Origin of the sequence: Ancylobacter koreensis (assembly GCF_023016525.1) — a bacterium.
Taxonomy (GTDB): domain Bacteria; phylum Pseudomonadota; class Alphaproteobacteria; order Rhizobiales; family Xanthobacteraceae; genus Ancylobacter; species Ancylobacter koreensis.
Map to the genome: position 1 here is coordinate 139691 of NZ_JALKCG010000002.1, position 42810 is coordinate 182500.

Below are 42810 nucleotides of genomic sequence, written 5' to 3' on the forward strand. Positions count from 1 at the left end.
AAGGAGAACGAGCCGCTGCTTGCCGGCCGGCGGGTGGAGATCGTCGCCACCGACCTGTCGTCCGAGGTCGTCGCCCGGGCGCGCGAAGGGCTCTACAGCCAGTTCGAGGTGCAGCGCGGGCTACCGGTCCATTACCTTCTGCGCCATTTCAGCCAGGAAGGGCAGATGTGGCGCATCGCGCCGGCCCTGCGCGCCATGGTGCGCTTCTCGACACTGAACCTGCTGCACCCGTTCGGCCACCTCGGCACATTCGACATCGTGTTCTGCCGCAACGTGCTGATCTATTTCGACGCACCCACCAAGGCCGATGTGCTCGCCCGCGTCGCCGCGGTCATGTCCACCGACGGCTATCTCGTGCTCGGCGGTGCCGAGACGGTGCTGGGCCTTTCCGCCGACTTCACGGCGGGGCCGCGGCAAGGGTTGTACGCAATCGGCCGGGATGCCACGGCCGGCCGCCCGATGCGCATCTGAAATGGTCGGCCATGGCGTGATCCGAGACCATTTCCTGGACCGCCGGAAGCTGGAGTTTCCGGCTTCACGGCGGTGGGCTGGCTACGCCGCCGAGGTTCTGCAGCGAGATCGGGGGCTTGTGACCGATCGACCCGGATCGTTCGTGGATAGCCCACCTTGGCGCAGACCCTCTCCTCGGTCGCCACCACGTGTTCGGCCCGATAGCTGAAAGGCGGCCAGCACACGCGTCGAGCGGCCCGGGGTTTTGTTCGTCCGGTCCCTGCTGGCCCGTCCGGAGCGTGGCTCAGTTCGCCGCGTCCCCGGTGGCGGGCGCCTCGTTCGCCGCTGTCGAGCGGCGGTTCGTCACCCGCCAGACGGCGTTGCCGACATCGTCGGCCACCAGCAGCCCGCCACGGCGGTCGACCAGCACGCCGACCGGGCGGCCCTGCGCCTCGCCGTTCGCGTTCAGGAAGCCGCCAAGCAGCTCCTGCGGCGGGCCGGACGGCCTCCCCTCGGCAAACGGCACGAAGATGACGCGGTAGCCGGCCGGGCGGCTGCGGTTCCACGAGCCGTGCTGGCCGATGATCGCGCCGTTGCGGAAGCGCTCGCCCAGCGTGGCGTCGTCGACGAAGGTCAGTCCCAGCGAGGCGGTGTGCGCGCCCAGCGCATAGTCCGGCTTGATCGCCTTCGCCACGAGTTCCGGACGCTGCGGCTCGATGCGGTTGTCGACATGTGCGCCATAATAGGAATAGGGCCAGCCGTAGAAGCCGCCTTCCTTCACCGAGGTCATGTAGTCCGGCACGAGGTCGTCGCCGATTTCGTCGCGCTCGTTGACGGAGACCCAGAGCTCGCCATTGGCGGGATTCCAGTCGATGCCGACGGGGTTGCGCAGGCCGCTCGCGAAGACCCGAGAGGCGCCGCTCGCCACGTCGACCTCCAGCACGGCGGCGCGATTGGCTTCCTCCTCCATGCCGTTCTCGCCGGCATTCGAGTTCGAGCCGACGCCGACATAGAGCTTCGATCTGTCGGGGCTGGCCAGCAGGCTCTTGGTCCAGTGATGGTTGCGCCCCGCCGGCAGGTCGGTGAGCTTCACGCCGGCGGCGGTGATGCGGGTCGCGCCCTCCTCATAGGGAAAGCGAACGATGGCGTCGGCGTTGGCGACGTAGAACTGGTCGCCCACCAGCGCCATGCCGAAGGGCGAATTGAGGTTCTCCAGGAACGGGCTCTTCGTTTCCGCCACGCCGTCGCCATCGGCGTCGCGCAGCAGGGTGATGCGGTTGGCGCTCGGCGTGCGCGAGCCGGCCCGTTCCATGAACAGCCCCTGCACCCAGCCGCGCAGCCCGCCGGACGCGCCTTCCGGCTTGGGCGGCGCGTCGGATTCGGCGACGAGTATGTCGCCGTTCGGCAGTTCGTAGAGCCAGCGCGGATGGGCAAGGCCGGTGGCGAAGGCAACCGTCTCCATGCCGTCGGCCGGCGTCGGCTTGGCGCCTTCCGGCCAGCCGACTGCCTTGGCGACCTTGAGCGTGGGAATCCACGACGAGGCGGGCGCGGGAAGCTGCGGATCGGGACCGTAGCCGGCGCTTTCGGGCAATTGCGAGCCGCTGTCGCAGCCGGCGACCGAGAAGGCGAGAAGGAGGGCGCAGGGGAGGGCGATCAGCCGTCCGGAACCCCGTGAGAGCGTCGACATGGCGTGCCTCATGGTTTGTGGGCGCGCGCCGGAGCCTGTCGGGCCGAGCAATGCCGTGTGGCGCGGCTGCGCATAGGTGAGGGGTGAACGCGCCGGGATGGGCTTGGTTCGTCTTGCCGTGTTCGTCTTGACGTGGCGTTCGTCCCGCGTTGCCGGAAATGGCGGAACCCTCGCGTCCTGCCTCCGTTAGCCCTCGACGGCCGGCAACCCGCAAGGCGGAGAGGTTTGCGCATGGGCTATGAGGCGACGCTCGGGCGAGGACCCGCGCAGGTGAGGGGGCCGGTGCCGGCTCTCGATGTTGCAGAGGGTTCTCCCGCCCCCGTCCTCGCTCCGGTGACGGGCGGCCTGAGCGCCCATCGCATCGCTTCGGTGCGGGCGCTCGCCCGGCGCATCGCGGCGTTGCGCGGCAGCGCGCTGATCGATCCGCCGCCCAACGCCCTGCGGACGCGCTGCTACGTGGTGCCCGGCGAGACCCTTGTCGGGCCTGACGAGGCGCAGCGCTACGGCATCCGGGACGAGGACGACCTGTTCGGCGGCGTCGTTCCCCATGCCGTGCTGGCCGGCAAGGCGATCACCCATGCCCTCGTCGATCCACAGGCGCCCCGTCCGGAAGGCTGGGTGGAGGATTTCGGCGCGGCGGTGCGCTCGGCGGTGCCGAGGGGATGGTCCTGCTTCGATCTTGCGAGCGCCCGCCGCGCGGCGGAACTCCTGCTGGCCGACGGGCCGGTGCGCCTCAAGGCCGCCTGGGCCGATGGCGGGCACGGGCAGAGCATCGTCGACAACGCGGCGGCGCTGGAGGCCGCGCTAGGCCTTTTCGACGCGCCCGATCTCGCCTGCTGCGGGCTCGTGGTGGAAGAGAATTTGAGCGAAGCCACCACCTACAGCATCGGCCGGGTGCGCATCGGCCGACAGGTGCTGTCCTATGTCGGCGAGCAGTTCACCACCACGGACAATGACGGCGCGAGCGCCTATGGCGGCTCGACCCTCACGGTCGTCCGCGGCGAGCTCGACGCGCTTGCCGCGCTCGATCTCGATGCGCCGCGCCGGGCGGCGGTGGAGGCGGCGAGCCTCTACGACCGCGCCGCGCTGGCGCATGTCCCCGGCCTCGTCGCCTCCCGGCGCAATTACGACGTCATCGGCGGCCGGGACGCGCGCGACGAATTCCGCATCGGCGTGCTGGAGCAGTCCTGGCGCATCGGCGGCGCCTCGGGCGCGGAGATCGCTGCCTTCGAGGCGTTCGCCGCCAATCCCGAACTGGCGGTCGTGCGGGCGAGCTGCGTGGAGCGCTACGGGGCCGAACACGAGCCGCCGCGCGACGCGCTGGTCTATTTCGACGCGGACGACGCGGAGGTCGGCCCGCTGCTGAAATACGCCCGCATCGAGGCCAGGAGCCTGAGAGGAACGGACAGCAGGAAATCGAGCCGTGCATTCTGAAAGCATCTGCATCACCGTCGATGGCGAGCATATCGAGGGCACCTTCGCGGTGCCGCGCACCGGGGTGCCGGGCATCCTCTTCGTCCATGGCTGGACCGGCAGCCAGCAGAGCGACCTGAAGAGCGCGCGCGAGATCGCCGCCCTCGGCTGCGTCTGCCTCACCTTCGACCTGCGCGGCCATGCGGCGACGGAGGCGCTGCGCATGAGCGTGACGCCGCGCCAGAACCTGCATGACGTCGTGGCCGCCTATGACGCGCTGGTCTCCCACCCGATGGTCGACCGCTCGTCGATCGCGGTGATCGGATCGAGCTACGGCGCCTATCTCGCCACCATCCTCACCAGCTTCCGGCCGGTGCGCTGGCTCTCGCTGCGCGTGCCGGCGCTCTACCGCGACGAGCACTGGTCGCTCGCCAAGGGCCAGCTCGACCGGCTGGACCTTACCCACTACCGCAACTCGCCGGTCGGGCCGGACGACAACCGCGCGCTCGCCGCCTGCGCCCGCTTTGACGGCGACGTGCTGGCCGTCGAATCCGAGAACGACCACCTAGTGCCCCACATGACGGTGGCGAACTATGTCGCCGCCTTTCGCCATGCGCGCTCCTTGACCTACCGGGTCATCGCCGGCGCCGACCATGCGCTATCCGAAAAGGAGTCCCGCGCCGCCTACGCCTCCCTGCTGGTCGGCTGGGTCCGCGAGATGGTGCTCGGCGCACGCTAGGCGGCCGCCGCGCGCCGACTCGCCGACCACGGGGTCGCGCTCAGGCCGCCTTATTCTTCGCGCCCGCGTCGAGGCCCAGCCGTTCGATCAGCCGGCGGGCATCCTGCGGGGCGTGCAGCTTGTCGGTATTGTCGAAGAACACGAAGACGTCGCGCGGCGTCCGGCGCGCCGGTTCGGGGGAGGCGAAGTCGCCCTCCTTCAGGACGCGACCGTGTGCCCACGCCGCCACCCGTGCCGCCCATCGGTCGAGGTCGTCGTCGCCGTAGCGCGAGCGGTACAGCTCGCCGGAGCCGTGCAGGCGGCAATAGGCGAAGTCGGCGGTCAGATCCATGAGGCGGGGCCATTTCACCGTGTCGGCGCAGACCAGCGCCAAGCCATGCGTGCGCAGCAGCTCGACGAAGGCCGGCGTGCGGAAGCTTTCATGCCGGATCTCAAGCGCATGGCGCAGCGACCGGTTCGCGTCGGTCTGCGTCACTGCCCGCCCGTCGACCCGCGCGTCGTGGCGGGCGGCGAGGCGCGCGGCGGCCTCGGTGTCCTTGGGCAAGAGCGCGAGAAACGCGCCGATCACCTCGGGGTCGAAGCGAAAGCTCGGTGGCAGCTGCCACAGCAGCGGGCCGAGCTTGGCGCCGAGGCAGAGCACGCCCGAGGCGAGGAAATTGGCCAGTGGAGTCTCGATGTCCTTGAGGCGCTTCGTGTGGGTGATGAAGCGCGAGCCCTTCACGGCGAAGACGAAATCGTCCGGCGTCTCCTCCGCCCAGCGGCGGAACACTTCCGGGCGCTGAAGGCCGTAGAAGGTGCCGTTGATCTCTAGCGCGGGAAAACGACCGGCGGCGAAGGTCAGTTCGCGTTTCTGGACGAGCCCCTTGGGATAGAAATTGCCGCGCCAGGGCGCATAGGTCCAGCCCGATACGCCGATCCGGATCTCGCCTTTTCGCGCCTGCATTCGGGCCTCCCGCGGCTGCGGCCGTTCGACCTTCTCTGCGCCAATCCGGCGAAGGTCCGGCCGGTTCCACCTTTCCATGAGGAACCGAAGCGCGCGGCCGGTCGTTGGGACCCATGATCCCCAGCGACAGGAGCCCGCCGATGCTTGAGCATCACCCTCGCCCGCCCTTCGAACCGCAGCAGCAGCCCATGCCGGGGCGGACGGCGGCCATGTCGCCGCGCCCGGACCATGGCGAAGACAGCTATCGCGGCTCCGGCCGGCTGGAAGGGCTCAAGGCCGTCATCACCGGCGCCGACAGCGGCATCGGCCGCGCCGTCGCGCTGGCCTATGCCCGCGAGGGCGCGGACGTGCTTATCGCCTATCTCGACGAGCACGAGGATGCCGAAGCGACCGCCGCGCTGGTGCGCGAGGCCGGCCGGCAGGCCGTGCTGGTGGCCGGCGACATCCAGCATCCCGAGCATTGCCGCGCGCTGGTGGACAAGGCGGTGAAGGCCTTCGGGCGCGTCGACATCCTCGTCAACAATGCCGCCCATCAGGCGACCTTCGACGAGATTTCCGACATCAGCGACGAGGAGTGGGAGCTCACCTTCAGGGTGAACATCCATGCGATGTTCTACCTCACCAAGGCGGCTGTGCCGCACATGAAGCCGGGCGGCGCCATCATCAACACCGCCTCGATCAATTCGGACAAACCCAACCCGGCCCTGCTCGCCTACGCCACCACCAAGGGCGCGATCCAGAACTTCACCGCCGGCCTCGCGCAACTCCTCGCGGAGAAGGGCATCCGCGCCAATGCGGTGGCGCCGGGGCCGATCTGGACGCCGCTGATCCCCTCCACCATGCCGGCGGAGAAGGTCGCCCATTTCGGCGAGCAGGTGCCGATGAAGCGGCCGGGCCAGCCGGCGGAGCTGGCGACCGCCTATGTGATGCTGGCCGATCCGCTGTCCAGCTACGTCTCCGGCGCCACCATCGCGGTCACCGGCGGCGGGCCGATGCTCTAGTCCGACAGGGAGGATTCCATGCACACCGAACACGCTGCGCGCAGCCTCAGCTATCGCCTCACCGGCCGGGAGGGCGAATGGCGGGTCGAGACGGATGAACTCGCCGGCATGGCCTATGCGAGCAAGGAGGCCGCCTTCGAAGCGGCGGTGGCCGCCGCCTCCAATGCGATCCGCGACGGTTTCGAGGTCATCATCGCCGTGCCGGGCGCCGACGCCGAGCCGATGCTTGGCACCGAGGACACCGGGCGCGGTGCCGGAGGCGACGCCCCGCGCCCGCCTCGCTGACCGGCCGGCCGGGGGATGGGCGGCCGGGCCGCGACGGCGGGAAGGACGATGCGTGTCGCCGGGAGCCTCGCTCCCGGCGTGTTCCTGTGCGCGTGTTCGGGGCCGCAGTCGGCGCTCGATCCCGCCGGGCGCGAGGCGTCCGAGGTCGCCACCCTGTTCTGGGGCATGCTGGCCGGCGCCGCGCTCATCTGGCTTGCGGTCATCGGCGCGGCCGTGTTCGCGGGCCGGGTGCAGAAAGAGCCGATCGGCGATCGCGCGGGCCTGCGGCTGATCCTGTGGGCCGGCGCGGTGATCCCGACCCTCGTGCTTGCCGCGCTGCTGGCCTACGGCCTGCGGCTGATGCCGGTCCTGCGGGCCGGCGAGGCGAGCCTGCGTGTCCATGTGAGCGGCGAGCAATATTGGTGGCGCGTGACCTATGAGCGCGCCGACGGCACGCGGATCGAGAGCGCCAACGAGCTGCGCCTGCCCGCCGGCCGCCCGGCGGAGATCGTGCTCGACAGCGCCGACGTGATCCATTCCTTCTGGATTCCGGCGCTGGCGGGCAAGCTCGACATGATCCCCGGCCGCACCAACCGGCTCGTGCTGCATCCCGAGCGCATCGGTACCTATCGCGGTGTCTGCGCCGAGTTCTGCGGGCGCTCGCACGCCTATATGGCGTTTCCCGTCGTCGTCCTGCCGCCGCAGGAGTTCGAGGCGTGGCTCGCCCGAGAAGCTGCGCCTGCCGAGGTTCCGGCCACATCCACGACCGATACCGGCGCCTTCCTCGCCAATGGCTGCGGCGGTTGCCACGCCGTGCGCGGTACGGCGGCCAGCGGCACCATCGGGCCGGACCTGACCCATCTCGCGTCCCGTCTGACGCTCGGCGCCGGCATGTTCGCGAATACGAGCGAGAACCGCCGCCGCTTCGTCGCCGAGGCCGAGACGCTCAAGCCGGGGGTGCGCATGCCCTCGTTCGGCGCCCTGGCGCCGGCCGAGCTCGACGCCATCGCCGCCTATCTCGGGAGCCTGCGATGAGCGAGAGCGACGCCGCGCGCCGGAAGCGGGAGGAGGCCGAGCTCCGGGCGGTGTGGGACATTCCGCGCGGCTGGCGCTACCTCTCCAACTGCAACAATCAGGTCGTCGGGCTCTGGTACACCGGCGCGTCCTTCTTCTTCTTCCTGTTCGCCGGCGTGCTGGCGCTGATCATGCGCGCGCAACTGGCGGTGCCCGACGGCACCCTCGTCTCGGCCGGCACCTACAACCAGCTCTACACGCTGCACGGCACGATGATGATGTTCCTGTTCGCCGTCCCGATCTTCGAGGCGGTGGCGATCCTCATTTTGCCGCAGATGCTGGCGGCGCGGGACCTGCCGTTTCCGCGCCTCTCGGCCTTCGGCTTCTGGTGCTTCCTCATCGGCGGCGTGTTCGTCGGCGGCTCGATCTTCTTCGACGCCGCGCCCGACAGCGGCTGGTTCATGTATCCCCCGCTCGCCACCGACACGAGCCAGACCGGCATCGGCGCCGACATCTGGCTGCTCGGCCTCTCCTTCATCGAGGTCGCCTCCATCGCGGCGGCGGTGGAGCTGATCGTCGGCGTGCTGAAGTGCCGCCCACCCGGCATGCGCATCAACCTTATGCCGCTCTACTGCTGGTACGTGCTGATCGTCGGCGGGATGATCCTGTTCGCCTTCCCGCCGCTGATTGCCGGCGACATATTGTTCGAGATGCAGCGGCTGTTCGACTGGCCGTTCTTCGACCCGGCGCGCGGCGGCGATCCCGTGCTGTGGCAGCACCTGTTCTGGATCTTCGGTCATCCCGAGGTCTACATCATCTTCCTGCCCTCCATCGCGCTGCTCGCGATGATCGTGCCGACCTTCGCCCGGCGCCCGATCCTCGGCTATGGCTGGATCGTGCTGGCGGCGGTGGGCACCGGCTTCCTCAGCTTCGGGCTGTGGGCGCACCACATGTTCACCATCGGCCTGCCCTCGCTCTCGCTCGGCTTCTTCTCGGCGGCCTCGGAAGCGGTGGCGATCCCGACCGGGGTGCAGATCTTCGTCTTCGTGGCGACGCTGCTGGCGGGACGGGTGATCTTCTCCATCCCCATGCTGTTCGCCACTGGCGCGCTCGCCATCTTCGTCTTCGGCGGGCTCACCGGCGTGATGGTGGCCCTCGCCCCCTTCGACTGGCAGGCGCATGACAGCTACTTCATCGTCGCGCATCTGCACTACACGCTGATCGGCGGTATGTTCTTCCCGCTCGTCGCCGGGCTCTACTATTTCCATCCCTTCATAACGGGGAGGATGCTTTCGGAGCGGCTCGGGCGCTGGTCGTTCTGGTTGATGTTCGCCGGCTTCAACATCGCCTTCCTGCCGATGCACATCACCGGCCTGCGCGGCATGCCGCGCCGCGTCTTCACCTATCCCGCCGACCATGGCTGGGACGGGCTGAACCTCGTCTCCACCCTCGGCGCCTTCACCATGGCGGCGGGCATCGGCGTGCTGCTGTGGGACGTGCTGCGGCCGGGCAAGCCGCGCGCGCCGCGCAATCCCTGGAACGCCGGCACGCTGGAATGGGTGGCGGGCGATCCCTCCGAGCCCTGGGGCATACGCTCAGTGCCACCGATCACCAGCCGCTATCCTCTGTGGGACCAGAGGGACCTCGTGCGCGACATCGACGAGGGCCGCTTCTTCCTGCCCGGCGCGCCCGAGGGCCGGCGCGAGACGCTCGTCACCGGCGTGCTCGACGCCGAGCCGCAGCAGGTGCTGCGCGTGCCGGGCAACAGCTTCAAGCCGCTGATTGCCGCCGTCTTCATCGGCGGCAGCTTCATTGCCACCACCTTTCACTGGTGGACGGCCGCCGTGATTTCCGGCGTGCTCGGCATCGCCGCCATCATGGTGTGGCTGTGGACCGGCACCGCGACGATCCCGGAGACGCCGGAGAAGGACGCCGGCATGGGCACGCGGCTGCCGCTCTACGCCTCCGGCTCGGCGTCGGTCGGTTGGTGGGCGATGTTCATCACCATGGTGGGCGACGGCACCGCCTTCCTCAGCCTGATCTTCGCCTATTTCTACTACTGGACCATCCATGGCGCCTTCCCGCCGGAGGGCAGCCCGACGCCGGACAACGGCCTGCTGCTTGCCGGCGGCGCGGCGGCGGTCGCCGGCTGGGGGCTGACGCTACTGGCGCGCCGGGCGAACGGCGCCGGCCGGCCGGGCCTGTTGCGCGCGCTGATCGCCGGCGCGGCGCTGCTGGCGCTCATCGGCGGCGGGCTGCTCATACTGGCCCCATGGCAGGCGGGGCTCGATTCCGTCGCTCATGTCTACCCAGCGACCGTCTGGGTGATCCTGATCTGGACCGCGCTGCATCTGGCGGTCGGCGTGCTGATGCAGGGCTATTGCCTCGCCGGCAGCCTTGCCGGCCGGCTGACGCGCGAGCACGACATCGACCTGCGCAATGTCGTGCTCTACGGGCATTTCGCGGCGCTCACCGTGGCGACGACGCTGGCGGTGCTCGTCCTCGCGCCGCTGGCGATGTGAGGGGCGGCCATGCTGTTGCGCCGCGAGACCCCGAACCTCTGGACCCTGCTGACCCCGCCGGCCGTGTGGGCGCTGCATTTCCTGTTCTGTTACGTCGCCGCCGCCATCGTCTGCGCGCGGTATCCCGCTTCGCTGGATGGGCTCCGCCTCGCCATCGGCCTTGCCACCATGGCGGCGCTCGCCATCATCGCCATCGCCGGGCGGCAGGCGCACCGGCACTGGGGCTTCGGCTCCGACCTGCCCCCGCACGACGCGCCGACGCCGGAGGACCAGCAGCATTTTCTCGGCTTCGCGACGCTGCTGCTCTGTGCGCTGAGCGCGGTGGCGGTGCTGTTCGGCGCGCTGCCGGCCCTGATCATCGCGGAGTGCCGGTGATGGGCGCGCGTCGGCTCAGCCTGATCGCCGGCTTCGCCGTGCTGGCCCTTGCCTGGGGCGGGCCGTTGCCCGGGCTGAGCGCCCATTCCTTCGCCGCCCACATGACGCTGCATATGAGCGTGGTGGCGCTGGCGGCCCCGCTGATCGCGCTCGGCATCGCCGGCAGCCCGTTCGATCCCTCCTCCCGCCTGCCCCGGCTGTTCAGCCCTCTGGTCGCGGCGATGCTGGAATTCGCGGTGATCTGGGGCTGGCACATGCCGGCCCTGCACCATGCCGCGCGGGCGAGCGTGCCCCTGTTCATTGTGGAACAGGGCAGCTTCCTGCTCGCGGGCCTGCTGCTGTGGCTCTCCTGCTTCGGCGGGGCTGCGGCGGGCAGGGCGGGCGCGGCGCTGGTCGGCACGCTGGGCCTGCTGCTGACCTCCATGCACATGACGCTGCTCGGCGCGCTTATCGCCTTCGCCACTCGGCCGCTTTACGCGCACGGTGCCCACGCCAATGCCGACGTTGCGTCCGCACTCGCCGACCAGCAGCTCGGCGGCGTCATCATGCTGCTGGCCGGCGGGCTGGTCTATCTCGCCGGCGGGCTCGCCTTGATGGCGCGGGTGGTCGGCAACGCCGCGCCGCAGGGGGAGGTGCCGCGATGAGGATCGTCCTCACCGGCCGGCGCATCGTGGCGGGACTGGGCCTTGCGGTGCTGGCCGGGCTTGTGGTCGCGTGGTCGGGCGTGGTGGGTGTCGGCGCCAGCTCCGGCCACTGGCGGATCACCTATCACGGGCTGCACTGGGTGATGCAGAACTCGATCCGCACCTATGCACTGTTCGAACCCGAGCCGCCGGCCGATCTCGACGGTCCCGCCCGCATCCGCCGCGCCGCCGGTCATTTTGAGACCGCCTGCGCCTTTTGCCACGGCTCGCCGCTGAACCCCGAGCCGGCGCTGCCGACCGCCATGACGCCGATGCCGCCGGGCCTGACGGGCGCCGCCGCGAAATGGACCCCGCGCGAGCTGTCGCGCATTGTCCGGCACGGGGTGAAATATACCGGCATGCCGGCCTGGCTCGCCCCGCAGCGCAGCGACGAGGTGTGGGCGATGGTCGCCTTCCTGCGCGCCCTGCCGCAGATGTCGGGCGAAGACTACCGCCGGGCGGCCTTCGGCCAAGCCTCGCCTGAGGATCCTGCGCTGGCCCGCTGCGCCCGCTGCCATGGCGTCGGCGGCGGCTCTTCCGGCGGCGCCTTCCCGATGCTTGCCGGCCAGAGCGAGGATTATCTTGTCGAGGCGCTGGCGGCCTATGACCTCGGCACCCGTCCCAGCGGCTTCATGCGGTTGGCGGTGGACGGCGTCTCCGAAAGCGAGTTGCGCCGGTTGGCGCGGCACTACGCGTCGCAACCGGGGCTAAGCGAGGTCAGCGTGCCGGACGGTTCGGCGGGCAGCCGCATTGCGTTCGAGGGCCTGCCGGCGCGCGACGTACCGGCCTGCGAGAGCTGCCACGGTGCCTCGGCGCGGCGCAATCCCTCCTATCCACGTCTTTCCGGGCAGGACGCGGCCTATCTCGCGGCGGCGCTGCGGCGGATGGGCGAGGACGCGCCGCTCAATCCTCGCGCCCGCATCATGCACACCATAGCAAAGCGCCTGCCGGATGCCGCCATCGATGCGGTGGCGGATTTCTATGCCGCGCGGGGTGGCGCGCCGTCGCCCTGAGCGCGGCCGGAACTTTGCCGGCCCCGCATGGTTGCCCCCACCAGGGGAAAACCGCCATGCTCGAACGCGACACACGCCGCCTGTTCACGCCCGCCCTCCGCGCGGAGCTCGGCGCCATCGCCGCACGCGCGGCCGCGCTGGACGCGGACGACAGCTTTCCGGACGAGGACGTCGCCGGCCTCGCCGCCACCGGCACGCTTGCCATGCCCTTCGCCGGCGGGGAGGGGGCCACGATGGATCCCGACGATCTGATGGAGACGCTGCGCGCCATCGGCCATGCCAGCCTGCCGCTCGGCCGGCTGTTCGAGGGCCATGTCAACGCCGCCGCGCTCCTCCGCCGTTACGGCACGCCCCGCCAGAGGGAGGAAGCCGCGCGGCGGGCACAGGACGGCGCGCTTTTCGGTGTCTGGAACACCGAGGCGACGGACGGCGTGCGGCTCGTGCGGCGCGGCGGCGGGCTGGAGCTGGAGGGCCGCAAGATCTTCGCCTCGGGCGCCGGCCATGTCGCGAGCCCTCTCATCACCGCGTGCGACGAGGCGGGCGACCTCCTCATGGTGCTGCTCCGGCTCGACGGCGGCCTCCGCGCCGACCTCTCGGGCTGGAAGGCGCATGGCATGCGGGCGTCGGCGAGCGGCAGCTACTCCTTCTCCGGGTTGCCGGTGACGCCCGAGGATATCATCGGCGGGCCGGGCGACTATCATCGCCAGCCCCATTTCTCGGCCGGCGCCTGGCGCTTCTGCGCCGTCCAGCTCGGCGGCATCGAGAGGCTCGTCGAGGAAGGCCGCGCTTTCCTGCGCCGGCATCGGCGCGACGGCGATCCCCACCAACGGGCCCGCATGGGCGAAGCGGCCATCGCCGCCGAGACCGCCCGGCTGTGGGTCGAGCGCGCGGCGCGCCTCGCCGAGGCCGAGGAGACGGCGACGGAGGCCGGCGCGGCCGAAGATGCCGTCGCCTATGTGTACCTCACGCGCTGCGCCGTCGAGCGGAGCGGCCTTGAGGTCATGGAGGCGGTCCAGCGCTCCATCGGCCTCGCGGCCTTCCTGCGGCCCAGCCCGGTCGAACGGCTCTGCCGCGACCTCGCGACCTATCTGCGCCAGCCCGCGCCGGACCGCATGCTGTGCGAGGGGGCGGCGCATGTTCTGGGGCAGGAGCGGCCGCTGCGGGAGCTGTGGCGATGACGCAGAGCGTGGCGCAGGCGCTCGCCGCCATGGCGCGGTTTCCCCTTGTCGAGCCGGCAAACTTCGTCCGGCGCGGGCTCGCGGTCGTCGCGCCGCATCCGGACGACGAGAGCCTCGGCTGCGGCGGGCTGATTGCCGCGTGCCGGGCCGCCGGCCTGCCGGTCTCGGTCATCATCGTCAGCGGCGGGGCGGGTTCGCATCCGAACTCGCGCCTCCATGCCGCCCCGCGTCTCGCCGAGCTGCGCCGGCGCGAGGCGCTGGAGGCGACGGCGCGGCTCGGCGTGCCGGGCGGGGCGGTGCATTTCCTCGAACTGCCGGACCGCTTCGTGCCTTCCGACGGCCCCGTGGCGGACCGGGCGGCGCGACGCATTGCGGAGCTGGCCGCCGGGGCGGACGTGGTGGCCGTGACCTGGCGGCACGATCCGCACGCCGACCACAAGGCGAGCTTCGCCCTCGCGCGCATGGCGATGCGCGAGCTGCCGCAGGCGCGGCTGTGGGAATACCCGATCTGGGGCCTGACGCTGCCGCCGGAGGAGGTTCTCGACGGTCCGCCGGCCGAGGGCGTCAAGGTCGCAGTGGGGCCGTTCCTCGCCGCCAAGCGGGCGGCCATCGCCGCCCATGCCTCGCAGACGACCGATCTGGTGAGCGACGACCTGCAGGGGTTCCGCCTCGCGCCCGGGGTGCTCGCGCTGTTCGAGGAACCGGCCGAGACGTTTATCGGGCCTGCATCATGAGCCGCAGCCTGCCGCCCGGCTATTTCGAGGCTCTCTATGCGCGCTCGCCCGACCCTTGGCGGTTCGAGACCAGCGCCTATGAGGACGCCAAATATACCGCGACGCTGGCGGCGCTGCCGAGGCCGCGCTACGCGCAGGCGCTGGAGGTCGGCTGCTCCATCGGCGTCCTCACGCGGCAGCTGGCGGCACGCTGCGACGCGCTTGTCGCCATCGATCCGGCGGAACGGGCCCTGGCACTGGCGCGCGGGCGTTGCCGCGACCTGCCCCACGTTTCCTTCGTGCAGGGTCTGGTGCCGGAAGACTGGCCCGGGGGCCGCTTCGACCTGATCCTCCTGTCCGAGGTCGTCTATTATCTCGGGGCGGAGGATGTCGTCGCGCTTGCCGGCAGGGTGATGGATTCCATCGCGCCGGGTGGGCATGTCGAGCTGGTGCACTGGCTCGGCGAGACGGACTATCCGCTGTCGGGCGACGAGGCCACCGAGCGTTTCGTCGCGGCGCTAGACGTGCGCTTCCAGCCGGTTCTGCGGCAGCGCACGGGCGAATACCGGCTCGATCTTCTCGCCGTTCGCTGAGGCTCGGGCGAGCGCCGCCAGCAGCCGCCGCGCCGCCGCGAGGTGCGCCTTCATCTGCGCCGGGCGCAGCGGGCGCGCGATCAGCAGGGGGCTTGCGGCCAGCGCGCGCGCCCAGGCCTCGCCGAAGCGCGGCTGCGGCAGGCGGGAGAGCGTTCCCTCAGCCAGATGCAGCTGCCTTTCCCAGGCGTCGGGATGAAAGCCGGTGGAGAAGGCGTGGCGCAGGCGGGCCCGCAGCACCATGCGCTGCAGCGCCGCCGGCAGCGCCTCCAGCCGCTCGTCGCCGGGAGCGTCCCGTTCGACGCAGCGCTGGCGCAGCGCGCTGGCGCAGCCGCCCCGCGCCCGTCCGTCGAGCCGCGCCGAGGTCGTGACCACGATGGCAGGGTCGTGCCGTATCGCGATGTCATGCCGCGCGAGGGCATCGGCCAGCGCGCGATCCTCTCCCGCCTCGACCGCCGGCAGGCCGCCGATGCGGCGATAGGCGTCGAGCGTCAGCGCGAAGCTGGCGCCCGATTCGGTCCAGTGGTTCGGCCAAGGGTCGCAGGGTTGCGGGTCGAGCCGCGCCGCCAGCGCCGCGAGGGCCGCCTCATAGGCGGCTTCGAGCCGCCGGCGCGCCAGCAGGTGGGCGGGCCATGCGCGCTCCTCCCGGCGGTCGAAGGCGAAGCGCCCGGCGACGGCGCCGCAGATGCCGGAAAGTCCCGCGACATTGCCCGAGACCCAGTCCGGTCCCACCCGCGTGTCGGCATCGGTGGTGAGCAGCAGGCCCGGCGCGCCGGCGCGGCCGGCCCACAGGCTGGCGACGTCGAGTGCCAGCCCGCGCGCGAAACCGGCATTGGCGAGGTGGGGCGGCAGGTCGAGGGCGAGGACGAGATGGCCGATCCCGGCGGCGGCCAGCATGTCCCGCGCCAGCGGAACCGTGGCGTCGCGGCAGTTGTTGGCGACCAGCACGATGCCGAACCCGCGCTCGTCGCCGGCCGAAGCGTTTCGCTGCCGGAGCAGGGCGGACAGGCACGGCTCGATGCGCTCCGCCTCGTCGCGCGCCGGCATGGCGACGACCGCGCGAGGCGGACGCCCTTGGGGCCCGCCGCTTTCGAACAGGGCGCGGGCAAGATCGAAACGCGAAGCGGATGACGGGAGCATGGCGAACCTCTGCGGCAGTGCGCAAACGCCCGATGCCGTCGGCGGTTCCCCCGGTTGGGGAGGGGGCGCCGCGCGCCGCGGACAAAGGGTCCGCAGGCGGCCACCTCACCTCCAATTCCGCTCAAGGTTACATTTGCAGCTTGCGATGTATCGGCCGCTCCCCGCGTGTCCCCATGGGCCATCGCAACATGGGGAGTGTGGAATGGCCGCTCATACGTCGTTGAAGTCCGCCGCCGTGGCGCTCGCCGTCACGATGCTGGCCGCGCTGCCCGCCGGCGCCGAAACCAAGGGCCCCGTCACCGACGAGAACGGCGTCGTTGTCGTTCCTGCCGGCGAGCCGCTGCAGATCGGCAGCTTTCTCTCGCTGACCGGCGCCGATGCCGCGCTCGGCATCGATGCCCGGCGCGGCGTCGAGATCGCGCTGGAGAAGATCGGCGCGACCTATAAGGGCCACCCGGTCGAGATCGTCTACGAGGACGAGACCTGCAGCCCGGAAGGCGGCCAGACGGCGGCGACGCGGCTGGCCTCCAACCCCGAGCTGGTCGCCGTGCTCGGCCCGAGCTGCTCGGGCGCCGGTCGCGCCGGCGTGCCGATCCTGTGGCAGCACAAGGTTCCGGTGGTCGGCGTCGGCCCCACCTCGCCGACCCTGACCGCGCCGACGCGCGGCCCGACCTTCGACGGCTTCGTGCGCGTATCCTTCAACGACAACGCGACCGGCAAATTCGCCGCCGACTATGCCTTCAAGACGCTGGGCGCCAAGACCGCCGCCACGCTGCATGACGGCAGCGTCTATGGCGAGCAGGTGGTGCGCACCTTCGAGGCCGCCTTCAAGGCGGCGGGCGGCGAGATCGTCGCCAGCGAGGCGGTGGGTGCTGCCGACACGGACCTCCGCCCGGTGCTGACCCGCATCGGCACCAAGAAGCCGGCTTTGCTGTTCGCGCCGCTCTATGTCTCCACCGGCGCCTATCTCGTGCGCCAGATGGGCGAGGTCGCCAGCCTCAAGGACACCGAGCTGCTCGCCACCGACCCGATTCTCGCGCCGGCCTTCCTCACCGCCGCCGGCAAGGCCGCCATCGGCGTCAAGGTCGTCGGCATCGACTTCCGTCCCGAGACGCTCGGCCCCGCCTATCAGGGCTTCGTCGAGACCTACAAGTCGAAGTTCGGCGAGCCGCCGATCTCCAGCTTCCACGCCTATGGCTACGACGCGCTCGGCCTGCTGCTGGCGGCGGTCGACAAGGCGGCGGTGGAAAAGGACGGCACGCTCTACATCGGCAAGAAGGCGCTGAACGACGCGCTGCATGCCACGGCCGGTTATGACGGGCTGACCGGCAAGCTGAGCTGCTCGGCGCTCGGCGACTGCGCCTCGCCGGTCTATGCGGTGTGGGAGTTCACCTCGGAGCAGCCCGACAGCTACGCGCTCGGCACCAACCCGAAGCGGGTCGACAAGTGAGCGGCGATGCCATGACCCCCGGCGCGTCCCCGGTCACGCGCAGTTCGGGAGAGATCCCGGACCGCGCCGCGGCCGCCGGCGGGAACCATGGCGCCGGCATGGATGTCGGCAAGGCCGCCGCCCTCCACATTGCCCTGGCCGACTGGCGCCGCCGGTCGACCTGGGTCGACATGGTGATGCTGGCGCTGCGCGTCTCGCTTCTCGTGCTGGTGTCGGCGGGGCTGCTGCTTTCGCTGGCACATAACGAATACAGCGCCGCCGACTGGCTCTCCTTCGCCGTGTTCGGCCTGACGCTCGGCAGCATCTACGCGCTGATCTCGTTGGGCTACACCATGGTCTACGGCGTGCTGCGCATGATCAACTTTGCCCATGGCGACGTGTTCATGGCCGGCGCCTTCGGCGCCCTGATCGTCGCCGATCCGCTCATCGCCACCGGCTCGCTCTTCGCCGTCCTGGCGCTGATCGCGGTGGGCGCGGCGACCTCGGCGGCGATCGCCGCGCTGATCGAGCGCGTGGCCTACCGGCCGTTCCGCCACCGGGGCACGCTGGCGCCGCTGATCTGCGCCATCGGCGTCTCCTTCGTGCTGCAATACACGGTGCGCGGCTTCTTCGGCACCGGCTCGCGCGCCTATCACGACATACCGGTACTCGACGGGGTGGTGATACTCGGCCCGCTGCAGGTGCCCCTCGTGCAGCTCTTCGTCATCCTCGCGGCACTGCTCGCCATGGGGGCGCTGCACCTTCTGGTCCAGCACACGCGCCTCGGCGCCTCCATGCGCGCGGTCGCCGAGGACCGCGAGACGGCCGCGCTCATGGGGATCAATGCCGACCGGGTGGTGACGTTTACCTTCCTGATCGGCGGCGTCATGGCCGGCACGGCCGGCGTGCTCTACGCGCTGGTGTTCAAGCAGATCCACGCCTTCATGGGCTTCGCCATCGGCATAAAGGGCTTCGCGGCGGCGGTGCTGGGCGGCATCGGCAATATTCCCGGCGCCATGGTGGGCGGCTTCGTGCTCGGCCTCGCCGAGAGCTTCGGCCCGGCGGCGCTGCTCTCGGGCTTCGGCATCCCCGCGCCCTACCAGCTCAAGGACGCCATCGCCTATGGGCTGCTGGTGATCATCCTCATCTTCCGCCCGCAGGGCATCTTCGGCGAGCGCCTCGCCGTGAAGCGGATGTAGCCGTTGATGGTTCGCGACATGCGCGGCGCGGCGCCGCACAGCCTCGTTCTCAAGGCCGGGCTCATCGGCGGGCTGGTCGGCGTTTATGTGGTCGCGGTCGGCGTCTTCGCAGCCTTCGCGGCGCGTCCGGTGGTGGCGCAGTCGCTGTCGCTCGGCCAGATCATGCTGCTGTCGATCGCTCTCACCGTCGGCTGGTCGGCGGCCGATGCCCGGCAGGGCCGCAGCGGGGGGCTGGCGGCGGCGGCTCTGGCCGGCGTCCTTGCCGGCCTCGTCTATGCCGGGGTGCTGCTGATGGCCCGCGAGGCGAAGCTGCAGGCGATGTTCGTCGCGCTCACCCCGGCGGCGCTCAACACCGGGCTGTTCGGCAGGACCGGCCTCGCCGCGCTTGTCGCGGCGGCACTCATCGCGGGTCTCGCCGCCCTTGGCGGAGGGCTCGTGCGCCAGATGCCGGCGCCGGCACGGCGGACGCTGCTCGCGGTCGCTATTGCCGTTCTGGTCGGCGCCTTGCTGCGCGATCTGTGGATCAGCTTCTTCGCCAATCTGCTGGGCGGGCGGTGGTGGGTCTCCACCATCTACACCGGCAACGGGCTGAGCTGGACCGGGACGGGTGTCGCCGTGGCCGCCGGCCTCGCCTGGCAGGCCCTCCGCATGCTCGGACGACGAGAGGCCGGCGCGCGGAGCACCTCGCTCATCGGCATCGCCCTGCTGCTCGCCGCCGCGATCCTCATCCCTTATTTCACCAATGCGTTCGTGGCGCAGGTGATGCTGCTGGTCGGCCTCTACGCGCTGATGGGCACCGGGCTCAATATCGAGCTCGGCCTCGCCGGGCTGCTCGATCTCGGCTTCGTCGCCTTCTTCGCCATTGGCGCCTATGTCACGGCCCTGCTCACGGCGGATTCCCCGCTGGCCATCGCCCACCTGTCCTTCTGGGAGGCGTTGCCCATCGCCACGCTCTGCGCGGCGGCGGGTGGCTTCGTGTTCGGCCTGCCGGTGCTGCGCGTGCGCGGCGACTATCTGGCGCTGGCGACGCTGGGGCTCGGCGAGATCGTCCGCCTGCTGGTGGTCTCCGACATGAGCGCCCCGGTGATCGGCGGCGCGCAGGGCATTGTCGGCATCCCTCGTCCGGACCTCGCGGGGACGCCGATGGTCTCGCAGCTCAGCCTCTACTACCTCACGCTCGTGCTGACCTGCCTCGTCGCGCTTGCCGGCTGGCGGTTGCAGCATTCGCCGGTCGGCCGTGCCTGGGCGGCGGCGCGCGAGGACGAGGACGTCGCCGCCACGCTCGGCATCGACCTCGTGCGCAGCAAGCTGCGCGCCTATGTACTCGGCGCGGCCTTCGCGGGCGTCGCCGGCGCGCTGTTCGCCACCACGCTGGGCTCGATCTTCCCGCAGAGCTTCAAGCTCGACGTGTCGATCAACGTGCTGGCCCTGCTGGTGGTCGGCGGGCTCGGCAGCCTTCCCGGCGTCTTCGTCGGCAGCCTCATCCTCATCGGCCTGCCGGAGTTCCTGCGCGAGTTCGGCGAGTACCGCTACCTCTTCTACGGCTTCCTGCTGATCCTGGTGATGCGGGTGCGCCCGCAGGGCCTGTGGCCGGACCCGTTGCAGGCGAGGACGAGCTGATGCTGGTGCTCGACGAGGTGTCGATCCGCTTCGGCGGCGTGCAGGCGCTGTCCGGCGTGTCCTTCAGGGTGGCGGACGGCGCCATTCACAGCGTCATCGGTCCCAACGGGGCCGGCAAGACCACGCTGTTCAACGCCATCACCGGCGTGGCGCGGCTGAGCGCGGGGACGGTGAGCCTCGCCGGCGCGCGCATCGACGGCCAGCCCCCGCATGTCATCTCGCGGCAGGGCATCGCCCGCACCTTCCAGAATGTGCGGCTGTTCGGTTCGATCAGCGTGCTCGACAACGTGCTGGTGGCGGAGGAGGCGCGGCCGGGCAGCGTGCCGGGGCTGCTCGCCACGCTCGCCTGCCTCCCGTCCGCCCGCCGCGCCGAACAGGCGGCGCGCGAGGAGGCGATGCGCCTGCTCGCCGATGTCGGCCTTGCCGATGCCGCCGGGCGGGCCGCGCGCACGCTCTCCTATGGCGACCAGCGCCGGCTGGAGATCGCCCGCGCGCTGGCGACCCGCCCGAAGCTGCTGCTGCTCGACGAGCCGGCCGCCGGCATGAACCCGCAGGAGATGGCGCGGCTGACCGACTTCATCGCCGGGCTACCCGCGCGCTTCGGCGTCACCATCCTCCTGATCGAGCACCAGATGCGCCTCGTCATGGGCATATCCGACCGCGTGACCGTGCTGGAATATGGCCGCTGCATCGTCGACGGCACGCCCGACGAGGTGCGCGCCCATCCCGAGGTGCTGCGCGCCTATCTCGGCGGGCGCACGGCCACCCGCGCGCTCGGGCTGGAGGCGGCGCCAAGTGGAGTGTCAACATGACGGGAGTGTCGACGCTGCTGTCGGTCCATGACGTGGATGTCCATTACGGGCAGATCTGCGCGGTGCGCGGCGCCTCGCTCGACGTGGCGGAGGGCGAGGTGGTCACGCTGATCGGCGCCAATGGCGCGGGCAAGAGCAGCCTGATCAACGCCATCTGCCGGCTGCGGCCCTGCGGTGAGGGCCATATACGCTTTCGCGGGCAGGACCTGCGCGCCTTGCGGGCGGACGAGCTGCCCGGCCTCGGGCTCGTGCAGGTGCCTGAGGGGCGGCGTGTCTTCGGGCGGCTGACGGTGATGGAGAATCTGCGCCTCGGCGCCTTCTGCCGAAAGGCGGCGCGCGACGAGCTGGAGACCGATCTCGCCGCTGTGCTCGACCTCTTCCCCCGCCTTGCCGAGCGGCGCGACCAGGCGGCGGGCACCTTGTCAGGCGGCGAGCAGCAGATGCTCGCCATCGGCCGCGGGCTCATGGCAAAGCCGGCGATGCTGCTGCTGGACGAGCCCAGCATGGGCCTCGCCCCGCGCATCATCGACGTGATCTACGGCGCCATCGCCGCCATCGCGGCGAAGGGCGTGTCGCTGCTGATCGTCGAGCAGAACGCCTTCCTCGCGCTGGAACTCGCCCGGCGCGCCTTCGTGATGGAGGCCGGCACCATCACTTTGTCCGGCCCTGCGGCATCGCTTGTGGACGACGAGCGCGTGCGCGCCGCCTATCTCGGCTAGGCTCCTTGCCGCGTTCAGTTCATGACCAGCGGCGCGAAATCCTGCCGGGTGCGGCGCGGCTGCCAGGAGGCGAGCGCCGGAAGGTCCGGCTCGGTCTTGCGGCGCCCGTGGCTGCCCATCGCGGTGTAGAGGTCCTGGATGAAGGCCTTCAGCGTCGGCGTGGTGCGCACGCCCTTGCGGGTGGCGAGCTGGAAGCGCACGGCATAGGAGGTCTCGTCGACCAGCAGCGGACGCAGCCGCCCCTTGTCGACCCATCCCTGTGCATAATGTGTGGGCAGGAAGCCGAGATAGGCGCCCGAAAGCACCAGCATGAGCTGGGCCTCCATCTGCTCCACCGAGGCGGAGGTCTTCACCAGCCCGATGCGTTCGATGTCCTGATTGCACCAGTAGGAGCGGCTGGCGAAGGCATGTTCGCGGATCAGTTCGACCGTCAGTTCGGCATCGCTGCGCTCGAAGAGCGGGTGGCCCGCGCCGCAATAGAGCGCGCTCGTCTCCGTATAGAGGTTCTGGTAGCGCAGGTTCGGCAGCCGGGGGACGAAGCCGAAGATGGCGAGGTCGATGCTGCGGTCGACGACCTGCCGCTGCAGGGCCGGCGGGCTGTCCACTACCAGCTTGATGCTGACATTGTTCGGGCGTTTCGAGAAACGGCGCAGCGCCTCGGCGACCGGGGAATGCGGGTCGGTGACGGTGTTGTCGACGACGCCGACGCGCAGCCCGCCCGTCAGCATGCCGTGCAGCGATTCGGTCTCGCTGGAGAACTCGTCCAGCGCCGCGAACAGCCGCAGCGCGGCCTCGTAGACGACGCGCCCGTGGTCCGTCAGCTCGAAGCCGCTGCGTCCGCGCTGGCACAGCTTGGAGCGCAGCCGCTCCTCCAGCGCGATCATATGGTTGCTGATGGTCGACTGGCTGATATTCAGCTCCGCCTGCGCTGCCGAGAAGCCGTTGCATTCAACGATGGTGGTGAAAACGCGCAGCAGCCGGAGATCGACATTCGCGATACTGACCATGTCCGTCCTCCGCAATCGCGAAAGCCGGCGGAACGGAACCCCGCCGGCCTGTATGCCCCCGGAGAGTAGAAGCAAAGTTGGGACCAGCCCGCCGCGTCGCGCGGGAGGGACCGTCGAGGGAGACAAGAATGCCCGATGCCACCCTGATGCAGCGCCTGCACGAGATTCTCGGCGAGGCCGGCATGATCACCGATGCCGATCGCCTTGCTCCCTATCTCGTCGATCACCGCGATCTCGTGCGCGGCAAAGCCCCGGCGGTGCTGCGCCCGTCGAGCACGGAACAGGTGATGGCGATCATGCGGCTCGCCAGCGCGCATCGCTTCGGCATCGTCCCGCAGGCCGGCAATACGAGCTATTGCGCCGGCGCCACGCCGGACGGCTCCGGCGAGCAATTCGTGCTGAGCCTCGAACGGCTCGACAAGGTGCGCGCCGTCGATCCGCTCGACGCCGCGCTCTCGGTCGATGCGGGGGTGATCCTCAAGCACGCGCAGGAGGCGGCCGAGGCGGCCGGGCTCTATCTCCCGCTGAGTCTCGGTTCCGAGGGAAGCTGCCGCATCGGCGGGGTCATCGGCACCAATGCCGGCGGCCTCTCCGTGCTGCGCTACGGCATGACGCGCGACCTCGTGCTCGGGCTGGAGGTCGTGCTGCCCGACGGCACGCTGGTCAACGACATGAAGAAGCTGCGCAAGAACAACACCGGCTACGACATAAGGCAGAACTTCATCGGCGCGGAGGGCTCGCTCGGCATCGTCACCGGCGCCGTGCTCAAGCTCATCCCGATGCCGACGCGCCGGTCGACGGCCTGGGTCGAGCTGGCCCCCGGCGTGCCGCTCGCAGAAATGCTTGCGCTGGTGCGGCGAGAGACCAGCGACCTCGTGTCCTCCTTCGAATTCATCACTGCCCGCTCGCTCGCCCTCGTGGCGGGCGAGGGCGGCCGGCTGAAGAGCGGGACGGGCGGGGTGATCCTCGTCGAACTGTCCTCGTCCTCGCGTCACCTGCCCATCGAGGAGGTGCTGGAAGGCGCAATGGGCGAGGTGGTGGAGGCGGGCTGGGCGGAAGACGTCATCATCGCCCAGACGGAGGCGCAGCGCGCCGGCATGTGGCGGATCCGCGAGACCATCCCGGAGGGCGAGAAGCGCTTCGGCGGCTCGGTGAAGCACGACATCTCGGTGCCGCTGGGGTCGACGGTCGACTACCTCGCGCGGGGCGGCGCCCTGGTGGCGGCCTACGATCCGACGCTGGAACTGTCGGTTTACGGCCATGTCGGCGACGGCAACCTGCACTACAATGTACTCGTTCCGCCCGGGGAGGACCGGCTCGCCTTCACCGACCGCATCGGCCGCGAGCTGGCGCCGCGCCTCTATGACCTCGCCGTCGGCATGGGCGGCACCTTCAGCGCCGAACACGGGGTCGGGCGCCTGAAGCGCGGGCTGCTGCAGCATTATGCCGATCCCGGCCGCTACCGCGTATTGCGCGGCATCAAGGGCCTGTTCGATCCGCTCGGGGTGATGAATCCCGGCGCGATGGTCGATCCCTCCGCCGGCCTCGGCGACTGAGGGGCCGGCCGTCCTTCGCAGTGGCGGGAATCAAACTTAAGATTTGGTCTGATCCATTCGTCGCCGGCGCCCCGCTGCCTATTCTCCTCGCGAACCGAGGAGGATGGCTTGAGCAGCGAGGAACACAGGGGCGCGCCGTGGTCGCGCCTGTCCGCCGGCTTCGTCGCTCGCGAGGGGCTGGCGGTCGGCATCATCGCGCTGGCGCCCGACCGGGTGGGGGTGCGCGATTTCGAGGCGTTCCTCGCCACTGTGCCGGACGTTGCCGTGTTCGCCACCCGCGTGCCGCTGGCCGAGGTGGTGACGCCGGCCTCGCTCGCCGCGATGCGTGAGCATCTTACGGAGGCCGCCGCCCGCCTCGTGCCGGGATCGTCGCTCGACGCCGTCGCCTTTTCCTGCACCTCCGGCACTGTCGCCATCGGCATCGAGGCGGTGCGGGCGGCGGTCGCCATCGCGCACCCTGGCCTGCCGGTCCACACGCCGATCGAGGCGGGCGTGAACGCGCTGAATGCGCTCGGTGCCCGGCGCATCGCGCTGCTCGCTCCTTATCTGGAGTCCACGGGCGATCTGATCTCGGGCCATTTCGAGGCGCAGGGCATCGAGGTGCTCAGCCGCGCGACCTTTGCGCTCGACGGCGACCGGCAGATGAACCGGGTGAGCCCGGCCTGCCTGATCGAAGCCGGCAGGCAGTGCATCGCCGCGACACCCGGGGCGCAGGCGCTGTTCATCTCCTGCACCGGCCTCGCCACCGCGCAGGTGATCGAGGCGATCGAGGAGGCGACGGACCTTCCTGTCGTCACCAGCAATCAGGCACTGGCATGGGACGTGCTGCGCGGCAGCGGCGACATGACGACGATCGACGGCCGCGGACGGCTGTTCCGCTAGGCGCAAGGGAATTCACATGACACGGCAAATGCACCTCGTCGCCTTCCTGCTGGCGGGGCCGACGGCCCATCACCACGGCATGTGGCGCCATCCCGAGACGCTCAACGCCTTCCTCGATCCGCAGAGTTACGAGCATGTGGCGCGCGTGCTGGAGCAGGGCTGCTTCGACGGCCTGTTCTTCGCCGACGTGCAGGGGCTCTACAATTATTACAACGGCAGCCACGACACGGTGGTGGAGAAGGGCGGCCAGATGGCGCTGCTCGATCCGGTGCCCCTGCTGTCGCTCATGGCGCGCGTGACCAAGCACATCGGACTCGGCGCCACCCTGTCGACCTCGCTGCTGAACCCCTACCAGATCGCCCGCACCCTCGCGACGCTCGACCATCTCAGCGGCGGGCGGGTGGCGTGGAACGTCGTCACCTCGTCGAGCGCCATCGAGGCGCGTAATTTCGGCCTCGACGGCCTGCCCCCGCGCAACGAGCGCTACGACCGGGCGGACGAGGTGGTCGAGGCCTGCATGGCGTTGTGGGACTCGTGGGAGCCGGACGCGCTCGTCGTCGACAAGGCGTCGGGCACCTTCGCCGACCCGTCCAAGGTGCGCGCCGTCAACTATCAGGGAAAGTGGAGCCGCACGGTCGGCCCGCTCACCGTGCCGCGCTCGCCGCAGGGACACCCGGTGCTCATGCAGGCGGGCTCCTCCGATCGCGGGCGCGAATTCGCGGCGCGCTGGTCGGAGGTGATCTTCACCCTCCAGCATGATGTGGAGGGCATGCAGGCCTTCTATGCCGACGTGAAGGGGCGCATGGCGAAATACGGCCGGGCGCCGGAGGAGTGCGCGATCCTCACTTCGGTCGATCCCATCGTCGGCGAGACCGAATCCATCGCCCGCGAAAAACAGGCCTATATCAATGATCTTGTCGATGCCGAGCTCGGCATGGCGCTGGTTTCCTACCATCTCGGCGTCGACCTCTCGCGCTATCCCGCCGACCAGCCGCTCGACGATATCCAGATGGAGGAGGGCTCGCGCGGCTCCTTCGACGTGCTGGTGCGCGCGACGAAGGCGGAGGGTCTGACCCTCGGCGAGGCGGCGCGGCGCTTCGCCACCTCCGAGATGTGCCCGCAGGTGGTGGGCACGCCCGAGAGCGTCGCCGACCAGCTCCAGTCCTATTTCGAGGCGAAGGGCTGCGACGGCTTCATCCTGACGCCGACCGCCTTCCCCGGCAGCTTCGAGACCTTCGCCCGCGCGGTGGTGCCGATCCTGCAGGAGCGCGGCATCTTCCGCCGCGCCTATACCGGCCGCACGCTGCGCGAAAACCTGCGCGGTTAGGGACATGCCGGAGGGACAAGAGGGACAGAAGGGGCGCTCGCGGCGCCCCTTTTAACGTCAGTAGCCGACGGCGAGATCGACCCGGCCGGGCGGCTCCTCGCCACGCTCGAAGCGGTTGAAATTGCCGATAATGGCGCTCTCCGCCGCCGCGCTGACGGGCTGGGCGGCGATGTGCGGGGTGACGAAGACGCGCGGATGCGCCCAGAGCGGGCTCTCCGCCGGCAGCGGTTCGGTCGGGAAAACGTCCAGCATCGCCCAGTCGAGCCGGCCGGCATCGAGCGCGGCGACGAGATCGGCCTCGACGAGATGGCCGCCACGGCCCAGATGCACCAGCGCGCCGGCGCCCGGCAGTCGCTCGAACAGCTTCGCGCCGAGGATGCCGCGCGTCTCGTCGGTGAGCGGCAGGATGTTCACCAATATCTCACTGCGGGCGAGGAAGGCGTCGAGCCCGGCCTCGCCGACGAAGCTTTCGACGCCGGCGATCTCCTTCGCCGTGCGGCTCCAGCCGACGACGTTGAAGCCGAGCATCACCAGCTTGGCGGCGATGTCCGAGCCGAACACGCCGAGCCCCATCACCCCGACCGTGCGCTGGGAGGGGTGGATCGCCTCCAGCATGTGCCATTCGCCGCGCGCCTGTTGCTCGGCATAGCGGCCCATGTTGCGGTGCCAGTGCAGCACGCCGTAGAGCGCGTATTCCGTCATCTGCTCGCGCAGCCCGCCGTCGACGAGGCGGAACAGCGGCGTGGCGCGCGGGAAGGCGGGATCGCGGATGATCTGGTCGATGCCGGCACCGAGCGAGAAGACAGCTTTGAGATTCGGCAGCGAAGCGAGCACCCCGTCGGGGATGCGCCATACCAGCGCGTGGGTGATCTCGGCGGGATCGCCGATATCCGGGAACACGCGGAAGGTCACGTCCGGCCGCTCGCGGGCGAACAGCGCCTGCCACGGCGCGGGGTCGTCGATATTGGAGGCGAAGAGAAGGGTCGGTCCGGCCATGGTTCAGTTTCTCCGCTCGACGCCCGGCAGAACGCACAGAAGCTCGAACAGAAGGTTCGCCGCCGTCAGCGCCGTGTTGCCGGAAGTATCGTAGGGCGGCGAGACCTCGACAAGGTCGCAGCCGACGATGTCGAGGCCCCAGCAGCCGCGAATGATTTCGAGCGCCTGCATGCTGGTGAGCCCGCCGATCTCCGGCGTGCCGGTGCCCTGCGCGAAGGCGGGGTCGAGCGAATCGATGTCGAAGGTGATGTAGACCGGGCCGGCGCCGAGATGGGCGCGCACCTCCTCCATCAGAGGCACCAGCGAGCGATGCCACAGCTCGTTCGCCGGGAACACCCGGAAGCCCTGGCTGCGCGGCCAGTCGAATTCGTCGGCGGAATAGCCCGTGCCGCGCAGGCCGATCTGCACCGTGCGGTGGGGGTCGATGAGTTTCTCCTCCACGGCGCGGCGGAAGGGCGTGCCGTGGGCGATCTTCTCGCCGGACATGGTGTCGTTGATGTCGGCATGGGCGTCGACGTGAATGAGGCCGACCGGGCCGTGCTTCTTGGCCATGGCGCGCAGGATCGGCAGCGCCATGGTGTGGTCGCCGCCGAGCGAGAGCGGCTTGCAGCCATGGGCGAGAATGGCCGAGATGCCGGCCTCGATGGCGTCGACCGACTTGAGCAGGCTGTAGGGGTTGGTCGGGATGTCGCCCACATCGGCGACGTTGAGCGAATCGAAGGGCGCGGCGCGGGTGGCCATATTGTAGGGGCGCAGCAGCACCGACTCGGCGCGGATTTGGCGCGGCCCGAAGCGGGTGCCGCTGCGGTTGCCGGTGCCGATGTCGAGCGGCACGCCGACGAAGCAGGCGTCCAGCCCCTCGGCGGTCTTGGCGTGCGGCAGCCGCATCATGGTGGCGATGCCGCCGAAGCGCGGCATGTCGTTGCCGCTCAGCGGCTGGTTGAAGGCTTCACTCATGCTGACACCCGGTCATCCCTGTCTCGACGGGGCCGACGGGCCGCGCGATGCGTGGAGTCCGCCTTATCCCGTGTCGCAGCGAGTTTCGGAGCGCGACGCATCGGCTTCAACGCGCGCTTGCCCATCCATACTCGGAGCGGCGTCAATGTGACGGGCCCCGGCGGGCCCGGCGGCGCGGGTTGCATTCGCCTTCCTCAAGCTAAGGATTGCAAAGTCGCGGTGGTTGACGGCGCCCCGGCTTCCTAGCGTCGGCGACCTTTCACGCCCTTCGACAGGAAGCCGCCATGACCGTCACCGTCGCTTTCACCACGCCCGAAGGCCCGCTCGTCGCGACCGTCGACCGCGTGCTCGCCGCCGGCTATACCGGGCGCACGCGCCATCTGGTCGAAGCCCATATCGAGGAGCTCAAGGCGCTCGGCATCGGCGTGCCGCCGCATATCCCCATGCTGTTCCCGATCATTCCGGGCCTGCTGTCGCAATCGACGGTGACGCAGGTGCTCGGCCTCGACACCTCGCCCGAGGTCGAGTTCGTCGTGTTCCGCCAGGGTGGACGCGACTATGTGACGGTGGGCAGCGACCAGACGGATTCGGTGATGGAGGCGCAGAACGCCGCCATCGCGAAGAATCTCTGCCTCAAGTCCATCGCCACCGAGGCCTGGCCGCTCGACGCGCTGGTCGATCATTGGGACCGGCTGGAGCTGACGCTGACCTGCGAGGGTGTCGTGATGCAGCACGGCGCGCTGGAGCAGATGATGACGCCGGCCCAGCTGCAGGAATTCGTCGCCGGCCATGACGGGCCCCAGCATGAGGGGCGGATGATCTTCTCCGGCACGATGGAGATGCACGGGCGCTGCCCGCGCGCCTCGGTGGAGATGGTCATCACCCTGCACGATCCCGTGCTGGAGCGCTCCATCGTCCACCGCTACCGCGTGGAGCCGATGCTGGAGATTTTTCCGCCGAAGGGGTGAGGGCTGAGGGCTGAGTGCGGGGCGGCGAGGGGGCGGGCGCGTCAGAGCCGCGCGCCGAGCGCCTCCACGCCGGCCGGGGTCGCCTCCGGCAGAGCTGCGGCGGCGCGGCCGAGGATGAGGTCAGCCCCCTTCTCGCCGATCATGATCGCGGGCGCGTTGGTGTTGCCGCCGACGAGGCGCGGCATGATCGAGGCGTCGACGACGCGCAGGCCCTCAATGCCGCGCACGCGCAGTTCCGGATCGACCACAGCGCCCTCGTCCGCGCCCATGCGGCAGGTGCCGGCAGGGTGGTAGTGCGAGGCGGAGCTGCGGCGCAGATGGAGGTCGAGCGCCTCGTCCTCCGTCATGGCAGCGCCGGGAGACACCTCGCGCCCGCGCAGCCCGTCGAAGGCGGATTGCGCATGGACCTCGCGGGCCATCTTCAGCCCCGCGAGGTTGAGCCGGCGGTCGTCTTCGTCGGCGAGGTAGTTGTGCAGGATCGCCGGCGGCGCCAGCGGATCGGCCGAGCGCAGGAACACCCGGCCGCGCGAGCGCGGGCGCAGCAGCGCCCAGTGGATGCTGTAGCCATGGAAGGCGGGCCGAAAGAGGTCCTGGCTCTCGGGATCGAGCGCCACCGGGAACATGTAGAACTGGAGGTCCGGGCGGTCGAGCTCGGGCGCGCTCTTCAGAAAGGCCTGCGCGTTCATCGGGAACACCGCCAGCGGCCCGCGCCGCAGCAAGGCGAGCTCGGCCACCGCCAGCGCGGCGCGCGGCTTGCTGAGCAGGTTGTAATAGGTGATCGGCCGCAGGCATTCGTGCTGCACGAAGCCGCCGAAATGGTCCTGCAGGTCGCGCCCGACGCCGGGCAGCTCGTGGCGCGGCTCGATGCCCGCCTGCCGTAGTTCGTCGGCCGGCCCGATGCCCGACAGCAGCAGCAGGTGCGGCGACTGGTAGGCGCCGGCGGCGAGGATCACCTCGCGCTCCGCCCGCACGGCGACGCTCTGCCCGTCCCTCACGTAGTGCAGGCCGGTGCAGCGGGCGCCGTCCAGCGTCAGGCCGGTGACATGGGCGCCGGTGACGATGCGGAGGTTCGGCCGCCGCGCGGCGGGGTGCAGATAGGCGTTCGCCGCCGAGCAGCGCAGCGGGAAGCCGTGCAAATGGGTGTATTGCGACCGGCCGAAGCCTTCCTGCGAGGCGCCGTTATGGTCCGGGTTGAACGGGTGGCCCAGCGCGCGCCCGGCCTCGATGAAGGCGTCGTAGAGCGGGTTGTCGTAGCGGCCGAAGGCAGTCTTCAGCGGCCCGCCGGTGCCGCGGAAAGCCGGGTCGCTGCCGGGCTTCCAGTCCTCCGAGCGCCGGAAATAGGGCAGCACGTCGGCAAAGGACCAGCCGCTCGCGCCCAGCTCCGCCCACTCGTCGTAGTCGCGCCGGTGCCCGCGCACATAGAGCTGGCCGTTGATCGAGGAGGAGCCGCCGAGCACCTTGCCGCGCGGCACCTTCAGGCGCAGCCCGTCGAGCGCCGGTTCGGGCTCGCTCTCGAACTTCCAGTCGAGCGCGCTGCCGACGGTGAACACCTCGCCGGTGGGAAAGCGGATGACCGGGTTCCAGTCGCGCCCGCCCGCCTCCAGCACCAGCACGCGGACCGAGGGGTCGGCGCTCAGGCGGTTCGCCAGCACGCAGCCCGAGGAGCCGGCGCCGACGACGATGTAGTCGAAGCTGGGGATGGACATGATCGGCCTCACGGGCGTGCCGCCTGCCCGCCGGCGGCGGCGCGCAGCAGGCGGTCGATGATGATGGCGAGGAAGGCCATGGCGGCGCCCGCGATGATGCCCCGCCCCGGATCGGCCTTGCTGAGCGAGATGAGCGTGTCGCTCTCCAGCCCCTTGGTGCCGATCAGCGCGGTGATCACCAGCATGCCGAAGGCCATCATCACCGTCTGGTTGACGGCGAGCAGCAGGCCGGGGCGGGCCAGCGGCACCTTCACCCAGCCGAAATTCTGCCAGCGCGAGGCGCCCGACATGCGCGCGGCCTCGACGATCTCGCCCGGCACGTGGCGCAGGGCGTCGGCGGTGAAGCGCACCGCCGGGGTCACCGCATAGACGACAATGGCGATCAGCGCCGGGAAGTCGCCGGAGCCCAGCAGCATGATGACGGGGATCAGATAGACGAAGCTCGGCAGGGTCTGGATGGTGTCGAGCACCACCCGCATGCCGGCGTTGAAGCGGGGCGACGCCGCGCATGCCAGGCCCAGCGGCATGCCGATGAGAAGCGCCAGCGCGACGCTGATGGCGATGAGATAGAGCGAGAGCTGCGCCGGCTCCCAGAAGCCGCAGCCGGCGACGAAGAGCATCATGAGGCCGCAGGAGAGCGCGAGCCGCCACCCGCCCAGCAGCAGGCCGAGCGCGGCGACCAGCGTCACCGCGCCGATCCACGGCACGGCGAGGAAGAACAGCTTCGTCGGCCGCAGCAGCCAGAGGAAGGCGAAGGTCTTCAGCTCCCGCAGCGGGCCGGCGAAGGCGAGGTTCATCTGCGCGATGCGCGCGTCCCACCAGCTCGCGGTGGAGACGGACCAGTCCGCCGGCCAATTGGCGAGCGCCGGAATCATCGGCGCCAGCAGGCAGGGCAGGACCAGCGCCACCGCGAAGGCCAGCGCCCAGCGCCGGCTCCCGGCGGCATCGCGGTGCTGCGGGCGGCGCTCGGCGATCGCCTGGCCGAGGCGGTCGAGCGCGATGGCGACCAGCACGATGGCGAGACCCGCCTCCAGCCCACGACCGATCTTCAGCGACTGCAGCGCCTTGAGCACCACGGCGCCCAGCCCGTCGGCGCCGATGACGCTGGCGATGATCACCATGGTCAGCGAGAGCATCAGCACCTGATTGACGCCGATCATCATCTTCGGGAGGGCGGAAGGCAGCAGGGCGAGCCGCATCACCTGCCCGCGCGTGCAGCCGGCCATCGCCGCCGCCTCGCCGATGGAGGCCGGCACGCCGCGCAGCGCAAGGGTGGTGACGCGCGCCATGGGCGGCATGGCGTAGATCACCGTCGCCATCATCGCGCCCACCGGGCCGAAACCGAACAGATAGAGGATCGGCACGAGATAGGCGAAGATCGGCACGGTCTGCATGACGTCATAAAGCGGTTGCAGCGCGCGGTCGACCCTGGGATGGCGGAAGGCGAGAATGCCGAGCCATGTGCCGAGCAGCACGCCGAAGGCCACCGAGACGAGGACCGAGGCCAGCGTCAGCATGGTCGCGTCCCACAGGCCGAACAGCGCCGCATAGAGCAGCGCGCCGCCGGTGAGCAGGGCGAGCCGCACGCTGCCGAAGCGCAGGCCCAGCAGCGCCGAGGCGAGCATCACCGAGGGCCAGGGCAGCGGCGGCAGCTCGACGCCGCCAACGGTGAGGCCCTTCGACACCAGCCCCTGCAGCAGGAGCATGGGCTGGAGGATGACGCCGGCGATGCCGCGGGTGATTTCGCTCACCATCACCGGCCCGATGTGGGAATCCTTGGCGACATAGGTCAGCGCCTCGCCCGCCCACTGGCGCCAGGGCAGAATGAAGCGGTCGGGAATGGCGGCGAGCGCCGGGGGCATCTCGACGCCGAATTGGGGCAGCAGGCAGAGCAGGACCGCGACGGCGAGAAGAGCGAGGGCGGGCAGACGCGCCGCTCCCGCGCCGCGCACCGCGTCGCCCCGGCTTTCCGGCTCGCTTCGCAGCTCAACCGCCGTCATTGGACGGGCGCCGGGCGCGTGTGCGGCTGGGCGAGCAGAAGGCGGATCACCGCCTCCCGGCTTAGCGCGCCGAGGACCCCGCCGTCTTCCGCGAGAACGGCGACCGGCCCTTCGGCGGCCAACACGCGTTCGGCGATGTCGATGACGCGTGCAGCGGCCGCGACGCCGGCGCTGCCGGCGGCATCCGGCCCGAGATCCATGGCCGAGCGGGCGGTGACGACCTGCGCGCGGGGGATGTCGCGGGTGAAGGCCGACACATAGGGGTCGGCCGGCGCCAGAACCAGCGCCTCCGGCGTGGCGACCTGCACGACGGCGCCCTCGCGCATGATGGCGATGCGGTCGGCGAGACGCACGGCCTCGGCGAAGTCGTGGGTGACGAAGACGATGGTCTTACGCAGCAGCGTCTGCAGCCGCAGGAACTCGTCCTGCATCTCGCGCCGCACCAGCGGGTCGAGCGCCGAGAACGGCTCGTCCAGGAACCAGATGTCGGGCTCCAGCGTCAGCGAGCGGGCGATGCCGACGCGCTGCTGCTGCCCGCCGGAAAGCTCGTGCGGGTAGTGCCGGCCGCGCCCGCCGAGGCCGACGAGATCGAGCATCTGCTGCGCCCGCGCCTCGCGCGCCGCGCGCTTCATACCCTGCACCTTGAGCGGGAAGGCGACGTTCTCCAGCGCGCTGAGATGCGGCATCAGCGCGTAGTTCTGGAACACCATGCCCATCTTCTCGCGCCGGATCTGCATGAGCTGGCGCTCGGTGGCGTTGAGCAGGTTGGTGCCGCCGAGCAGGATCGAGCCGGCGGTCGGCTCGACCAGCCGCGTCATGCAGCGCAGCAGCGTGGACTTGCCCGAGCCGGACAGGCCCATGATGACGAAGATCTCGCCCTGGCTGATCGACAGGCTGACGCCGCGCACGGCGGCGAGCAGCCCCGCCGCCGCCAGATCCTCCGGCGACGGCGGCTGTTCACGAGTGGACAGAAAGGTGTCGGCGTCCGGCCCGTAGACCTTCCACACATTGTCGCAGAGCAGGATGCGGTTCGTCGTCGACACCTTGGCAGGCTCCCGTCAAAGCGCCCAGTCGGCGACCAGGTCGGGGTGCGCCTTCAGCCATTCCTCGGCCGCCTTCTCGCTCTCGATGCCGTCGACATCGACGCGGCGGATGCCCCAGGCGACATCGGCGGCGGTGAGATGATAGAGGCGCAGCATGCGCGAGGCGCGCGGCAACCTGGCTTCGGACTTGGTGTTGGCGACCTTCCAGACATAGCCGTAGGGGTTGTCGCAGTCCCACACCTTGTCGGGGTTGCCGCCCCATTTCGGGTCGGTCGCGCAGGCCGCCTCGAAGTGCGGGAACTGCACGAACTCGCCGGGATACTGCTCGGTCATCCAGTCCGGCATGAAGCCCCAGCCGATGACGGGCTCCTTGCGTTGCACGGCGCCGACGATGGCGGCATGCAGGGCGGCCGGCGTGCCGGTGCCTTCCAGCACGAAGGGCAGCTTCAGCGCTTCGAGCCGCGCGGCATTGTTGGTCGTCCAGTCGGCCGGCGCCTCGACGAAGCGGGCCTTGGGCGCGGATTCGACAGTCGCGAGCGCCTTCACGCAGGCCGGTTCCAGCAGCGCCTTCCAGTCCGGCAGGCCGGGGCAGAGTTCCTTGACATAGAGCGGATACCACCAGCCCTCGCGGATCTTCACGCCGGTCGAGCCCATGTTCTGGACCTTACCCGTCGCCAGCGCGGCATCCATGATGTCGCGGCTGGTGTCCCAGATGCTGGTGGAGAAATCCATGTCGCCAGCCTCGAGGCCGACGAACTGGGCGGCATAGTCCGCCTTCACGCGCTCGACCTTGTAGCCGTTCTGTTCGAGGAAGCCGGCGAAGACGTTGGCGATGAAGTCGGCGTCGGTGATGCCGGTGACGACGATGCGCACCGGGCTCGCCGTCTCGGCATCGGCCGCCCTTGCCTGCGGTGCCGCAAGAAACGTCGCCGACAGCGCCGCTGCGCCCAGTGTCTTCATCCAGCTCGTATTGAATTTTCGGTAAGACATCGTGTTCTCCGGAAGTTATATAGAGTTATGTCGATGCGTACGGATAGAAAATTCCGATTTTACTATTTACAACTTCGATACTATCTTCCTTCGGAAGAAGATGGAGGGGCGCATGGCGGCAGATGTACTGCATATGACGGCGACCGAGATGGCGCGCCTGCTGCGTGACGGGGAGATCGGTGCGGTCGAAGTGACCCGCGCGGCGCTGGAGCGCATCGAGGCGGTCAATCCGGCGCTGAACGCCTTCTGCCTGCTGCTGCCCGAGCGCGCCCTCGCGCAGGCGGCCGACATCGACGCGCGGCGGGTGCGCGGCGAGCCGCTCGGCCCGCTCGCCGGGCTGCCGGTGGCGCTGAAGGACTACACGCCGACCGCCGGGCTGACGACGACCTACGGCTCGCGCCTGTTCGCCGGCCATGTGCCGGAACGCGACGCGGTGATCGCGCGCCGCCTCGTCGGCGCCGGCGGCGTGCTGGTCGGCAAGACCACCACGCCGGAATTCGCCGATTCCTGGTTCACGCGCGGCGCGCAGTTCGGCGTGACGCGCAATCCGTGGGATCCCTCGCGGACGCCCGGCGGCTCCTCCGGCGGCTCGGCGGTGGCGGTGGCGACCGGCTGCGTCGCGCTCGCCGAGGGGTGCGACATGGCGGGCTCCATACGTGGCCCCGCCGCCTTCTGCGGCATCGTCGGGCTCAAGCCGGCGCTCGGGCGCATCCCCTTCGACGCGCTGCCGACCACCTTCGACGACATCAGCCATTTCGGCCCGATGGCCCGCACGGTGAACGACGCCGCGCTGTTCCTGGGTGCCGTCGCCGGCCCCGATCCGGCCGATCTGTTCTCCTACCTGCCCCCGCTCGAGCTTTCCCTGCCGGTCGAGGCCGATGCGTCCCGCATGAAGCTCGCCTTCTCGCCCGATCTCGGCTTCTGCGCCGTCGATCCGCAGGTGGCGCGCGAGGTGCGCGCCGCGGTCGAGGCGCTGCGCGCCGCCGGCGCCACGGTCGAGGAGGTGGATCTGGGATGGCGGGTGGAGGACGCCGAGGCCTTCTTCACCGCCACGCTGGTGTGGATGGCGGCGCTCTACGGCGACGCCTACGACCGGGGCGCCGACCGGCTGGAGCCGCTGACGCGCCGGCTGATCGAGATGGGGCGCGAGGTCGACGGGGTGACGCTGAAGCGGCTCGACTTCGTGCGCGCCGGCATCTGGCGCAAGCTCGCCGCCGTGCTCGCGGATTACGACGCGCTCGTCTGCCCGACCATGGCGCAGCCCGCCCCGCGCCTCGACAGGGACGATTTCGACTATGGCCACCGCACCGCCGACGGCCGGCTCGCCGCGCTCGACATGACGGGCCTGTTCAACCTGATCGGCGCCTGCCCGGCGCTGTCGGTTCCCGCCGGGCGCACCGACGAGGGCCTCCCCGTCGGCCTGCAGATCGTCGGCCGGCCGCAGGACGAGGCAGGCGTGCTGCGTGTCGGCCGCGCGGTCGAGATCGTCCGGCCCCAGCCCGCCGCGCCCCAGCCTTCCGCGCCCCAGCCTTCCGCGCCCCAGCCTTCCGCGCCCCAGCCTTGCGCATCGCTGCCGTCCCTCTAGCGCGGGGCGCGCCGGGGGCACGGCACTCGGGGAGGGTGGAAGGGCCAAGGCTCGCATGAGGCAAGACTGCCCATCGCGGCCGGTCCGGCCCATCGCATCCTGTGAAGCTTTACATTCAGTCGGGTCCAACTAAGCGCAGGGCTTCAACCAGGTGCGCCCACGCCTCACGACGTCTCGCCCGCGATCTCCCCGGCAACCTCGGCCGGGTCGATCTCCGCGAGGCGCGCCGGGCGGGCTTTCCCGGTGTCGGGCCGGAGGGGGAGGTCGCTCTCCTGCGTCAGCGCGGCGAGGGAATCGGGAAGCGCGGATTCCTCGGGCATGGCGCAGAGGCCGTGGCGGACCATCCAGCGCCCGAAAGCCGGCTCGGCGGTCAGCACCGCGAAGGGTGCGGCGCCGAGGAGGCCGGCCAGCGCGGGCGCGGCCCAGCCGATGGCGGCGGGCGCGAAGAGCGCGAGAAGGCTCGCCAGCCCGGCGCCGAACAGGAACTGCGGCCACAGCCCGGCGAGGGCGGTGCGCCAGGACAGGCGGACGGCATCGCGTGCCTGCGCGTCCCAGGTCACGGTCCGGCCGAAGCCGAGGCCGATCAAGAACAGCGCCACCCGGAAGGCGACGGCCGGGCCGAGCAGCACGCCGAACGCGAATTCCAGCGCCGCCCCGCGCAGCAGCGCGCGGCTCCCGCCATAGCGCCGGCGCTCCTCCCGGCGCAGCAGCACGTCGGCGAGCCCGGCGAGCTTGGGCGTGAGGCTCATGAGAAAGGTGGCGACGAACAGGGCGAGGCCGAGACCGGCGGGGAAGGGCTCGTCGCGAAGCTCGACATCGAAGACCTTGAGCGCCGCGACTGCCATGAAGGCGATCCAGGCGCAGGCGCCGAGATACATCAATATGGCCCAGGCAATCTGGAAGCGGCTCATCGGCAGCAGGCCGGGCAGGGCGAGAAGCCGCCAGTACTGCATGTTGCCCTGGCACCAGCGCAGGTCCCGCCGGGTGAACTCGGTCAGATGCGGTGGGTTTTCCTCGAAGCTCTCCATCTCCTCCGGCAGCACCCGAACCTCGTAGCCGGCACGCCGCATCAGCGCCGCCTCGATCTGGTCGTGCGACAGGATGTGGCCGTCGAGCGGCCCCGTGCCGGGAAGCACGGGAAGCAGGCAATGGGCCTTGAAGGGGGCGACGCGGATGACCGCATTATGCCCCCAATAGGGGCCGCAATCCCCCGCCCACCACGAGGCCCCCATCGTGTAGGAGCGCATGCCGTGCCGCATGCCGAACTGGAAGATGCGGGCGAAGGCCGAGCGCGACGGCATGCCGACCACGAGGCTCTGCAGGATGCCGAGCTTCGGATGAGCCTCGACGATGCGCACGAGGCGCAGGATGGCGGAGGCGCCGACGAAGCTGTCGGCATCGAGCACCATCATCAGCTCGTAGTCGTCGCCCCAGCGGTCGAGGAAGTCGCGGATGTTGCCGGCCTTGTAGCCGGCATTGTCGGCGCGGCGGCGGTAGTGGATCGCGGTCCCCGCGCCGATCTCCGCGCGCCAGGCGGCGACGAGGTCCTCCTCGGCGGCGGCGATGTCGGGGCGCGTGGTGTCCGACAGGATGAAATAGGCGAAGTGCCGTCCCGCGCCGGCGCGCTCAAGCTCCTCCCGCATCAGGCGCAGCCGGTGGAGGGCGCGTGAGGGGTCCTCGTTGCGCAGCGTCATCACGATGGCGATGCGCGAGGCGATGGGGCTCCCCTCGTCGACTGCGGCATAGGGAGAGACGGCCTGGAGGGCATCGACGGGCCCGTGCAGCAGCCAGAGACCGATCAGGGCATTCCAGAAGCCGAGTATGGTCCAGGGCGTCGATACGCAGAAGGCGACCAGAAGCAGCCTGTCGAGCGTCGTCCATCCCCCGACGGCCAGCAGCCCCGCGAAGACCAGCGCGAGGCACGCGAAGGTGAGCACATTCAGGGTGGCGACGAGGGCGCGCCGCCGGAACAGGGTTCGCAGGGACTGGGTGCCGGTCGGCGTCAGCCGCGCGGCGGTGACGCGCGTCGGCGAAGGGCTCTGCGGAAATCGGTCGCTCGCGCTCATGCGGATCCACTCGATAGACGGAACGGGCGGCGTTTGCCGCCGTTTCGACTTCGATATACGAAAGGCGGCGCCGGTTCGTTCACAGGATGTCGAGGGCGTGATACCGCCCGCAGCGAGGGAATGGCCGGGTGTTTGAGAAAGGCGGCAGGTGACGCCAGCATCGGTCGGTCGGTCGGCGAAGGCACTGTGGTGCGTCGCGCCGGGACGCTACGAGCTGCGCAGCTACGGGCTCGACGCGCCCGACACCGATTCCGTCATCATTCGCGCGCTCGCCTCCTGCGTCAGCCGTGGCACGGAGCGCCTCGTTCTGGCGGGAGAGGTGCCGGAGAGCGAATTCGAGCGCATGCGCGCACCCTTCCAGCGCGGCGATTTCCCTTTTCCCGTCCAGTATGGCTACCAGAGCGTCGGCATCGTCGAGAAGGGCCCCGGCGCGCTTGAGGGGCGGATGGTGTTCTGCCTGCATCCCCATCAGGACGTGTACCGCGTCCCGGCCTCGGCGGTCACGCCGGTGCCGGAGGGGATTCCTCCGAGCCGGGCCATGCTGGCCGCCAATATGGAAACCGCGCTGAACGCGCTGTGGGACGCGGGAGCGGGGCCCGGCGACCGCATCACGGTCGTCGGCGGCGGCGTCGTCGGCCTGATGGTAACGGCGCTGGCGGCGGGGCTGCCGGGTGCCGACGTCACGCTGGTCGACGTGCGGCCGGGGCGGGCGGAGATCGCGGCGGCCTTCGGCGCGCGGTTCGCCTTGCCGGCGCAGATCCACGACGATGCCGACATCGTATTCCATACCAGCGCCAGTGCGGCGGGGCTGCACACGGCGCTCGCCGCGGGAGGCTTCGAGGCGAAGATCGTCGAGCTGAGCTGGTACGGCACGGCCGCGACCGAGGTCGCGCTGGGCGGCGCCTTCCACAGCCGGCGGCTGCGCCTGATCGCCTCGCAGGTCGGCGCGGTCTCGCCGGAGCGCCGGCCGCGCTGGCCGCATGCCCGGCGGCTCGCCAAGGCGGTGTCGCTGCTTGCCGATGCGCGCTTCGAACGGCTGGTCACGCACCGCGTTGCCTTCGAGGAGGCGCCGGCGCGGCTGCCGTCGCTGTTGACCGACGAGCCGGACGCGCTGGCGATCCAGCTCACCTATGAATGACGCAAGCGGGAGTGTGGCGATGTTCTGTGTGGAAGTCCGCGATCGCATCATGATCGCCCATTCGCTGCCGGACCCTTTCTTCGGCCCGGCGCAGGGTCTGCACGGCGCGACCTTCGTGGTCGATGTCGCCTTCTTCCGCGCGGAGCTGACCGCTAAAAACGTGGTCGTCGACATCGGCGCGGCGCTCGACGTGCTCAAGCAGACGCTCGCGCCGCTTGCCTACCAGAATCTCGACGCGCTGCCGGTCTTCGCAGGCAAGCTGACGACGACCGAATTCCTCGCCCGCCACATCTTCGACGCGGTCGCCGCCGCCGCCCGCGACGGCGCGCTGGGCGAGGACGGGCGGGAGCTGGCGAAGATCCGCGTCACGCTGCACGAGACCGACCTCGCCCGCGCCAGCTATGAGGGCTCCCTCGCGTGACGGGCTTCGCTTTCGCCATTCCCGGCGATCTCGACCTGCCGACGGGCGGCTACGCCTATGATCGCCGCGTGATGGCCGAATGCCGCGCCCTCGGCTGCGAAGTTACGCCTCTGGCCTTGCCGGACGGGTTCCCGTCCCCGACGCCGGAGACGCTCACGACGAGCGCGCGCCTCCTGCAGGCACTGCCTTCCGGGCAACCGGTCCTTATCGACGGGCTCGCCTTCGGGGTGCTTCCCTCCGCCATGCTGGCCGGACTCGGGCGTCCGCTGGCGGCGCTGGTGCATCATCCGCTCGCGCTGGAAACCGGGCTCGACGCGGACCGGCAGGCGCGGCTGCGCGCGAGCGAGCGGGCCGCGCTCTCCCACGCCGAAGCGGTGATCGTCACCAGCCCGATGACGGCGCGGATACTGGCCGCCGACTACGCGGTCGACCTGGCGAAGCTGGTCGTTGCCCTGCCGGGGGTGGAGCCGGCGGCGCGCGCGAGAGGCACCGTGACGCCGCCGCGCCTGCTCGCCGTCGGCTCGATCATCCCCCGCAAGGCCTATGACGTGCTGGTGGCGGCACTGGCGCCGCTGCGCGAACGGGACTGGCGCTGCCATATCGTCGGTGCGGACGACCGCGACCCGGAGGCTGCAAAAGGGCTGCGCGCGCAGATCGCCGCGGCGGGGCTGGAAGGGCGGATCGTGCTGACCGGGGCGATTTCCGGCACGGCGCTGGAGGCCGAATATGACGCGGCCGATCTCTTCGTCTGCGCCTCCCTGTTCGAGGGCTACGGCATGGTGTTGACCGAGGCCGTGGCGCGGGGGCTGCCGGTGGTCGCGACCCGCGCCGGCGCGATCCCCGAGACCGTGCCGGCCGGGGCGGCGCGGCTGGTGCCGCCGGGCGATGCGGGCGCGCTGTCCGCCACCATCGCGCTGCTGCTGGAGCAGCCGCCGCTGCGCCGGGCGCTGGCGGACAAGGCATGGGGGCAGGCGGCCCTGCTGCCGCGCTGGTCGCAGACGGCGGGCGTCATCGCGGCGACGATGGGGAGCCTCGCGGCATGAGCGGATTCGATGCCGGCTGGCTGGCGCTGCGCGAACCCGCTGACCACGCCGCCCGCAATGCCGAGGTCGCGGCGGCGGTCGGCGCGCATTTCGCGGGGCGCGCGGCGCTCACCATCGTCGATCTGGGCTGCGGCTCGGGCTCCAATTTGCGCGCCCTCGCCCCCCTGCTGCCGGCGCGCCAGCACTGGCATCTCGTCGATGGCGATCCGGCGCTGCTGGCCGAGGCGCGGCATCGGCTCGCCGGCTGGGCGGACAGCGTGCGGGAGGCCAATGGCGGGCTCCGGCTCGACCGGGGCGGCCGGGCGATCCGCGTCACCTTCGAACGGGCGGACCTGACCGCGCGGGACCTGCATTTCCATGACATCGCGCCCGATCTCGTCACGGCGGCGGCGCTCTTCGATCTCGTCTCGGCCGGCTGGCTGGAGCGACTGGTCGCGGCATCGGCGACGCGGCGGAGGGCGCTCTACGCGGTGCTCAACTATGACGGCGCGGCGTGCTGGGAGCCTTCGAGCCCGCTCGACACGGCGATCCGCGACGCCTTCAACCGCCACCAGCGCGGCGACAAGGGCTTCGGCCCCGCGCTCGGGCCGGATGCCTGCGATGCCCTGGCGGAACTGCTCGCCCGTCACGGCTATCGTGTGCGGCAGGGTGCCAGCCCGTGGCGGCTCGGGCCCGCCGATGGCGCGCTGATCGCCGCCGTGAGCGCGGGCGTCGCGGTGGCGGCGTGCGAGATGGAGCCCGGCCGTTCGGACGCCTTCGCGGACTGGGGCCGCGCGCGGGCCGAAGCCACGGGCGCGGTCATCGGCCATCGGGATATCTTCGCCGTGCCGTGAGGCGGCGAAGGGGCGGTTCAATCGGGCGGCCACATGCGGCGCAACACGCCGTCCTTCTTGATGAAGCGATGGCGCAGCGCTGCCGCGATGTGAAGCAGCGCAAGGATCGCCAGAAGCTGCGCCAGCAACCCGTGCAGCCCGAGGATGCGGTTCGCCAGCGGCTCGTCGGCGGTCAGGATTCCCGGCAGGTCGAAAAGCCCGAACAGGTTCAGCGCGGGATAGGCGGAAATCCCTGCCCAGCCGAGCAGCGGCACCACCAGCAGCAGCACATAGAGGAGGTGATGCATGCCGGTCGACGCGATGCGCTCGAACGGCGTCAGCGTCGCCAGCGGTGGTGGTGCCCCGCGCCTCAACCGCACGAGGATACGCAGCACGACGACCCAGAGCAGGGTGAAGCCGAGCAGCTTGTGCAGGTCGTAGAGCCGGCCGGTGAGCGCGTCGAAATTGGTCGCCTCGCCGCGTGCGGTCATGTAGAGGCCGAGCGGCACGAGGCAGACCACGAAAGCGGCGACGAGCCAGTGCAGCACGCGCGCCGCGCGGCTGTAGCGCGCGGGCGGGGTGGCATCGGCCGTCCTGTCAGGCGTCTCCATGGGAAGCACCGCCGGTCGTGCTGCGCAGGTCGCAATCATAGACCACGTTGCCGTCGTCCAACAGATAGGCCTGCGCGCGCGGCTGGAGCGCATCGCACACGTCGTCGATCGGCCGCAAGTCGAGGGCCGGGCGCCCCGAGCCGAGGATCATCGGCGCCAGACAGATATGCAGGCGGTCGACCATTCCCGCGTCGATGA

40 protein-coding genes (2 of these 40 only partly in view) are annotated in these 42810 nt (G+C 70.5%); 27 read left to right on the top strand and 13 right to left on the bottom strand.

The genetic code is table 11. From position 1 onward, the window contains the following. Positions 1 to 471, top strand: the 3' portion of a protein-coding gene (locus tag MWN33_RS07820; RefSeq protein ID WP_247199934.1) for a CheR family methyltransferase. The gene continues 372 nt to the left of window position 1, outside the view; the window shows 471 of its 843 coding nt (coding positions 373-843); its start codon lies off the left edge, out of view; it ends in the stop codon at positions 469 to 471. A gap of 283 nt (positions 472 to 754) precedes the next feature. On the opposite strand, the gene MWN33_RS07825 is transcribed toward MWN33_RS07820, so the two are convergent. After that, positions 755 to 2137 carry a PQQ-dependent sugar dehydrogenase gene (locus MWN33_RS07825; protein WP_247199935.1) on the bottom strand — a complete coding sequence of 461 codons (1383 nt, stop codon included), beginning with the start codon at positions 2135 to 2137 and terminating at the stop codon, positions 755 to 757. A gap of 231 nt (positions 2138 to 2368) precedes the next feature. Between MWN33_RS07825 and MWN33_RS07830 the strand changes: the two genes are divergently transcribed. Together MWN33_RS07830 and MWN33_RS07835 are read left to right on the top strand one after the other, a co-directional pair. Next, entirely contained in the window at positions 2369 to 3571 is a 1203-nt protein-coding gene (locus MWN33_RS07830) for a DUF3182 family protein (RefSeq protein ID WP_247199936.1), read from the top strand. Beyond that, positions 3561 to 4289, top strand: coding sequence for an alpha/beta hydrolase family protein (locus tag MWN33_RS07835; RefSeq protein WP_247199937.1), 729 nt, complete (start codon positions 3561 to 3563; stop codon positions 4287 to 4289). The genes MWN33_RS07830 and MWN33_RS07835 overlap by 11 nt, the downstream gene beginning before the upstream one ends. A 40-nt stretch (positions 4290 to 4329) precedes the next feature. On the opposite strand, the gene MWN33_RS07840 is transcribed toward MWN33_RS07835, so the two are convergent. Further along, on the bottom strand, positions 4330 to 5232 hold the full coding sequence (locus MWN33_RS07840) for a DUF72 domain-containing protein (protein ID WP_247199938.1): 903 nt from the start codon (positions 5230 to 5232) through the stop codon (positions 4330 to 4332). Positions 5233 to 5372: 140 nt separating this feature from the next. Here MWN33_RS07840 and MWN33_RS07845 point away from each other — a divergent pair, with 140 nt between their 5' ends. Genes MWN33_RS07845 through MWN33_RS07890 form a run of 10 tightly spaced genes read left to right on the top strand, consistent with a single transcriptional unit; the run spans position 5373 to position 14588 of the window. Next, positions 5373 to 6233 (top strand): glucose 1-dehydrogenase, encoded by an 861-nt coding sequence (locus MWN33_RS07845; protein ID WP_247199939.1) that lies wholly within the window; start codon positions 5373 to 5375, stop codon positions 6231 to 6233. 18 nt (positions 6234 to 6251) lie between these two features. Beyond that, complete coding sequence (locus tag MWN33_RS07850) at positions 6252 to 6518, top strand: hypothetical protein (protein ID WP_247199940.1); 267 nt, start codon at positions 6252 to 6254, stop codon at positions 6516 to 6518. Between the two features lie 48 nt (positions 6519 to 6566). Beyond that, positions 6567 to 7532, top strand: a complete 966-nt coding sequence (gene coxB / locus MWN33_RS07855) for a cytochrome c oxidase subunit II (RefSeq protein ID WP_247199941.1) — start codon at positions 6567 to 6569, stop codon at positions 7530 to 7532. Then, positions 7529 to 10033, top strand: a complete 2505-nt coding sequence (gene ctaD / locus MWN33_RS07860) for a cytochrome c oxidase subunit I (protein ID WP_247199942.1) — start codon at positions 7529 to 7531, stop codon at positions 10031 to 10033. The genes coxB and ctaD overlap by 4 nt, the downstream gene beginning before the upstream one ends. A 9-nt stretch (positions 10034 to 10042) precedes the next feature. Then, entirely contained in the window at positions 10043 to 10408 is a 366-nt protein-coding gene (locus tag MWN33_RS07865; protein WP_247199943.1) for a hypothetical protein, read from the top strand. Beyond that, entirely contained in the window at positions 10408 to 11052 is a 645-nt protein-coding gene (locus MWN33_RS07870) for a cytochrome c oxidase assembly protein (protein WP_247199944.1), read from the top strand. Before MWN33_RS07865 ends, MWN33_RS07870 begins: the two co-directional genes overlap by 1 nt. Beyond that, on the top strand, positions 11049 to 12104 hold the full coding sequence (locus MWN33_RS07875; RefSeq protein WP_247199945.1) for a c-type cytochrome: 1056 nt from the start codon (positions 11049 to 11051) through the stop codon (positions 12102 to 12104). Before MWN33_RS07870 ends, MWN33_RS07875 begins: the two co-directional genes overlap by 4 nt. Positions 12105 to 12160: 56 nt before the next feature. Beyond that, entirely contained in the window at positions 12161 to 13282 is a 1122-nt protein-coding gene (locus MWN33_RS07880) for an acyl-CoA dehydrogenase family protein (protein WP_247199946.1), read from the top strand. After that, on the top strand, positions 13279 to 14016 hold the full coding sequence (locus tag MWN33_RS07885) for a PIG-L deacetylase family protein (RefSeq protein WP_247199947.1): 738 nt from the start codon (positions 13279 to 13281) through the stop codon (positions 14014 to 14016). The genes MWN33_RS07880 and MWN33_RS07885 overlap by 4 nt, the downstream gene beginning before the upstream one ends. Further along, positions 14013 to 14588: a class I SAM-dependent DNA methyltransferase gene (locus MWN33_RS07890; RefSeq protein WP_247199948.1), complete on the top strand. Its 576-nt coding sequence runs from the start codon at positions 14013 to 14015 to the stop codon at positions 14586 to 14588. Before MWN33_RS07885 ends, MWN33_RS07890 begins: the two co-directional genes overlap by 4 nt. Here MWN33_RS07890 and MWN33_RS07895 read toward each other — a convergent pair. Next, positions 14514 to 15632, bottom strand: coding sequence for a glycosyltransferase family 2 protein (locus MWN33_RS07895; protein WP_247199949.1), 1119 nt, complete (start codon positions 15630 to 15632; stop codon positions 14514 to 14516). The genes MWN33_RS07890 and MWN33_RS07895 overlap by 75 nt on opposite strands. 295 nt (positions 15633 to 15927) lie before the next feature. On the opposite strand from MWN33_RS07895, the gene MWN33_RS07900 reads away from it, so the two are divergent. From MWN33_RS07900 to MWN33_RS07920, 5 genes are all read left to right on the top strand, one after another. Further along, entirely contained in the window at positions 15928 to 17175 is a 1248-nt protein-coding gene (locus tag MWN33_RS07900; RefSeq protein ID WP_247199950.1) for a branched-chain amino acid ABC transporter substrate-binding protein, read from the top strand. 98 nt (positions 17176 to 17273) lie between these two features. Then, positions 17274 to 18353 (top strand): branched-chain amino acid ABC transporter permease, encoded by a 1080-nt coding sequence (locus MWN33_RS07905; RefSeq protein WP_247199951.1) that lies wholly within the window; start codon positions 17274 to 17276, stop codon positions 18351 to 18353. 6 nt (positions 18354 to 18359) lie between these two features. Next, the gene (locus tag MWN33_RS07910; RefSeq protein ID WP_247199952.1) at positions 18360 to 19973 is read left to right on the top strand and encodes a branched-chain amino acid ABC transporter permease; all 1614 of its coding nucleotides are present in this window, start codon (positions 18360 to 18362) and stop codon (positions 19971 to 19973) included. Next, positions 19940 to 20785: an ABC transporter ATP-binding protein gene (locus tag MWN33_RS07915; RefSeq protein WP_247199953.1), complete on the top strand. Its 846-nt coding sequence runs from the start codon at positions 19940 to 19942 to the stop codon at positions 20783 to 20785. The genes MWN33_RS07910 and MWN33_RS07915 overlap by 34 nt, the downstream gene beginning before the upstream one ends. Next, on the top strand, positions 20782 to 21504 hold the full coding sequence (locus tag MWN33_RS07920) for an ABC transporter ATP-binding protein (RefSeq protein WP_247199954.1): 723 nt from the start codon (positions 20782 to 20784) through the stop codon (positions 21502 to 21504). The genes MWN33_RS07915 and MWN33_RS07920 overlap by 4 nt, the downstream gene beginning before the upstream one ends. A gap of 14 nt (positions 21505 to 21518) precedes the next feature. On the opposite strand, the gene MWN33_RS07925 is transcribed toward MWN33_RS07920, so the two are convergent. Then, a complete protein-coding gene (locus MWN33_RS07925) occupies positions 21519 to 22511 on the bottom strand; it encodes a LysR family transcriptional regulator (RefSeq protein WP_247199955.1) in 993 nt (330 codons plus the stop codon). A gap of 128 nt (positions 22512 to 22639) precedes the next feature. Here MWN33_RS07925 and MWN33_RS07930 point away from each other — a divergent pair, with 128 nt between their 5' ends. The 3 genes from MWN33_RS07930 to MWN33_RS07940 all read left to right on the top strand — a co-directional run bounded on the left by MWN33_RS07930 (position 22640) and on the right by MWN33_RS07940 (position 26276). Next, positions 22640 to 24067: an FAD-binding oxidoreductase gene (locus tag MWN33_RS07930; RefSeq protein WP_247199956.1), complete on the top strand. Its 1428-nt coding sequence runs from the start codon at positions 22640 to 22642 to the stop codon at positions 24065 to 24067. Between the two features lie 108 nt (positions 24068 to 24175). Next, positions 24176 to 24949, top strand: a complete 774-nt coding sequence (locus MWN33_RS07935) for a maleate cis-trans isomerase family protein (RefSeq protein WP_247199957.1) — start codon at positions 24176 to 24178, stop codon at positions 24947 to 24949. 16 nt (positions 24950 to 24965) lie between these two features. Next, positions 24966 to 26276, top strand: a complete 1311-nt coding sequence (locus MWN33_RS07940; RefSeq protein WP_247199958.1) for an LLM class flavin-dependent oxidoreductase — start codon at positions 24966 to 24968, stop codon at positions 26274 to 26276. Positions 26277 to 26333: 57 nt separating this feature from the next. On the opposite strand, the gene MWN33_RS07945 is transcribed toward MWN33_RS07940, so the two are convergent. Both MWN33_RS07945 and speB read right to left on the bottom strand, forming a co-directional pair. Continuing rightward, positions 26334 to 27272, bottom strand: a complete 939-nt coding sequence (locus MWN33_RS07945) for a 2-hydroxyacid dehydrogenase (RefSeq protein ID WP_247199959.1) — start codon at positions 27270 to 27272, stop codon at positions 26334 to 26336. A gap of 3 nt (positions 27273 to 27275) precedes the next feature. Beyond that, complete coding sequence (gene speB, locus MWN33_RS07950) at positions 27276 to 28229, bottom strand: agmatinase (RefSeq protein WP_247199960.1); 954 nt, start codon at positions 28227 to 28229, stop codon at positions 27276 to 27278. Between the two features lie 284 nt (positions 28230 to 28513). Between speB and MWN33_RS07955 the strand changes: the two genes are divergently transcribed. Further along, positions 28514 to 29197: a DUF2848 family protein gene (locus MWN33_RS07955; protein WP_247199961.1), complete on the top strand. Its 684-nt coding sequence runs from the start codon at positions 28514 to 28516 to the stop codon at positions 29195 to 29197. Positions 29198 to 29238: 41 nt separating this feature from the next. Here the strand turns inward: MWN33_RS07955 and MWN33_RS07960 are convergent, their stop codons facing one another. The 4 genes from MWN33_RS07960 to MWN33_RS07975 are packed head-to-tail and all read right to left on the bottom strand — an operon-like array spanning position 29239 to position 34936. Then, positions 29239 to 30903, bottom strand: a complete 1665-nt coding sequence (locus tag MWN33_RS07960; RefSeq protein ID WP_247199962.1) for a GMC family oxidoreductase — start codon at positions 30901 to 30903, stop codon at positions 29239 to 29241. Positions 30904 to 30911: 8 nt separating this feature from the next. Then, entirely contained in the window at positions 30912 to 32903 is a 1992-nt protein-coding gene (locus tag MWN33_RS07965) for an ABC transporter permease (protein WP_247199963.1), read from the bottom strand. Continuing rightward, a complete protein-coding gene (locus MWN33_RS07970; protein WP_247199964.1) occupies positions 32900 to 33946 on the bottom strand; it encodes an ATP-binding cassette domain-containing protein in 1047 nt (348 codons plus the stop codon). Before MWN33_RS07970 ends, MWN33_RS07965 begins: the two co-directional genes overlap by 4 nt. 15 nt (positions 33947 to 33961) lie before the next feature. Then, complete coding sequence (locus MWN33_RS07975) at positions 33962 to 34936, bottom strand: ABC transporter substrate-binding protein (RefSeq protein WP_247199965.1); 975 nt, start codon at positions 34934 to 34936, stop codon at positions 33962 to 33964. Positions 34937 to 35048: 112 nt separating this feature from the next. On the opposite strand from MWN33_RS07975, the gene MWN33_RS07980 reads away from it, so the two are divergent. Further along, positions 35049 to 36521 (top strand): amidase, encoded by a 1473-nt coding sequence (locus MWN33_RS07980; protein ID WP_247199966.1) that lies wholly within the window; start codon positions 35049 to 35051, stop codon positions 36519 to 36521. A gap of 164 nt (positions 36522 to 36685) precedes the next feature. Here MWN33_RS07980 and mdoH read toward each other — a convergent pair whose 3' ends face one another. Further along, positions 36686 to 38587 (bottom strand): glucans biosynthesis glucosyltransferase MdoH, encoded by a 1902-nt coding sequence (mdoH, locus tag MWN33_RS07985; RefSeq protein WP_247199967.1) that lies wholly within the window; start codon positions 38585 to 38587, stop codon positions 36686 to 36688. A 148-nt stretch (positions 38588 to 38735) separates the two neighbouring features. Between mdoH and MWN33_RS07990 the strand changes: the two genes are divergently transcribed. The 4 genes from MWN33_RS07990 to MWN33_RS08005 are packed head-to-tail and all read left to right on the top strand — an operon-like array spanning position 38736 to position 42022. Next, complete coding sequence (locus MWN33_RS07990; protein ID WP_247199968.1) at positions 38736 to 39725, top strand: zinc-dependent alcohol dehydrogenase; 990 nt, start codon at positions 38736 to 38738, stop codon at positions 39723 to 39725. Positions 39726 to 39744: 19 nt separating this feature from the next. Further along, positions 39745 to 40146 carry a 6-pyruvoyl trahydropterin synthase family protein gene (locus tag MWN33_RS07995; protein WP_247199969.1) on the top strand — a complete coding sequence of 134 codons (402 nt, stop codon included), beginning with the start codon at positions 39745 to 39747 and terminating at the stop codon, positions 40144 to 40146. Next, the gene (locus MWN33_RS08000; protein WP_247199970.1) at positions 40143 to 41189 is read left to right on the top strand and encodes a glycosyltransferase family 4 protein; all 1047 of its coding nucleotides are present in this window, start codon (positions 40143 to 40145) and stop codon (positions 41187 to 41189) included. The genes MWN33_RS07995 and MWN33_RS08000 overlap by 4 nt, the downstream gene beginning before the upstream one ends. Next, positions 41186 to 42022 (top strand): class I SAM-dependent methyltransferase, encoded by an 837-nt coding sequence (locus tag MWN33_RS08005; RefSeq protein ID WP_247199971.1) that lies wholly within the window; start codon positions 41186 to 41188, stop codon positions 42020 to 42022. Before MWN33_RS08000 ends, MWN33_RS08005 begins: the two co-directional genes overlap by 4 nt. 17 nt (positions 42023 to 42039) lie before the next feature. Here the strand turns inward: MWN33_RS08005 and MWN33_RS08010 are convergent, their stop codons facing one another. Next, on the bottom strand, positions 42040 to 42612 hold the full coding sequence (locus MWN33_RS08010; RefSeq protein ID WP_247199972.1) for a cytochrome b: 573 nt from the start codon (positions 42610 to 42612) through the stop codon (positions 42040 to 42042). Continuing rightward, a protein-coding gene (locus tag MWN33_RS08015) for a RibD family protein (RefSeq protein WP_247199973.1) crosses the window boundary here: on the bottom strand, positions 42599 to 42810 show its final stretch. It continues 607 nt past the right edge of the window; 212 of the gene's 819 nt are visible here — the last part of the coding sequence; its start codon lies off the right edge, out of view; it ends in the stop codon at positions 42599 to 42601. Before MWN33_RS08015 ends, MWN33_RS08010 begins: the two co-directional genes overlap by 14 nt.

Coding starts and splice junctions, on each gene's coding strand:
- MWN33_RS07825 (WP_247199935.1), bottom strand. CDS start 2,137: ATGTCGACGCTCTCACGGGGTTCCGGACGGCTGATCGCCCTCCCCTGC.
- MWN33_RS07830 (WP_247199936.1), top strand. CDS start 2,369: ATGGGCTATGAGGCGACGCTCGGGCGAGGACCCGCGCAGGTGAGGGGG.
- MWN33_RS07840 (WP_247199938.1), bottom strand. CDS start 5,232: ATGCAGGCGCGAAAAGGCGAGATCCGGATCGGCGTATCGGGCTGGACC.
- MWN33_RS07845 (WP_247199939.1), top strand. CDS start 5,373: ATGCTTGAGCATCACCCTCGCCCGCCCTTCGAACCGCAGCAGCAGCCC.
- MWN33_RS07850 (WP_247199940.1), top strand. CDS start 6,252: ATGCACACCGAACACGCTGCGCGCAGCCTCAGCTATCGCCTCACCGGC.
- coxB (WP_247199941.1), top strand. CDS start 6,567: ATGCGTGTCGCCGGGAGCCTCGCTCCCGGCGTGTTCCTGTGCGCGTGT.
- ctaD (WP_247199942.1), top strand. CDS start 7,529: ATGAGCGAGAGCGACGCCGCGCGCCGGAAGCGGGAGGAGGCCGAGCTC.
- MWN33_RS07865 (WP_247199943.1), top strand. CDS start 10,043: ATGCTGTTGCGCCGCGAGACCCCGAACCTCTGGACCCTGCTGACCCCG.
- MWN33_RS07870 (WP_247199944.1), top strand. CDS start 10,408: ATGGGCGCGCGTCGGCTCAGCCTGATCGCCGGCTTCGCCGTGCTGGCC.
- MWN33_RS07875 (WP_247199945.1), top strand. CDS start 11,049: ATGAGGATCGTCCTCACCGGCCGGCGCATCGTGGCGGGACTGGGCCTT.
- MWN33_RS07880 (WP_247199946.1), top strand. CDS start 12,161: ATGCTCGAACGCGACACACGCCGCCTGTTCACGCCCGCCCTCCGCGCG.
- MWN33_RS07885 (WP_247199947.1), top strand. CDS start 13,279: ATGACGCAGAGCGTGGCGCAGGCGCTCGCCGCCATGGCGCGGTTTCCC.
- MWN33_RS07890 (WP_247199948.1), top strand. CDS start 14,013: ATGAGCCGCAGCCTGCCGCCCGGCTATTTCGAGGCTCTCTATGCGCGC.
- MWN33_RS07895 (WP_247199949.1), bottom strand. CDS start 15,632: ATGCCGGCGCGCGACGAGGCGGAGCGCATCGAGCCGTGCCTGTCCGCC.
- MWN33_RS07900 (WP_247199950.1), top strand. CDS start 15,928: ATGGCCGCTCATACGTCGTTGAAGTCCGCCGCCGTGGCGCTCGCCGTC.
- MWN33_RS07905 (WP_247199951.1), top strand. CDS start 17,274: ATGGATGTCGGCAAGGCCGCCGCCCTCCACATTGCCCTGGCCGACTGG.
- MWN33_RS07910 (WP_247199952.1), top strand. CDS start 18,360: ATGGTTCGCGACATGCGCGGCGCGGCGCCGCACAGCCTCGTTCTCAAG.
- MWN33_RS07920 (WP_247199954.1), top strand. CDS start 20,782: ATGACGGGAGTGTCGACGCTGCTGTCGGTCCATGACGTGGATGTCCAT.
- MWN33_RS07925 (WP_247199955.1), bottom strand. CDS start 22,511: ATGGTCAGTATCGCGAATGTCGATCTCCGGCTGCTGCGCGTTTTCACC.
- MWN33_RS07930 (WP_247199956.1), top strand. CDS start 22,640: ATGCCCGATGCCACCCTGATGCAGCGCCTGCACGAGATTCTCGGCGAG.
- MWN33_RS07940 (WP_247199958.1), top strand. CDS start 24,966: ATGACACGGCAAATGCACCTCGTCGCCTTCCTGCTGGCGGGGCCGACG.
- MWN33_RS07945 (WP_247199959.1), bottom strand. CDS start 27,272: ATGGCCGGACCGACCCTTCTCTTCGCCTCCAATATCGACGACCCCGCG.
- speB (WP_247199960.1), bottom strand. CDS start 28,229: ATGAGTGAAGCCTTCAACCAGCCGCTGAGCGGCAACGACATGCCGCGC.
- MWN33_RS07955 (WP_247199961.1), top strand. CDS start 28,514: ATGACCGTCACCGTCGCTTTCACCACGCCCGAAGGCCCGCTCGTCGCG.
- MWN33_RS07960 (WP_247199962.1), bottom strand. CDS start 30,903: ATGTCCATCCCCAGCTTCGACTACATCGTCGTCGGCGCCGGCTCCTCG.
- MWN33_RS07965 (WP_247199963.1), bottom strand. CDS start 32,903: ATGACGGCGGTTGAGCTGCGAAGCGAGCCGGAAAGCCGGGGCGACGCG.
- MWN33_RS07975 (WP_247199965.1), bottom strand. CDS start 34,936: ATGTCTTACCGAAAATTCAATACGAGCTGGATGAAGACACTGGGCGCA.
- MWN33_RS07980 (WP_247199966.1), top strand. CDS start 35,049: ATGGCGGCAGATGTACTGCATATGACGGCGACCGAGATGGCGCGCCTG.
- mdoH (WP_247199967.1), bottom strand. CDS start 38,587: ATGAGCGCGAGCGACCGATTTCCGCAGAGCCCTTCGCCGACGCGCGTC.
- MWN33_RS07995 (WP_247199969.1), top strand. CDS start 39,745: ATGTTCTGTGTGGAAGTCCGCGATCGCATCATGATCGCCCATTCGCTG.
- MWN33_RS08005 (WP_247199971.1), top strand. CDS start 41,186: ATGAGCGGATTCGATGCCGGCTGGCTGGCGCTGCGCGAACCCGCTGAC.
- MWN33_RS08010 (WP_247199972.1), bottom strand. CDS start 42,612: ATGGAGACGCCTGACAGGACGGCCGATGCCACCCCGCCCGCGCGCTAC.